General features: G+C 53.9%; 43 protein-coding genes (2 of these 43 running past the window's edge). 25 read left to right on the top strand and 18 right to left on the bottom strand.

What is annotated here, in order from left to right; translation table 11 throughout:
- Positions 1-1,256, top strand: the 3' portion of a protein-coding gene (locus BD749_RS04910) for a sensor histidine kinase (RefSeq protein WP_101443232.1). The gene continues 76 nt to the left of window position 1, outside the view; the window shows 1,256 of its 1,332 coding nt (coding positions 77-1,332); the start codon falls outside the window, past its left edge; the stop codon is at positions 1,254-1,256.
- Positions 1,257-1,298: 42 nt separating this feature from the next.
- Here the strand turns inward: BD749_RS04910 and BD749_RS04915 are convergent, their stop codons facing one another.
- The 4 genes from BD749_RS04915 to BD749_RS04930 are packed head-to-tail and all read right to left on the bottom strand — an operon-like array spanning position 1,299 to position 3,954.
- Entirely contained in the window at positions 1,299-2,231 is a 933-nt protein-coding gene (locus BD749_RS04915) for a hypothetical protein (protein ID WP_101443233.1), read from the bottom strand.
- Entirely contained in the window at positions 2,228-2,416 is a 189-nt protein-coding gene (locus BD749_RS04920; protein WP_076666868.1) for a hypothetical protein, read from the bottom strand. Before BD749_RS04920 ends, BD749_RS04915 begins: the two co-directional genes overlap by 4 nt.
- Positions 2,416-3,510, bottom strand: a complete 1,095-nt coding sequence (locus BD749_RS04925; protein WP_101443234.1) for a toxic anion resistance protein — start codon at positions 3,508-3,510, stop codon at positions 2,416-2,418. The genes BD749_RS04920 and BD749_RS04925 overlap by 1 nt, the downstream gene beginning before the upstream one ends.
- A gap of 15 nt (positions 3,511-3,525) precedes the next feature.
- A complete protein-coding gene (locus BD749_RS04930; RefSeq protein ID WP_245868731.1) occupies positions 3,526-3,954 on the bottom strand; it encodes a hypothetical protein in 429 nt (142 codons plus the stop codon).
- 361 nt (positions 3,955-4,315) lie between these two features.
- Here BD749_RS04930 and BD749_RS04935 point away from each other — a divergent pair, with 361 nt between their 5' ends.
- The 3 genes from BD749_RS04935 to BD749_RS04945 all read left to right on the top strand — a co-directional run bounded on the left by BD749_RS04935 (position 4,316) and on the right by BD749_RS04945 (position 7,996).
- Positions 4,316-4,885, top strand: coding sequence for a pseudouridine synthase (locus BD749_RS04935; protein ID WP_101443235.1), 570 nt, complete (start codon positions 4,316-4,318; stop codon positions 4,883-4,885).
- Between the two features lie 157 nt (positions 4,886-5,042).
- The gene (locus BD749_RS04940) at positions 5,043-6,641 is read left to right on the top strand and encodes a M20/M25/M40 family metallo-hydrolase (RefSeq protein WP_101443236.1); all 1,599 of its coding nucleotides are present in this window, start codon (positions 5,043-5,045) and stop codon (positions 6,639-6,641) included.
- Between the two features lie 218 nt (positions 6,642-6,859).
- Positions 6,860-7,996 carry a putative sensor domain DACNV-containing protein gene (locus tag BD749_RS04945; protein WP_101443237.1) on the top strand — a complete coding sequence of 379 codons (1,137 nt, stop codon included), beginning with the start codon at positions 6,860-6,862 and terminating at the stop codon, positions 7,994-7,996.
- Positions 7,997-8,157: 161 nt separating this feature from the next.
- On the opposite strand, the gene BD749_RS04950 is transcribed toward BD749_RS04945, so the two are convergent.
- The 3 genes from BD749_RS04950 to BD749_RS04960 form a co-directional block, all read right to left on the bottom strand.
- Positions 8,158-9,363 (bottom strand): DUF1501 domain-containing protein, encoded by a 1,206-nt coding sequence (locus BD749_RS04950; RefSeq protein ID WP_245868732.1) that lies wholly within the window; start codon positions 9,361-9,363, stop codon positions 8,158-8,160.
- A 24-nt stretch (positions 9,364-9,387) separates the two neighbouring features.
- Complete coding sequence (locus tag BD749_RS04955; RefSeq protein WP_180336314.1) at positions 9,388-10,800, bottom strand: DUF1800 domain-containing protein; 1,413 nt, start codon at positions 10,798-10,800, stop codon at positions 9,388-9,390.
- Positions 10,801-10,941: 141 nt separating this feature from the next.
- Positions 10,942-11,364: a winged helix-turn-helix transcriptional regulator gene (locus tag BD749_RS04960; protein WP_180336315.1), complete on the bottom strand. Its 423-nt coding sequence runs from the start codon at positions 11,362-11,364 to the stop codon at positions 10,942-10,944.
- Positions 11,365-11,480: 116 nt separating this feature from the next.
- Here BD749_RS04960 and BD749_RS04965 point away from each other — a divergent pair, with 116 nt between their 5' ends.
- From BD749_RS04965 to BD749_RS04980, 4 genes are all read left to right on the top strand, one after another.
- Positions 11,481-12,110: an NAD(P)H-dependent oxidoreductase gene (locus BD749_RS04965; RefSeq protein ID WP_101443239.1), complete on the top strand. Its 630-nt coding sequence runs from the start codon at positions 11,481-11,483 to the stop codon at positions 12,108-12,110.
- A gap of 74 nt (positions 12,111-12,184) precedes the next feature.
- On the top strand, positions 12,185-12,886 hold the full coding sequence (locus BD749_RS04970) for a DsbA family oxidoreductase (RefSeq protein ID WP_101443625.1): 702 nt from the start codon (positions 12,185-12,187) through the stop codon (positions 12,884-12,886).
- 146 nt (positions 12,887-13,032) lie between these two features.
- The gene (locus BD749_RS04975) at positions 13,033-14,049 is read left to right on the top strand and encodes an LLM class flavin-dependent oxidoreductase (RefSeq protein WP_101443240.1); all 1,017 of its coding nucleotides are present in this window, start codon (positions 13,033-13,035) and stop codon (positions 14,047-14,049) included.
- Positions 14,050-14,257: 208 nt separating this feature from the next.
- Complete coding sequence (locus tag BD749_RS04980) at positions 14,258-14,620, top strand: GerW family sporulation protein (RefSeq protein ID WP_101443241.1); 363 nt, start codon at positions 14,258-14,260, stop codon at positions 14,618-14,620.
- A gap of 27 nt (positions 14,621-14,647) precedes the next feature.
- On the opposite strand, the gene BD749_RS04985 is transcribed toward BD749_RS04980, so the two are convergent.
- A complete protein-coding gene (locus BD749_RS04985) occupies positions 14,648-15,259 on the bottom strand; it encodes a hypothetical protein (RefSeq protein WP_101443242.1) in 612 nt (203 codons plus the stop codon).
- A 228-nt stretch (positions 15,260-15,487) separates the two neighbouring features.
- Here BD749_RS04985 and hflK point away from each other — a divergent pair, with 228 nt between their 5' ends.
- Both hflK and hflC read left to right on the top strand, forming a co-directional pair.
- A complete protein-coding gene (hflK, locus tag BD749_RS04990) occupies positions 15,488-16,471 on the top strand; it encodes an FtsH protease activity modulator HflK (protein ID WP_101443243.1) in 984 nt (327 codons plus the stop codon).
- Between the two features lie 3 nt (positions 16,472-16,474).
- The gene (hflC, locus tag BD749_RS04995) at positions 16,475-17,413 is read left to right on the top strand and encodes a protease modulator HflC (protein ID WP_101443244.1); all 939 of its coding nucleotides are present in this window, start codon (positions 16,475-16,477) and stop codon (positions 17,411-17,413) included.
- On the opposite strand, the gene BD749_RS05000 is transcribed toward hflC, so the two are convergent.
- From BD749_RS05000 to BD749_RS05020, 5 genes are all read right to left on the bottom strand, one after another.
- Positions 17,410-18,249 carry an MBL fold metallo-hydrolase gene (locus BD749_RS05000; protein ID WP_101443245.1) on the bottom strand — a complete coding sequence of 280 codons (840 nt, stop codon included), beginning with the start codon at positions 18,247-18,249 and terminating at the stop codon, positions 17,410-17,412. The genes hflC and BD749_RS05000 overlap by 4 nt on opposite strands.
- A gap of 165 nt (positions 18,250-18,414) precedes the next feature.
- Positions 18,415-23,382 carry a DNA repair ATPase gene (locus BD749_RS05005; RefSeq protein ID WP_101443246.1) on the bottom strand — a complete coding sequence of 1,656 codons (4,968 nt, stop codon included), beginning with the start codon at positions 23,380-23,382 and terminating at the stop codon, positions 18,415-18,417.
- Positions 23,383-23,517: 135 nt separating this feature from the next.
- Positions 23,518-24,000 carry a DUF2321 domain-containing protein gene (locus BD749_RS05010; RefSeq protein WP_101443247.1) on the bottom strand — a complete coding sequence of 161 codons (483 nt, stop codon included), beginning with the start codon at positions 23,998-24,000 and terminating at the stop codon, positions 23,518-23,520.
- 81 nt (positions 24,001-24,081) lie between these two features.
- The gene (locus tag BD749_RS05015) at positions 24,082-26,217 is read right to left on the bottom strand and encodes a flotillin family protein (RefSeq protein WP_101443248.1); all 2,136 of its coding nucleotides are present in this window, start codon (positions 26,215-26,217) and stop codon (positions 24,082-24,084) included.
- Positions 26,218-26,222: 5 nt separating this feature from the next.
- On the bottom strand, positions 26,223-26,849 hold the full coding sequence (locus tag BD749_RS05020) for an OB-fold-containig protein (RefSeq protein ID WP_180336316.1): 627 nt from the start codon (positions 26,847-26,849) through the stop codon (positions 26,223-26,225).
- 168 nt (positions 26,850-27,017) lie between these two features.
- Between BD749_RS05020 and BD749_RS05025 the strand changes: the two genes are divergently transcribed.
- Both BD749_RS05025 and BD749_RS05030 read left to right on the top strand, forming a co-directional pair.
- Positions 27,018-27,668: a CatA-like O-acetyltransferase gene (locus BD749_RS05025; protein ID WP_101443250.1), complete on the top strand. Its 651-nt coding sequence runs from the start codon at positions 27,018-27,020 to the stop codon at positions 27,666-27,668.
- Positions 27,669-27,832: 164 nt separating this feature from the next.
- Positions 27,833-28,906 carry a 3-oxoacyl-ACP synthase III family protein gene (locus tag BD749_RS05030; protein WP_101443251.1) on the top strand — a complete coding sequence of 358 codons (1,074 nt, stop codon included), beginning with the start codon at positions 27,833-27,835 and terminating at the stop codon, positions 28,904-28,906.
- Between the two features lie 73 nt (positions 28,907-28,979).
- Here the strand turns inward: BD749_RS05030 and BD749_RS05035 are convergent, their stop codons facing one another.
- Both BD749_RS05035 and BD749_RS05040 read right to left on the bottom strand, forming a co-directional pair.
- A complete protein-coding gene (locus BD749_RS05035) occupies positions 28,980-29,705 on the bottom strand; it encodes a Mut7-C RNAse domain-containing protein (RefSeq protein ID WP_101443252.1) in 726 nt (241 codons plus the stop codon).
- Between the two features lie 106 nt (positions 29,706-29,811).
- Complete coding sequence (locus BD749_RS05040) at positions 29,812-32,277, bottom strand: outer membrane beta-barrel family protein (RefSeq protein ID WP_101443253.1); 2,466 nt, start codon at positions 32,275-32,277, stop codon at positions 29,812-29,814.
- A 320-nt stretch (positions 32,278-32,597) separates the two neighbouring features.
- Between BD749_RS05040 and BD749_RS05045 the strand changes: the two genes are divergently transcribed.
- Positions 32,598-33,908: an NCS2 family permease gene (locus BD749_RS05045; protein ID WP_101443254.1), complete on the top strand. Its 1,311-nt coding sequence runs from the start codon at positions 32,598-32,600 to the stop codon at positions 33,906-33,908.
- A gap of 63 nt (positions 33,909-33,971) precedes the next feature.
- The gene (locus BD749_RS05050) at positions 33,972-37,238 is read left to right on the top strand and encodes a S41 family peptidase (RefSeq protein WP_101443255.1); all 3,267 of its coding nucleotides are present in this window, start codon (positions 33,972-33,974) and stop codon (positions 37,236-37,238) included.
- 186 nt (positions 37,239-37,424) lie between these two features.
- Here BD749_RS05050 and BD749_RS05055 read toward each other — a convergent pair whose 3' ends face one another.
- Positions 37,425-38,189 carry an oxygenase MpaB family protein gene (locus tag BD749_RS05055; RefSeq protein ID WP_101443256.1) on the bottom strand — a complete coding sequence of 255 codons (765 nt, stop codon included), beginning with the start codon at positions 38,187-38,189 and terminating at the stop codon, positions 37,425-37,427.
- A 253-nt stretch (positions 38,190-38,442) separates the two neighbouring features.
- On the opposite strand from BD749_RS05055, the gene BD749_RS05060 reads away from it, so the two are divergent.
- Positions 38,443-39,303, top strand: coding sequence for a bestrophin family protein (locus BD749_RS05060; protein ID WP_101443257.1), 861 nt, complete (start codon positions 38,443-38,445; stop codon positions 39,301-39,303).
- Between the two features lie 65 nt (positions 39,304-39,368).
- Positions 39,369-39,611: a DUF3820 family protein gene (locus BD749_RS05065; RefSeq protein WP_218972543.1), complete on the top strand. Its 243-nt coding sequence runs from the start codon at positions 39,369-39,371 to the stop codon at positions 39,609-39,611.
- Between the two features lie 8 nt (positions 39,612-39,619).
- On the opposite strand, the gene BD749_RS05070 is transcribed toward BD749_RS05065, so the two are convergent.
- Positions 39,620-40,081: a DUF4268 domain-containing protein gene (locus BD749_RS05070; RefSeq protein ID WP_101443258.1), complete on the bottom strand. Its 462-nt coding sequence runs from the start codon at positions 40,079-40,081 to the stop codon at positions 39,620-39,622.
- 285 nt (positions 40,082-40,366) lie between these two features.
- Between BD749_RS05070 and BD749_RS05075 the strand changes: the two genes are divergently transcribed.
- Positions 40,367-41,821, top strand: a complete 1,455-nt coding sequence (locus tag BD749_RS05075; protein WP_101443259.1) for a M48 family metalloprotease — start codon at positions 40,367-40,369, stop codon at positions 41,819-41,821.
- Between the two features lie 83 nt (positions 41,822-41,904).
- Here BD749_RS05075 and BD749_RS05080 read toward each other — a convergent pair whose 3' ends face one another.
- The gene (locus BD749_RS05080; RefSeq protein WP_101443260.1) at positions 41,905-44,724 is read right to left on the bottom strand and encodes an alpha-amylase family glycosyl hydrolase; all 2,820 of its coding nucleotides are present in this window, start codon (positions 44,722-44,724) and stop codon (positions 41,905-41,907) included.
- Between the two features lie 216 nt (positions 44,725-44,940).
- On the opposite strand from BD749_RS05080, the gene BD749_RS05085 reads away from it, so the two are divergent.
- The 8 genes from BD749_RS05085 to BD749_RS05120 all read left to right on the top strand — a co-directional run.
- Entirely contained in the window at positions 44,941-45,504 is a 564-nt protein-coding gene (locus tag BD749_RS05085; RefSeq protein WP_101443261.1) for an RNA polymerase sigma factor, read from the top strand.
- 142 nt (positions 45,505-45,646) lie between these two features.
- Positions 45,647-46,681: a FecR family protein gene (locus tag BD749_RS05090; RefSeq protein WP_180336317.1), complete on the top strand. Its 1,035-nt coding sequence runs from the start codon at positions 45,647-45,649 to the stop codon at positions 46,679-46,681.
- Between the two features lie 16 nt (positions 46,682-46,697).
- Complete coding sequence (locus BD749_RS05095) at positions 46,698-49,994, top strand: SusC/RagA family TonB-linked outer membrane protein (RefSeq protein ID WP_101443263.1); 3,297 nt, start codon at positions 46,698-46,700, stop codon at positions 49,992-49,994.
- A gap of 13 nt (positions 49,995-50,007) precedes the next feature.
- A complete protein-coding gene (locus tag BD749_RS05100; RefSeq protein ID WP_101443264.1) occupies positions 50,008-51,597 on the top strand; it encodes a RagB/SusD family nutrient uptake outer membrane protein in 1,590 nt (529 codons plus the stop codon).
- Between the two features lie 68 nt (positions 51,598-51,665).
- Complete coding sequence (locus tag BD749_RS05105) at positions 51,666-52,730, top strand: SusE domain-containing protein (RefSeq protein WP_101443265.1); 1,065 nt, start codon at positions 51,666-51,668, stop codon at positions 52,728-52,730.
- A gap of 150 nt (positions 52,731-52,880) precedes the next feature.
- Complete coding sequence (locus BD749_RS05110; RefSeq protein WP_101443266.1) at positions 52,881-54,467, top strand: alpha-amylase family glycosyl hydrolase; 1,587 nt, start codon at positions 52,881-52,883, stop codon at positions 54,465-54,467.
- 20 nt (positions 54,468-54,487) lie between these two features.
- Positions 54,488-55,663 carry an aldose epimerase family protein gene (locus BD749_RS05115; RefSeq protein ID WP_101443267.1) on the top strand — a complete coding sequence of 392 codons (1,176 nt, stop codon included), beginning with the start codon at positions 54,488-54,490 and terminating at the stop codon, positions 55,661-55,663.
- 654 nt (positions 55,664-56,317) lie between these two features.
- Positions 56,318-57,671, top strand: partial view of an alpha-L-rhamnosidase-related protein gene (locus BD749_RS05120; protein ID WP_101443627.1) — the 5' portion only. It continues 1,376 nt past the right edge of the window; 1,354 of the gene's 2,730 nt are visible here — the first part of the coding sequence; it begins with the start codon at positions 56,318-56,320; its stop codon lies off the right edge, out of view.

The following is a 57,671-nucleotide window of genomic DNA, read 5'->3' on the forward strand; positions in this document are numbered from 1 at the left end:
TGCCGCCTTTGATAAACCGCATCGCCCTGCACAGCACCGATCAGCGTTTGCTTGAGAAAAAAGAGCAGGTGTTTGACATCATAGAAGTGCGGGGTATTGAGTCTTTCCTTTCAGATAGCGAAGAAGAAGCCTATGGCAGTTACAACCTGTTGAAGGAAGAATTCATCTCGATGGAGCCCATTGATCCTTCGCTGATCAATAACCGGATTGAAAACACCCTACGTAAGGTGGAAAATGAAATAGTGGAGTACCGCGTGCTGAGCCTCGCATTTGAACTGCACGGCGAGACCTACCTGTTGGAGATAGGGCGCAGCTTAGACACCATCCGTGAAACCAGTAATACGCTGCAGCGCTACGCTATGTACTTTCTATTTAGCGTGGTACTGCTTACTGTGTTTATGGACCTGGCCTTCGTGAAGGTGCTGTTACGCCCGCTCGCCCTCATCGTACGAAAGCTGCAGCGCATTGCCCATCCCGAGGCCTTCAAGCCCAGCCCGCTTGCTACCAATACCAGCGATTTTGTATACCTCAACGATACCATCAACAACATGATGGGGCAGGTACAGGAAGCTTTCCGTAAGGAGAAGGATTTCATTGGCAATGTGTCACACGAATTGCTGACGCCCGTTTCCATCCTGCAAAACCGATTGGAGAACCTGATGGCAACTCCCGACCTGCCTGACGAGGCCCTGCTTAAATTGGTAGAAAGTCAGAAAACCCTGCACCGCCTTAAAAGTATTATACAGGCCTTACTCCTGATCTCACGGATTGAAAACGAGCAGTACCTGAAAAATGAACAAGTCAGCCTGAACACGTTGGTAAATGATGTGGTAAACGAAATAAGCGACAGGGCCGAACTCCGGGGGGTAACGATCACGGTTTCTGTCCCGGATGACTTTGTATTGCCAAACGCCAATTATTCGCTGTTGTTCACCATGCTCTTCAACGTGGTGAACAACGCCATCAAGTATAACAAAGAAGGCGGGTCAATTCAGATTTCAGGTGAGGTAAGAGCGGGCAAGTACGAGCTAAGCGTGTGCGACACCGGAACAGGTATAGCCGCAGACCAGTTACCGAAGATCTTCAGCCGCTTTAAACGCACCCACGCCCCTGACAGCGAAAGCCATGGACTGGGCTTGGCCATTGTACAGACTGTTGCCAAGTTTCACAAGATCAAGCTGCATGTGGAATCGGAGTTAGGCAAGGGCACCTGCTTTAAGTTCGCGTTTAAGAAGGTAAATGCCTCACTGATTTAAGAGTATTTGCGAGGCCAACGTTACGCTTCTGCTGCAGCTTTCTTAAAAACTCTTCCGATGCATCCTCACCGGAAATAAGCGGTAATCCATTAAACTAACCGCATACGGAAACCCGCGCCAATGCACGATCGGCACATGGCGGGCGGGACTTGGGCCCTTGGTGTCAGGTATAGCCAGCATCGTGTTGCCGATGTAACTCAGCTCCCCTTTCTCAATCGCTAATTTGCTGGCGACATGCTGCAGAAAAACCTCTTTGTCGGTATCCGAAGAGGTGAAGGCAATCTCGCGTGACATGGTGCCACCGCCCTCCAGTTCCGGGGAGTAAAACACACGGGAATACGTATCGATGGCAATAACCGGGACGGCTAATGCCGGTACTTTGGCCTGCATCACGTCCGGTGGCGCGATGGGTGCCTGGTTGGCGACGCGCTTCACCATTTCCGTTACTTTCTGAGCGGTGTAGATGCCTTTGATCGTTTCGGACTCGATGCGTTTGAGCACCTGCTCTACCTTCGACTCGAAGGGCTGACCGGGATTTACCGGCTGTGGCTGGGGTGCCGATCGTTGGGGTGCTTGCCCTACCGGACGTGGTTTCTGCACCTGCGAAAGCGGCTTTGGCTTCTCGCGCTCCGGTATGTAGCTGTCTTTGATGTGCCGCTCGTGCACGTTGATTACCGTTGTGAAGGTGTTGATGAAATGCTCCGTGTTCTGCACATGGAACAGCTCCAGCTCCTGTATGCGCTTGCGCGTGACCAGGTAGTTATGCACCAGTTTGGTCTTTTCGAAAACGGCCAGCAGCTTTTCGGCATGCGGCGTGTGCTGGTAGCGTTCGTAAAGTTTGTGCAGGGCGTTGAGTCGGGCATTGGAAGCCCGGATGTACTGCATGGCGCGGGCATCGGCGGCACCGGGGTGCTCCACCACCGTGCGGGTATTCTCCTGCCCCATTCCGAAAAGCGAACGAAAAAAACCCATCATCTGGACAGGATACGTTTGAGGTGCTGCGTTTCGATTTCGACCTGCAGTTTTTCGGAGAGCTTCATCTCTTCAAACACGTTGTCGATGTGCTGGATATAGAGGTCCAGCACCGCTTCCTGCTCATCGCTCAGGATGCGGTGCCGGACGGCTAGTTCTTCTGCTTTCTTATCCCCGTTGTATATCATTATTCAATTTCAATCTGCTTCGACTTGCCGAACGTGCCGATGATCTTGCTGTTGAGTTCTTCCTGCACCTGGGCCAGTTCTTTTACGGCTTCCGCCCGTTTCTTGCTGCCTTCTTCCGAAATCTTGATTACCTGGTCGAGCGTTTCCACCATGTCCTTGTTCACTTTCTTGAGCGTCTCCACATCCACAATGCCGCGCTCGTTTTCCTGCGCCGCGATCACCACGTTTTTCTTCAGCAGCTCCGAGTTTTTGCGGAGCATTTCGTTGGTGGTGTCGGTCACTTTCTTCTGTATCTCGAGGGCCTTGCGTTGCTTCTCCAACCCCAGGGCAATGGCCACCTGCTGGCGCCACACCGGTATCACGGTCACAATCGAGTTCTGGATCTTCTGGGCCAGCACGTCGTTGGTGGTCTGGATCATGCGGATCTGCGGCATCGACTGCGTGGCGATGGTATGCGACAACTGAAAATCGTGTACCTTTTTCTCCAGGCGCTCTTTAAAGGCGATCATGTCGCTCAGGCGCTGCACGGCCAGTTCGTCCTGTCCGCTCGTTTCCACTTCTTCCTGCAGTTTCGGGATGATGGTGTGCTCGATCTCGTCGATCTTCATCTTGCCAGCCGCAATCACGGAGCGGATCTCGTGGATGTACTCCACTGCCTGGTTGAACATCACCTCCAGCGAGGTTGAGTCTTTCATGATGCTCTGGCGGGTGCGCTCCAGCTTCACTACCACATCGTCCACATTGGCCGATACGGAGTTGTACTGCGTGGCCAGTTGCTTCGACTTATCCGAGATCTTCTTCACGAAAGGCAGGCGCGAAAAGAAGCCGCCTTTCTCCTGCTCCTCAATCTTGATCATGTTGATCTGGTTGAGCAGCTCGTTTATGGCTTCGCCTGCCTCGCCGGAGTCTTTGGCTTTTACTTTGGTGAGCAGCTCGTTGGAGTAGTGGCCCAGTTTGCGCTGCGTCTCCACCCCAAAATTGCTCAGGCTCTCCGGGTTGCCCGGATCTATGGACTTAGAGATCGCCAGGGCTTTCTCTTGTATCTTCTGTTGATTCTCAACGATCGTAATCTCTGTTTTCTCTGTTTTTTCCATCTTGTTTTATCACCTCTAAAGGTTGCGGTTGATTAGGTCCAATGAGTTTAGGTATTTCTTGATGTTTTCGTGCCGGTCGGTGGTTTCGTACCACTCAATGTCGTTGAGCGGAAGGTATTCCCCCAGCAGGTCGCGCACTTCCTGCAGCAGGGCATCTCCTTTTTTTGTCCTGAATTCAGGGTTGCGGTACTGGGCGCTCAGGTACTCCACTTTCACCTGACCTGTTTTGGTGATGGCCAGCTCACGTACCTCCACCACCAGCTCCGACGACTTGTCATTGTCTGTCACAATGGTCTTGTACACGCCTTTGTTACCTTCTTCGAGGGCAGCAGCGCACTGTTGGCGCACCTCCTGTAGGGCCTGCCGCAGTTTGCGGTTCGGCACTACGTAGTGGCCCACAATATAACCCAGTATGGCTGCTATTAAGAATGTCCAAAAAATCACTTCTGCATTGATAAAGTTAAACGCTCAATTACTATGTAATGAAGCAAAATAAATTGATGTAATCAAGTACCGGCAAGACGGATGTTGTTGATAGACTAACCGAAACCCGAATGCTCCCCTTCCCCACGTGTCTTTGTCTATACCTGAACCGGCATCTTCTATCATCTATACGCGGAAGCAGTTGCACGGGCTGCCGACAGGGCCTCGATAGGAATAACAAGGTATAGCAACTGCCTGTTCCCGGGCAGGCAATGTCTTAATACGTAAAATGGAATGGCCCCTTTGCAGCGCTTGCCGATAAAATCCGGGGTTTTGTCTAATTTGCGGCACGATTCATACCTGATTTTATACCTTCGCTTACATGCAGCACCGGCATTTCATTTTGCACAAACCCTATGGCTACATCAGCCAGTTCGTGACGGACAAGAAAAAGAAGAAACTGCTTGGCGACCTGCACGACTTCCCGGCGGGCACCATGGCCATCGGGCGTCTCGACGAAGCCAGCGAGGGCCTGCTGCTGCTCACCACCGATGGCAAAACGAGCGAGCAGGTGCGCGGCAAGCACATCGAGAAGGAGTATTACGCCCAGGTGGACGGCCTGATCACTGACGAGGCCATCGCTAAAATGCAGGAGGGCGTTTCCATTGGTTTGTATGGGGAGCAGTATGGCACACGCCCCTGCACTGCCTTCCAGCTAGCGGAGGCACCCGATTTCCCGGAGCGCAGCCGCCGCATCCGCGACGATCGCCACGGCCCGACCAGTTGGGTGTCCATCACGATATCAGAGGGCAAAAACCGGCAGGTGCGCAAAATGACGGCCGCTGTCGGTTTCCCAACGCTGCGGCTGGTGCGTGTGCGAATCGGCAATATCCGGCTGGAGGCTTTCAACCCAGGGTTTGTGACAGAGGTGGAGCGCTTCGATGTCGGGTAAAGGCAGACTGCTATACCTTAAAAATTAAACGGCCATTAAACCCCGCCGCTGTCCATCAGTCTATATAGCGCTTACGGCATCAATAGCACAAATTTACTATCTTGAGCGGGCATACCCTTAACTTATCATACAAACAATCTATTCTTTAATCTTAACCATGAAGAAAAACCCTATTCGCGTTTTAGCGCTGGCGTTGATGCTCACGGGCAGTGTAGGCCACGTGGCCCTGGCACAGCAGCCACAGCAACAGCAGCAAACACAAAAGCAGCAGGACCCGGTTATCCAGAACATCATCAAGATGGCCACCGAAAACTCTCAGCTCGAGAAACTGGGCCACGAACTGATGGATGGCATCGGACCAAGACTGGTAGGCACGCCACAAATGCAGCAGGCCGCTGACTGGGCTGTGAACAAGTACAAAGGCTGGGGCATTGACGCCCGCGTTCAGAACTACGGCGAGTGGCGCGGCTGGGAGCGCGGCGTGACGCACATCGACATGGTGCACCCACGCGTGAAATCAATTGAAGGCATGCAACTGGCCTGGAGCCCGGCCACTTCAGCTAAAGGCGTTACCGCCGAGGTGATTGCCATGCCTGAATTTGCTGACTCTGTTGCTTTCCAGCGCTGGTTGCCAAGCGTGAAAGGCAAAATGGTGATGGTGTCGATGCCGCAGGCAAGTGGCCGTCCGGAGTACAACTGGAAAGAGTTTGCCACGCCGGAGTCATTCGAAAAAATGAAGAAGGAGCGCGATGCCGCTTCCGCCGCCTGGACAAAGCGTATTTCCGCCACAGGTAAAAACGCCCGCACTCTGCCAGTAGCACTCGAGAATGCCGGAGCTGCCGGTATCGTGATGTCGAACTGGTCGCAGGGTTTTGGCGTAAACAAGATCTTCAGTGCCTATACCAAGAAAATCCCTACCGTTGATATCGCACTGGAAGATTACGGCATGCTGTACCGCCTGGCCGAGAATGGCAGCAAGCCGCGCATTAAAGTAGTGGCCGAGTCGAAGCACGCCAAGAAGCCGGTTCCTACTTTCAACACCATCGCCGAGATCAAAGGCTCTGAGAAACCGGATGAGTACGTGATCCTTTCTGCACACTTCGACTCTTGGGACGGTGGCACAGGTGCTACGGACAACGGTACCGGCACGATCCTGATGATGGAAGTAATGCGCATCCTCAAGCAGGTATACCCGAACCCGAAGCGTACCATTCTGGTAGGCCACTGGGGTAGCGAAGAGCAGGGCCTGAACGGTTCGCGCGCTTTCGTGGAGGACAACCCCGAGATCGTGAAAAAGACGCAGGCTGTCTTCAACCAGGACAACGGCACCGGTCGTGTGGCCAACATTTCAGGCCAGGGCTTCCTGAACTCCTACGACTACATGGGCCGCTGGCTGAACGCCGTGCCGCGTGAGATCACCAAAGACATCCAGACCTCATACCCTGGTTTCCCGGGCGGCGGCGGTTCTGACCATGCCTCTTTCATTCCGCACAACATCCCGGCCTTTATGCTGAGCTCCCTGAGCTGGTCTTACGGCAACTATACCTGGCACACCAACCGCGACACCTACGACAAGATCGTGTTCGACGATGTGCGCAGTAACGTGATCCTGACGGCTATACTGGCGTATATGGCCAGCGAAGAGCCGGAACTGGTATCGCGTGAGCGTAGTGTGATGCCGATGAACCCACGCACTGGCGAGCAGATGACCTGGCCAGAGGCAAGACCTGCCACCCGCAAAGGTGGCCTGGACTAATCAGCTACAGCACCGGTTCTATACCTGATATCTTAAGCGACACAGCCGCTGCGGACTACCTGCAGCGGCTGTGTTGTTTTTGGCCTTATCTGTTTTCCTTCTTAATCTTGTAACAAGGGCATTCACAGGCTTTTGCGAACCGCGCCGTATACATACCAGGCGGGGTAAAAAAACCCGGATAACATGCTGCCCGCTATACCTGAAACAAGAACACGCACATGATCGGAAAATCGACCTACAAGGCCGCCCGCGAAGTAGCCCATATCGTGGAGGACCATTTTTCCAGGCAGATCGACGCTGCCAAGGCTCAGAACAGCACTCACCTGGCAACCGCTCCACCGGCCCGCATCATCGAGACTATGATCGACGCGGCCTTCTGGGCAAGTCTGCGGCGGGAAGAGGGACAGTCACCCAAGATATCGCTTGCTTTTTTACAGCCAGAACAGTCGGAACAGCCGCTGCTGTTTGAACACCGCCTCACCCTGTCCCCTGCCGTGCTCACCAAGATCGGGCCTGGCGTGGAGCGGCCGGGCATTCACCTGGGCGTGTGGTACGAAGGCGACTACCTGCACATCTGGGGCATGACGCGCAGCATACCTGACTTTTGCTTTGTGCTCGATGTGTCGGAGCCCGGCTTGCTGGTGGTCAAGCACCGCCGGCAGGAAGGTTTCGGCAAATTTGTAAACGTGGCCGTGCTCACTGGCGATCAGGTGAAGATCGTGGACGAGCAGAGCGCCCACATGCCCGACTGCCCCGATCTGCTGTACTCCCTGCTGGACTTTAGCTCAGTCAGCGTGTGGAACAAGTCGCTGAATGTGCTGGTGCAGCTGTCCGTATCGATGCGCTCCCACGGAAAAGGCGGTATTCTGTTGGTTGTGCCGGCTGGCTCTGAGGCGTGGCGTCCGTCGATCCGGCACCCGATGCGGTATGCGGTGGGCCCCTCCTACGACGAGCTGACAAAGCTGATGCGTCGCAAAGAAGACAATGACCCGCACTGGCAGGACGAGATAAAACGGGCGATCGATGCCATAGCCGGTTTCACGGCCGTGGACGGCGCCACCATTATCAGCGACAGGTATGAGCTTTACGGTTTTGGGGCCAAGATCACCCGCAAAGTGGGCAGCACACCGGTGGATAAACTGATCATGACAGAGCCAGTGGTGGGCGGTGAGGCCATCATAGACCAGCCAGCCCTGAGTGGCGGCACCCGGCATTTGTCGGCAGCCCAGTTTGTGCACGACCAGCGTGACGCCATTGCACTGGTTGCCTCGCAGGACGGCCGTTTTACGATCTTCAGCTGGTCTAACTGCGAAAATATGGTGCAGGCCAATCGCATCGACTCCCTGCTGCTTTAGGTGGCAGTCTTGTGTGTGGTGAACTGTACTATTTATCGCTCGACGACACCGAATTGAAAGCAAGATCGAGAATCAGCAATGAGACTATCCTTAAGATCGCCATACAATACAAAAGATCTTGCTGCTCAGGTATAAGTACCTGAATCCGTTATACTCATAGCTTACAAAAGTCCAGTCAGCAATTGGGTCTTCCCACTGATTATACTTGTCGCGTTTCCATCCAGCCAATTATTGAGCAAGGTCGCGTAGATGTTCCGGAAGTCGATGCTATACCTTAGGTCGCCCTGGTCGAGGTCCTGCAGGTTAGGGGCCTCGTTGTAGATGCCTGCCTGCTTTAGTTTTCCGCCGATCAGAAAGAGGTTATTGGCCGTGCCGTGGTCGGTGCCGTTGCTGGCGTTCTGGGCCACGCGCCGGCCGAACTCCGAAAACACCATGATCACGGTATTGTCGAACTCCTGTTGCTGCTTCAGGTCATCCACAAAGCTGTACAAACCCTCCGAGAGCTCCCGCAAGAGGCTCGCCTGCTGGCCCGCCTGCCGCACATGCGTGTCAAAACCGGTGAGGGAGGCATAATACACCCGCGACTCCACACCGGAGGCAATCAACTCGGCAATGGTTTTCAGGTGGCGGGCAAACTCACCGTTCGGGTAGTCTTTTTTGCTACGGTATACCTTGGTTTTCTCCTGTAGGTACCCCGCCGATTGCTGTGTCTCGATCAGGGTTTTGTAAAGGTAGTCGACCTGGTGGTGTGCGTGCTCTTCTGCATGCGCCTGCGCTGCCTGCTTCAGGAACTGGTCGTTCGTGGCTTGAAAGAAGCGTTTCACATCCTGCACGGCTATACCTGTGTATTGCGCTCCTTTCAGCGCCAGGCTGAGCGTATCGTCCACTTCGATGGCCGCATGGTTGGCCGCGGGTAAGCTGTCGAGGTAGCGGCCGAGCCAGCCGGTGCTCAGGTACTCGTCGGAGGCGCTGGCCGAGTGCCAGATGTCCATGGAGCGGAAGTGCGAGCGGTCCGGATTGGGGTAGCCGACACTGTTCAGCACCGACACGTAGCCCTGGTCGTAAAGCAGCCGCATCTTTTCCATCGCCGGGTTCAGCCCAAGCCCTTTTTCCAGCGTGAGCACCTCACGGGAAGGTATAGCCAGCGTGGGACGCGCCTTGTAATACAGGTCGTTCTGGTAGGGCACCACCGTGTTCAGGCCGTCGTTGCCGCCACTGAGTTGCACCACTACCAGCCGTTTGCCGTTGGAACTGGCCAGCAGCGGCAGTCCGCTCCGGTCCAGGCCGTGCAGAAAATTAGGGACCAGCAGCATACCCGAGGCCAGTGCCGACATTTTGATGAATTCTCTTCTGGAATTAGTAGCCATAGCGCGCATATGAGCGGTGGAAAACTAGCATAACTGGTACTCAGGTAAAGAAAGCAGCCGCAGCGTGAGCAGCGTGACTTTGTCATCGTGCGTGGCTCCCGCAGGGATGTGCTGCGTGAGCAGGGCTGCGGTTTCTGGTTGCAGTGGCACCTGCAGCAGCTTCTGGCTCAACTTTTCGATCAGTTCCCGGTCCTTCACGTTTTGCAGTTGCTGGTGCAGCCCGCTCAGGCTGGCTTTGGCGCGGACAGTCCGTAGGCCATCCTGCCGGCGCTTTCGCGGGGCGGTTGGTTCGGTATCGTCGTCGGGTTTCAGGTTCACCTCCAGTGCCGCATCCTGCAACAGCGCCGGCCCGATGCGCAGCCGGAAAGCGAGCGTGGAGCTGTCGATCCAGTTACGGCCACCGGCCCAGCCGCTCACATTCGTGGGCCTGAACAGTTCCTGCCCCAGCGCCCGCTGCAACACCAGCGGACTGCGGCTATCGGTATAGCGCACATCAAACTGTCGCTGCAAACCTGCCAGCAGCTCGATCGGTGATTTTATTTTGCTCCCGACCACATCCGTTCCGTAAAACCATTTCGCCGTGAAGATCTTCTCCAGCAGCTTGGGGATGTCGTAGCCTGTTTCGTAAAAGTAGCTGCTCAGGGCTTTGATACGCTCCGGGTTGGGCACTTCGCTTACAAAAAAGGCATAGAGCTTTGAGGTCAGGAATTCGGCTGTGCGCGGGTTCTCCACAATCATTTGCAGGATCTCCTCCCCGTTGAAATTTCCCCGCTTCCCCATAAAGGTTTTCTGGCCCCGGTCGTGCTGCCTTGCGCGGAACACGAACTCCCCTTGCGGGTTGTAAGACCAGCCGGTAAAGGCGCGGGCGGCTTCTTTGATATCCTGTTCGGTATAGTGCCCCCGGCCCAGCGTGAAGAGTTCGAGGAGCTCGCGGGCGAAGTTCTCGTTGGGGCGCTGTTTGCGGTTTTGCTGGTTGTTGAGGAACTGCAGCATGCCGGGGTCTTTGGAAATAGCCAGCAGCAGGTCAGGGAATTTGCCCAGCGCGTGCTGGCGCAGGGTGTTGTGCTGCAGCAGCGCAAAGCGGGGCTCCCGCAGGCGGCAGGCGAAGTGCCCATGCCAGAAGAGAGTCATTTTCTCCCGCAGTTGTGCCTGGGAAGTGGCCATCTGGGTGAGCCAGGCGTTGTTGAGCAGCACAAAGCCCTGTTGCCGTTCCCGCTGCCGCTTTTGGCGCATGTCGGCATTCTGGGCATCGGCCTGTCCCGTCGTTTCTGTATGCGGGAGTGCCACCTGCAAAGGTGCTGCCTGGCCCGATGATTTGAACAGTTCGCGAACGGCAGATTTAATACCGGACCTTGCCTGATCATTCCTGAAAGGTATACCAAAGCCAGCCCGCCAGTAGAGGTGCTGTAGCTTTTGTTCGCGTGCCAAAGTTTTCATGCAGATGCCATTTAAACTTAGATGAAAAAGTATCATCGGAGTTTAAATATACCTGAAAATATATACCGCCAGGTATAGCATCTAATAAACTTATGCTCAACCGGTTCAGTCTGTCATGCTTCAAAGCCGGTTAGCCCGTCACTAGCTCTTATGCGCATACCTTTCCCGCGCCTCCAGTATCTGGTCGATGTTGAGCTTGGCCCAGTCGGCGAGTTGCAACAATTGCAGCAGCAGCCCCTGCCCCAGCGGCGTGAGGCTATACTCTACACGTGGCGGAATTTCAGGGTATACGCTCCGGTTCACCAGACCATCTTCTTCCAGCGAGCGCAGTGTGACGGTGAGCATGCGCTGCGACACGCCGCTGATCTGACTTTTTAGTTCGTTAAAGCGGAGCTTTTCCTGTTTCCCTAGTGTGAGGATGGTGTAGATGGACCATTTGTCTCCAAAACGGGCCAGGATGTCCTTGACCGGGCAGCATGACTCTACCTCTGCCTTACCACACAAAATTTTATCGATCTTTTTCTGGACCTCAAGTCGCTGATTCTCAACTATAGTTACTTCCATGTTACTTGGTGCGGCTAAAGTGCCTGCTTGACCAGCACAAATTTAACAAATACCTTTGAGTTACCAAAAGTAACCTAGTTATGAAACGTTACTGACTTTTTAACTGTTGTATAGACATGAATATCCTGGAAACCCTGAACTGGCGCTACGCCGCCAAACGCATGAACGGCCAGCGCGTGCCGTCTGATAAAATAGAACGTATTCTGGAGGCCATTCGCCTGGCGCCTTCCTCCATGGGACTGCAGCCTTATGCTGTGCTGCTGATCGAGGACGAGGAAATGAAGAAGCAGATCCGGGCGGTTGCCAACAACCAGCCACAGATCGAAGAGAGCTCGCACCTGCTGGTATTTGCAGCCTGGGACAACATCACGCCTGACCATATCGAGGACTTTATCTCCCATACGGCTTCTGAGCGCAACATGCCGGTAGAGAACCTGGCTGCCTTTAAAAACACGCTGTTAGGTATAGCCGAGCACAACACGCAGGAGCAGAACTTTAACTGGGCAGCGCGCCAGGCCTACATCGCTTTTGGCGTAGGTCTAGTAGCCGCCGCTACCGAAAAAGTGGACGCCACCCCGATGGAAGGTTTTGATGCAGCCGCACTAGACAAACTGCTCGGTCTGCCGGCAAAAGGCCTGCGCAGCGTGACGCTGATGCCACTCGGCTATCGCGATGCGGAAAACGACTGGCTTGTAAAACTTCCCAAAGTAAGACGTCAGAAAGAAAAATTCGTACTGGAAGCATAAGTTCCAAAGTAACAGGTATAGCCGGCAAAGCCTCCACCAGGTTGTTGCCGGCTTACGCATTTAAATAAATGACCATGACAAAGCAGAAAATCAAAATAGACATCTTCTCCGACATCAACTGCCCGTGGTGCTACGTAGGTGAGCGACGCCTAAGCAAGGCCCTGCAAGAGGTAAGTGACAAGTATGAGGCGGAGATCAGCTTCAAAGCTTTTGAGCTGAACCCGAACATACCACAGGACGGCATGGGCCGACGCGACTACTTCAAGGGCAATTACGGTGAGCAGATCCTGGCGCAGATTCCGGCCATGGACGAGCGCATGACGGCAGCCGGTTCCGAAGAAGGCATCCAATTCAATTTCTCGGAGGAAATGACGGTGAACAACACCTTTAACGGCCATCGCCTGATCTGGCTGGCAGGCCAGTATGGCGTGCAACATGAGGTAGCCGGCGCGCTTTTTAAGGCTTATTTTACAGATAATCGCCCAATGAACGACACGGCTGTGCTGAAGGAAATAGGTATAGCACAGGGTATACCGGCCGAGCGACTGGAGAACTTTTTTGAAAGCGAAGAAGGCAAAAAGGAAATACGCGAGATGGAAGCGTTCGCGCAGTCCGCAGGTATAACCGGCGTGCCCGCGTTTGTGATCAACGACCAGTACCTGGTGAGTGGTGCCCAGCCCGCGGAGACTTTCCTGAACGTGTTCAAGCAAGTAGCTCCTGCTATTCAGAAACTTGATATAGAAGGCAACAGCTGCGAAATAGGCGGTGTTTGCTAAACCTTGACAGGCACTAAGACAAACGAACTTTTAACAAAGGACAAAAGATTCTTTGAGGCTCAACGCAATTTCAAACGGCTGACGACCTATTTCAGCGTGCTTCTGTAAAATCAAAAGGCTATTGTCCGGCATATTAACCAAAAACGATGGCAGACAAAAAACTGAGCGATATAAAGCTTTCCGTACTCGACCTGGTGCCGATCCGCACCGGCAAGAGCATCCATGACTCCTTTCAGCACAGTCTGGCCCTGGCCCGTCATGTGGAGGAGCTCGGGTACACCCGCTACTGGCTGGCGGAGCACCACAACATGCCCGGCATCGCCAGCTCGGCCACTGTGGTGCTGATCGGTTACATTGCCGGTGGTACCTCCACACTGCGGGTAGGCTCGGGTGGCATTATGCTGCCTAACCATGCACCGCTGGTGGTGGCCGAGCAGTTCGGTACCCTCGAAAGCCTGTATCCCGGTCGCATTGACCTGGGTCTGGGCCGCGCTCCCGGCACCGACCAGGTGACGGCCTATGCCCTGCGCCGCGACCTGCAGGGCAATGTGGAGGACTTCCCAAACAACGTGGCGGAATTGCGCCAGTACCTGAGCAAAGAAAACAGTACAGCCAAGGTGCGTGCCATACCGGGCGAGGGCCTCGACATACCTGTCTGGATTCTGGGTTCGAGCACCTTTGGTGCGCAGCTGGCTGGCCTGATGGGCCTGCCCTATGCTTTTGCAAGTCACTTTGCCCCTGCTGCCCTGCATGCCGCACTCAAGGTATACCGCGACAGTTTCCAGCCGTCCGACCAGCTGCAGGAGCCTTACGCCATGGCCTGCGTGAACGTTGTGGCCGCCGACACCGATGCAGAAGCCAACAACCTGGCCACTTCGCTCTACCAGTCTTTCCTGAACGTGATACAAGGCAAGGCCTTGCCGATGCAGCCGCCCGTGGAGAGCATGAAAGACCGCTGGAGCCTGCAGGAAGAGTACGCCGTGAAGCAAATGCTGCGCTACAGTTTTGTGGGCAGCAAAAAATCGGTGCAGGAAGAGCTGCAGGCTTTTGTGGACGAGACGCAGGTAAACGAGCTGATGATCTCGACCGGGATCTTTGACCCGCAGAAACGTCAGCACTCCTATACCTTGCTTTCGGAGATCGCGGCGATCCAACAGAAATAAGGTCACACGATAAACCCGGACTCCTATACCTAGTCCGATACCCCAAAACAGACCCGCAGCTGGCTGCGGGTCTGTTTTTTTTATACCTATACCTGCCTGCTGGCAATGCTCACCCGTCAAATATTGCCACTCTCTTTCTTTTCCAAAACGATTGGATTTTGCCACGTACAACCTACGTACAGCGGTTCATATCAAACACAATCAACACATGGAAGAGAGAGCAAAAAACGAGCAGCCCAGTTTCATTGAGCGTCTGGCCCAGCGACTGGGTGTTTCAGCCAATGCCAGCACCATTTATGGCGAGCCGGTGGAGCGCGATGGCGTAACGGTTATACCTGCTGCCAAGGCCATGTACGGCTTCGGTGGTGGTAGCGGCTCCAAAGCAGGCGAAGAAGGAACCGGCGGTGGCGGCGGTGTAGGCATCAAGCCGGTGGGGTATATTGAAATTAAGGACGGCAACACCAAATTCAGACCCATCCCTGATCCGGAGCGGGTAGTCAAAATAATTGCGGTGAGCGGTGTGATGTCTCTGCTGATCCTGAAAGCCGTTACCAAACTGCTGAATCGGTAAGCCCGCAGAATACGCTTTGCCAACTGACTATTGCCCGGCCTTGTTTCGGGGCGGGTTGATCATAATGTGCGCTCCATGTGTGCCGGGATGCATGATCCAGGGCATGGCGACGGAGCCCTGGTCGGGTTTAAGGGGCAAACCGGTGCTCTCGGCAGTGGCCCATGGAATGTACACCACGTAGCGCAGGTAGCCATCCACCACCTCACCTGTGCGCATGTTCACCTGCTCGTCCGGAGCACTGTATACAAAGAGCGAAGCAGGTTGCTTGGGCAGGACCAGCTTTCCGCTCTTGGCTTCTTTCTCGCGGGTCTCGAAAATATCGTTGGCGCTCATGCCTTGTTTGCGCAGTTCGCGGCCCCGGGCCATAAAGGGCTCCAACTCGCGGTGGTAGCACGACACCGAAAAGCCGGGCTGAGTCGGGTCATCGGCCAGGCAGATTAATTCGTTTGTGCCTTTGCGCAAGGTGACTATTTCACCCTTTTGGTTGTAACCCAAAACCGTAGCACCCTCCCGCTTATCGGCAGGTGCAGCAAGCACGGCGGTCTTTATCTGGATCTCAACACTAGGTATAGCTGTGCTTTGAGACTGGGCGCTATACCCTATCAACAGGGCGAAAATAAGAGGGAAAAGCTGTTTCATGTCGGTATGGAGCTAAGTGAAAATTTCAAAAGCAAAAGCTGCATGATGGCTTTTACCCTGTACGAAGAAAGCCTCTAAAAAGCTTTCTCTTTCCCCGCTCCTGCTTTTCATAGCATACCTATACCTGGATAATTACACGTCTAAGCCCAGTAGTTATACCTATTAAGACATTAAAATATCAAGATATTTTAGCTATCTTAACGCTACCAACTAATTGATGCACCGCCCATGGCCGAGCCAAATTACCGCATGCAGTACTATATGTTCCTGCTCAGCAAGCACTTCCGAAAAATATTGCTCGGGCTTTTTTTGTTGATTCTCCTGATCACTTCCGTGAAAACCGTGGGCCCTGAGGAAGAGGGTGTGGTGATGTATGTAGGACACTACGACCGCACCGTGCAGCCAGGGCTAAACTTCATTTTGCCTTTTGGCATTGAGGAGATGCGTAAAATACCGGTGCAGCGCCAGCTCAAGCAGGAGTTTGGTTTCCGAACTGCTAGCACCGAGCGAACCACCCAGTACTCTAAAGCAGACTTCAACGACGAGTCGCTGATGCTGACCGGCGACCTGAACCTAGCTAATGTGGAGTGGGTGGTGCAGTACCGGATTGTGAATTCTTACAACTACCTGTTCAAGGTACGCGACGCGGAAAAGGCCCTTCGGGATATGTCGGAATCGGCGATGCGCAAGATCGTGGGCGATCGCACCGTCAACGAAGTGCTGACCGTCGGCCGCCAGGAGGTAGCCACCAGTATGGAGGTGCTGCTGCAGCGTATGTGCGACGAGTATGAAAACGGCATTCGCATCGACCAGGTGGTGCTGCAGGACGTGAACCCGCCGGAACCTGTAAAGCCATCGTTTAATGCCGTGAACCAGGCCCAGCAGGAGCGCGAAACACTGATCAACCAGGCTGAGTCGGAATACAACCGTATTATTCCGCGTGCCCGCGGTGAGGCCGATGAAACCATTCAGCTGGCCGAAGCCTATGCCCTCACCCGCGTGAACGTAGCAACAGGTGAGGCGGCCCGCTTCAACTCCCTTTTTGAGGAGTATGTGAAAGCACCGGAGGTAACCAAGAAGCGCTTATACCTGGAGACGATGGAACGCCTCCTGCCAAAAGTAGGCGAAAAAGTAATTGTGGATGAGCGCGGCAACAACGTGCTCCCCCTCCTGAACCTTGGTCAGAATAAAACGCAAACACAAACGAAATAGCCTGTGAACACTCCTAAAATACTTTCGCTCATAGCCGCTGTACTGCTCCTTACACTGCTTTTCACCAGCGTGTTTGTGCTCGACGAAACGAAGCAGGCCATTGTTACGCAGTTCGGTAAACCAGTCGGCGAACCGCGTACCCAGCCGGGCCTGCACTTTAAGATCCCGATCATCCAGAAGGTACAGTTTTTCGACAAGCGCTACCTCGAGTGGGACGGCGACGCCAACCAGGTGCCTACCAAGGACAAAAAGTTCATCTTTGTAGATTCCTATGCCCGCTGGCAGATCACTAATCCGCTACAGTTCTTCATTCGACTGCGCGACGAGCGCTCAGGCCAGTCACGCCTCGACGATATACTGGACGGCGAAACCCGCAACGCCATCGCCAGCCACGACCTGCTGGATATCGTGCGCTCCACTAACCGCGAGCCTGAAGTGTCGGATGAAATTATGGAAGACCTGGAGAATCTGGAGAAGATCTCTGTAGGACGTGACAAAATAGAGGCGCTGATCCTGAAACGTGCCAACGAACGCACCTCTGATTTAGGCGTGCAGATCCTGGATTTCCGTTTCAAGCGCATGAACTACGTGGACGAAGTGCGCAACCGGGTGTATGACCGTATGATCAGTGAGCGTAACCGCATCGCCGACCAGTTCCGCTCCGAAGGCCAGGGCGAGGCCCGCAAGATACAGGGTAATAAGGAGCGCGACCTGGCCCAGATCACCTCCCAGGCCACCCGCGAAGCCGAAGTGATCCGTGGTAAAGCCGACGCACAAGCCACCTCCATCTACGCCTCGGCCTACAACCGCAACGCACAAGCGCGAGAGCTTTACGGTTTCCTCCGCTCTATGGAAACGCTGGAAAAGTCGTTTGATGAGAAAACGAACGTGGTGTTGTCGACCGATTCGGAGCTGTATAAGTATTTGAAGCGGGCAAACTAAAACAGCGACAGCTGCTCCCCTGTCGGCGTGATATCCGCTACAGAAAGGGTTCGCTCAAAAACACTTCCTTGATTGCTGATGTGGTAGACGGCTGTCTCTTCGAACCTGGAGGCAACTACCACTTCTGTTCCATCTGCACAGACATCGAAGAGGCTCTTCACATGCTTCGGACAGTTGTTGTCTTTGGAAAGGTGCGACAAGAACACATGGCTCATGAAGGCCGGTTTGTGCGCCACAAACAGCTCTAGCGCCTGCTTGTTGGACAGGTGCCCATGGTTGCCGCTGATGCGTCGCTTGAGGTAATAAGGGTAATAACTCTGCTCCAGCATACCGTCATCGTAATTCGTTTCCAGGAAAGCCGCATGGCACTGCTCGAAATGGCGGATCACATGGTCGCAAGGCGCGCCTATGTCGGTAAACACTCCAATCCTCACACCATTGCCTTCCACCACAAAACTATGCGGGTCAGCTGCGTCATGAAATTTCGGGAAGCCTGTTACACTCAACCCGCCAACCTGCACCGGCTCATAGCCTGTAAACGACAGCACCTCCACCCCACTCAAATCCATGCGGGAGCGGTATAGGGTATCGGGTGTTATATAAACGGGTAATTTGTACTTTCTAGCTAACACCGGTATACCTTTGATATGGTCGGAGTGCTCGTGTGACACGAAAATAGCCTTTACCTTGCGCATGGACAGGCCCAAACGGCGCATACGCGTTTCCGTTTCGCGACAGGAAATACCAGCATCTACCAGCACAGCTTCGTGCTCGTTGCCGATGTAGTAACAGTTTCCGTTGCTGCCGGAGTTAAGGGAGGTAATGGCTAAAGACATAGAGGTACAAAGGTCGGGCTTATCCGGAGATAAGTCAACCTGATAAAGGGTAAAAAGATTCCGGCCCTTGGATTATAAAACACAATGATGAAAGCTACAGTTAGGTAAATATAAAAGCCCCAGCAGTTTATACCTGCTGGGGCTTTTGTTTTAAACTGGCTATACCTATAACTCCTCCGCTGCCTCCAGCCTACTCGGTTTAAACTGACTCAGCACATCCCGTATACCTGCCAGTCCGCCGGAGATATTCTCCATCTCCGAGAGCACCTGCCCTACCTGGTTGTTGCCGCCGAAGCCTTTGAGCTTGTTGTTGCGCACGAAAGTGGCTTTGATGTCTTCCCAGCGCTGGGCCTCGGCCTCGGTCATGATGCCGATGAGCTGCTTGAACTTGAGCATGTTGGCTTCGGCGCCGGAGGTGAGCGTCTGCGACTCGGCTTCGTAGTGCGACAGGATCAGCGTCTGCAGTTCCTGGTCGTTCATGATTGGCATGACCTTTTCGGCCAGCTTGTTCATGTTGCGGTAAGAGCCCTGCAGCTTGAAGGCCGGCTCGGTGCGGTATTCGTCTGCCTGTGCCGCCGAGCGGATATACTCCAGGTTCACTTTCAGGATCACGTCCTGAATCCTGAGCAATTTCTTCAGCACCAGCACATACTCGTTCAGTTCAGCGGCCGAATGATTGCCCTCGAACTCCAGCCCTTCGCTGTTGCCGGTTTCGGCCAGCTGGATAAGCGCATAAATGTCTTTCTGACTCTTCGCCGCCAGCTTGGCCAGCACAGTGTTGGAGGTGAGGGAGTTTTCGATGTAGCTCAGCTTGAACACGTCTTCTGTGTCGCCGATGATGTCGCCGAGGTTGTAAATGTCGGCGCGGTTGGCGAGCATGTCCGGAATGCGGAACTTCTCCCCTGTCTCGGTGTAAGGGTTACCGGCCATCACCACGCATACCTTCTTGCCCCGGAAGTCATAGGTTTTGCTGCGGCCTTTGTATACGCCTTCGATCTTGCGCTGGGCGTCGCAAAGGGAGATGAACTTCTGCAGAAACTCCGGATTACAGTGCTGGATGTCGTCGAGGTAGATCATCACGTTGTCGCCCATCTCGAAGGACAGGTTCAGCTTCTCGAGCTCTTCGCGGGCAGCGGCGTTGGGAGCCTCTTTCGGGTCCAGCGCCGTCACCTGGTGCCCGATAGCCGGACCATTGATCTTCATGAAGATAATGCCTAGGCGGTTGGCGATGTACTCCATGATGGTCGTCTTACCGTAGCCTGGAGGTGAGAGCAAAAGCAACATACCCATCAGGTCAGTGCGCTTTGTCTCCCCTGCCGTGCCGATTTGCTTGGCCAGGTTGGCGCCGATCAGCGGCAGGTATACCTGATCGATCAGTTTGTTGCGCACAAACGACGAGAGCACCCGCGGCTTGAATTCGTTCAGACGCAATGCCTGCTCGGCCTGCTGCGTCAGGTTCTTTTTGAGCTCCGTGAAAGCTGTGAACGCGGTAGCTGTGCTGGAGGTATAGTCACGGAGACGGTGCAGGAACTGGTGGTAGTGCAGCTGGTAGCTTTGTCCCTGTACCTGCTGGTGGGCGCCCTGCATGCCTTGCAGATTCTCTTTCAGGACCGTGTGCACCACCTGCAGCGGACTGTAGCTATCGGTCAAGATCAAGGTTGCGACTTCAGCCACATACTCGGCTTTGTCGTGCTGCCCCGCCTGCGCGATGTAGGCTTTCAGCCAATGCTGGATCAGCTCGAACTGGTGGCCCACGTTCTCCTCCAGCGCCTTTACCGATTCTTCAAAACGATCCAGCACCTTTCGCTCCGTCAGGAAATGCTTGAAGCCATCGTACAACACATCGGCCTGACTGTCGATCACAAAATGGTTACCGCGGGTGAGCTCGTAAAACAGGTACTCGCCTGCCTCCGCTGCACTGGCTGCTTTGCACAGGCCGGTCTCCTGCTGAAAGGTATAGAGCTCCTGCTGCAGACCCGCTTTAACGTCGTCAAACTCGTGCGTGTCGGGGAAGACTTGCAGGATGGCGCTGATTCCTTTGAGCTGGTGCGTAAGCGTTTTCTTATTCGACTCGGGCGCAAACACCTGCCAATACAGCTGCGCACAGGCTCTGTCGATGGAGGTATAGCGCAGCAAGTCGGCTGTTTTGATCAGGCGGATCAGGGCGGACAAGATCAAGGCTGCATCGTGGTCGTGCACGCCTTTCATGTAGCCCTCGTTGAAGCGCACAGCCATGAACTTGTTCACGTAGTCGGTCAGCTCGGCTTCCGTCAGTTTATGCAGTTCGTCTATGGTCAGGTAGTGCAGGCTGTTCTCCGATTGCTGACTTGCTATACCTTTTTCCTGTGCCGCTTCCAGCACTTTAAAGGCGAGGTACTCGGCGCGGTATACCTGGTGGTTCTCCGACACCAGCGTCTGCTCCCATACCGAACGGTAGCTCAGAAACTGGTCATCGGTGATCTTCTCGAAAAAGCTGGTGCCCGTGAGGTGGTAGTACATGGCGTCGTCGCGGTGCACCACGCTCAGCTCCAGCGGCTGGGTGTTGACCGTGAACTGGTGCTTGCCGAACTTCAGGATGTTGGCCCCGTCCACGAACAGCTCCTGTTTGTCCTTGAGCTGGCGCACGGCATCTTCTTTCAGGGTTTTGAGGCGACTCTGGATGGTGTCAGCTTTTACCGTGTCGCCGATCTTGAGCAATTCCTCTACCGTGCTTCGCACCTTCTCGATCATCAGGTCGGAGGCAAAGTAGCCGTTGATCTCACTCACCGAAGTCAGTTTGCCAGCACGGTTCTGCACGGCTTTCAGGATGCGGTCTGCTGCTTGTTGCAGGCTATTGGCGCGTTTGTTCTGCGCCTCCTGCAGCTGCACCTTCTTCGATTCAAAGGCGCTGTAGATCTCTTCCCGCTTTACGGTGAGCTGCTCAATGAACTCGTCAAAATCCGGGAAACGGCCTTCGAGCTCTTCCAGCTGCACCATTAGCTTGGCCAGGTACTCCTCGCACTTCTGCGGGGAGTCCGACACGTCGAGGTAGTTCACCACACTCTGGCTGATCAGCTTGATCTGGGAGTTGAATTCGGCCTTGCCTTCCTGACTCAGGAGCTCTTTGCGCTTACGACGCAGGGTGGCTTTTGTCTGGTTGAAGGTGGCGTAAATGGCCGAGATGGTATCGATGATGCGGGTGGTCTGGGTAGCGTCTTCGATCTTGAGGTTGCTCACCACATCGATCAGCATTTCCAGCTCCGCCGAAACCGCCGCAATTTCCTTGTCGGTTGCGTCCGCTTCCACCACTTTGGCTATACCTTCAATGGCGGTGTTGATCTCCTTTACCTTCTTCTCGTAAGGCGCCAGCGCGTTCGGCTGCAACAGGAATTCAACGGCTCCGTTGGCGGTATCCTGCGCAAATTGCTGCAGCTGCGCTTCGTATTTTTCAATGGTCGGAAGGTCGGTATAGCGCAGCTCTTTGAGCGAAATCACCTCTCCGCGTATACCCCGCAGGTCGGCTAGGTACTTCACATAGTCGTTGATGCTTTCGGCCTTTTTGTGCTTCAGCGTCTGGATCAGCGCGTCGGCCTGCCCCAGCACCTGACCTATCTGCGCCTGCGTGTTTTTCTTGATGCTGAGCACCTTTTCGTACTCCTCTACCGCCGCCGTGGCCGTCTGCCGGATCGCCGCAATCGGAGCCGCCAGATTATAGGTTTCCGCACGGTTCAGCCAGTGGTAAGAGTCCAGCACATCGGTGGTCTTCTTGATCAGGTCCAGGTATAGGTTGGCGTAGGAATCGTCTTTGTGCAAGAGGGACAGCACCTCGTTGCTCTCGGCCATGGCCCGCACAATGTCCTTGTTGCCGATCTTGTATAGGTAGGACTCCTGCGTAACCGGTATCACAAAGTTCGGCCCGATGTAAGGCGTCTGCCAGATCTGGATGGCGTGGTGCTTCTGCGCCTCTTCGTCGGCCCGGAAATAGCACAGCTCGCCGTTCTCGTAAATGGCGTAGCCATGGCAAAGAATCGGTGTTTCGATCTGCTGCGTGATCAGGTTATAGGACAGCAACTGGTAAATGCCCGACTCCTTGTTGTAGAACACATACAGGAAATCCTCGCCGTTCGGGGACGCAATGCGCTTCTCAAACAGCATGTCCTGCAGGTTGTTGTCGAATTGCTTGAACTCGCCGGTCTGCAGGTAGTAGCCATAGGCGTAGATGATGCCCTGTCCGTCCGGCAACAGCACACAACTGTGCTCCAGCGCATCGATGCGGCGGGCCTCCTGCAGCTTCACATTGTAGACGAAGTAGCGGTAATTGTTCTCCCGGTAGGGACGTATCTTCAGGACAATGATGTTGCCCACCACGGCGTAGTAGATCTCCGAGTCGTCGAGCGTCTGGTCTTTGTCGTCTACCTCTTCCGAGTAAATGCCGCGACCGGAATCGGTGTTGTCTTCCACCTTAATGGTGAGGTCACCGCCGACCGTCTCCACAAACACCTTGTCCTCAATGGACACGTGCGGGTGCTTGCCTTTGCGCTGCGCCTCGCGGGTGGTGCGCTTCCAGCTGAAGTCGTGCTGGTTCGGGAACACATACTCGTGGTCGCTGCGGTTGTCGATGTAGGTGATCGTGTCGCCTTTGAGCAACCACTTAAAGGTCTTGATATCGTTAACGCCCTTGCCCACCCGGAACACCATGTACAGGTAGTTGCCGATGTGCGCAAACTTGACGAACTGGGTGTTCTTGTAGTATTTGTATAGCTTCTGAAAGTCGTCCTGAAAGGTCTTGTCCTGCAGCAAATCGAGCGGCTGCTGGTGGAAGCTGTGGCCCTCGTAGGTATAGACGCCGAACACATCCGACAGCTCCACCTCCGACTTCAGGCCAAGGTATACGTTGTAGCCAAAAAGCAAGGTATAGCCCACGGGCACCATGTCCCAAGGCACGCAGTTGTTCTCGGTGGTAATGCGCTCGGTCGTGATCAGCTTCGTCTCGATCGCCCCGAACACGCTCTTCCGCTCCTGGTTCAGCTGCTCCAGTTGCGCACGTAGTTCGGTCCCGCTTTTCTGCAGACGGTTCCGTAAGATTTCATAAGTGCCCCCCTCCAACTGCACGTTTTCGGCAGCTGTGGTAGTGGCGGTATTGGTATCTTCCATGTAGGTGGAGGATTAAGAATTAATGATGGTAAGTTTTTGGCTTTGGTCAAAGCCAATTGTTTTCACGGCTTATTTTGTACTAGTGGCTTGCGTAATGAAAATTAAGTACTGAGCATAAGCGGAACTTGTCTAGGCTCAGTTACCCCAAATTGACTTTCTCACAGATTCACTTACTACATCTACGAAAATATCTCGCATGCCTTTAGCTATTTCACTGCCAGCACTCGATATGTATTTTTTAAACTTAAGTTGAGCAACATTACTGTTCGCAGAGTTTCTAATGACAGCGTTTACACTTGCTTTAAAATCTTCTTTTTCAGTCTCTGAAAGCTTTTCGCTAAAATCGATTAACTCATTTGCAGCATTCTGTTGTCGCTCTGTCCATGTATATGCAGACCCACAATTTTCACAGAATTTCGGTTTTTCATAGTCATAAAAACCTATAACTCCAGTAACGTGGTAAAAACCTTTGATTGCAGTATCACAAGATTGACAAGTCATTGTCGTTTTCTCGCCACATTCATTACAAAATTTTTGCTGAAAATTAGGTGATGATTGCGCCATAGAAGTTACAACATGACCATTTAGACAGATTTGTGCTACATCGTAGTAATTCATTTTGCAGGAGTTTTACTATGCAGTTTTACACGTGAGAAAAAAGCCCCTCTCCTTTTTACAGAAGAGGGGATTGGGGTGAGGTTAATTCAAAGAAATGTACGGCTTATCCGCAATCCCCATAGCCGTGGCTGTGCTAGTCAACTGCTTCAGGGTATTGAGCGTGCTTTCGTCAGCGCTGTTTTGCATCATCTTCAGCAAGAGAGCCGATACGCTCAGGTTGCGCACGTCTTCGGTATTCATGCCGAACTGACTCACAAAGCGCTGCAGGTTCTCGCGGAAGTCCACGTGGCCGTTGCCGTTTGGCTGGAAGAACGTCTCCTTCACGGTGTGCAGCACTTCGCTGTTGCTTACCAGTCGGTCCACCTGCTTGCCTTTGGTGATGGAGCCCACGATCTGGTCGAAGAACATGGTCTCGCCACCCACGATGTCGATCTTCGCGGCTTTCAGGGCTTCGGAAATTACCTCGGCCTGTGCACCGGCAATGTCTTTCTGGATGTTGATTTGGGCCAGTTCGATGGCCTTGTCTTTCTCCAGACGCAGCTTGAACTCCTCGTGCTCTTTGCCCACGCCATCAAGTTTGCGCATGGCTTCGGCTTTCTCTTCTATACCTTTGGCATCTACGGTGAACTTCTCTCCAATCACGCGGGCCTCTGCCAGACCGCGCTTCTCTTCGGCTGATGCCATGTTCTCCACCACAGTCGCCTCGGCTATACCTTTCTCTTTGGTCACTTTGGCGGTTACCATACCTAGTTTTTCGTCGGCTTCGGCCTGTGCATTGGCCTTGGCTTTGATCACCAGCGCCTCGGCCTCTCCCTCTTTCTGACGGGCATGGGCTTTGGCTTCCATCACCTGCGCTTCTGACAAGCCAATGGCTGCAGCCTGTGCCGCCTCAGCCTCGGCCATGGTCTTGATGGCCTGTGCACGGTTATTCGAAGACACCTGCTCCGCTTCCGCGTCGATCAGCATTTGCTTGGCTCGGAACTCCGCCGCCTGACGGGCCGCCTCAGCGCTCTTGATCTCTTTCACCAGCGACTCTTCCGCTTCTTTCTCCGCGTTCTTGATCGCCACTGCTTTGGTACGCTCTGCCTCCGCAAATGCCTTGGTGTCCTTGATTTTCTCTTCTTCTTCCACCACGGCTTTCTCCACGGTCACACGCTCGCGGATGATGCCCTGAATGTTTTTGCGCTCTTCTTCAATGGCTTTTTCTTTCTCGATCTGCGCCAGTGCTACAATACGCTCTTTCTCGTTCTCCTCGAGCAATCTTGCTTGCTCCACTCGTTCCGTTTCGATGGCGTCGGTACGCTGCTTGCTGCGCTCTGCCACCAGGATCTGGCGGTCTTTGTTCTGCTCCGCGATCTTCACTTCCTCGTCGGTCGCAATGCGGGCTTTCTCTGCTTTCAGGCGCTCTTCGTGGCGCACTTTCTCCATCTCGGCGAACTCACGCGATTTGATGTTGGCAATCTCGCGCTTCTGCTTTTCCTCGTTTTCAGCCAGTTGCTTTTCGAGCTCCAGGATGGTTTCCTGCGCTTCTACGTCCTGCTTCTTTATCGTCTTCTGCTTCTCGCGCTCGATCAGGTTGGCCTGCACTTTCTGCTTCGCCGTCAGGTCGATGATCTTCTTGATACCCTCGGCGTCGAGGATGTTGTTCTCGTTCAGGTTCTGGATCGGGGTCTGCTCCAGGTAATCGATGGCGCAGTCGTCCAGGATGTAGCCGTTCAGGTCGGTGCCGATCGTTTGGATGATCTGGCGCTTGAAGTCATCGCGGCTGTTGTAGAGCTCCACGAAATCGAAATGCTTACCCACGGTTTTCAGCGCTTCCGAAAACTTCGCATCGAACAGGCTTTCGAGTGCCGAGTGGTCAGAGGCACGCTTACAGCCAATGGATTGCGCCACCTGTATCACGTCTTCCGGCGTTTTGTTTACGCGCAAAAAGAAGTTCACCTTGATGTCGGCACGCAGGTTGTCTTTACAGATCAGACCTTCCGAACCAGTACGGGAAATCACGATGGTTTTGAGGGTGATGTCCATCACTTCCAGTTTATGGATAACTGGTACGACGAATATACCTGAGAACGACACTTTCGTATCGCCCAGACCGGTGCGCACCATGGCCTCGCCCTGGATGGCCTTCTGGTACATTTTGATAACGATGGCAATAAAGCCAATGGCGACTACCGCCAGAATAGCGACGATAGACCAGGATAAAGATTCTAACATGGGAATTAAATGGTTTGGTAAGGTTCTATAAGGTAAAATTTGTTTTCAGCATTGTACTCGAGCACCAGTGCCGTCTCGCCTTTCTGCACGGCGGAGCCATGCGTGGTTCTGACATTGAGCAGCAGCGGCGCACCTGTTGTCTTTACAGCGGCTTGTCCCATTTCGGAGCTGCTGGCTGGTAAGAGCACGGTGCATACCTGCCCGATGATGTTGGCGGCCGATTCGTGCTCTTTTTCGAGCGCGGCAAAAAGCCTCACAAATGGGGTTGTCAGGATTTTGGAAACGAACAGCGCCGCAAAGAAAGACGGGACAAGGTATAGCAGCCCCAGTAGCGCATAGTCGTTGTTGAAATAGTAGTTGAGCAGGATAGAAATTACCCAGAACGGCAGGGCCAGAAAGGACAGAAACACCATAAAAGGCACCTTGCCCAGGTTGAAAAAGGCCAGCACGGAATTGAGCCAGGTCAGCGATGACACCCCGTCAGCATCCACTTCCGGCTCCACCTCCACATCGAAGAAGTCGAGGTCCAGAAAGCCGAAGATCACCGCCAGCCAGTACAGCAGCACAAAGACGAGCAGTGCCGTTGGGATGATGTTGACGCCGGAAAAAGCAGCTTGTAAAAGTTCGTTCATAGGCAAAAGCAGGTATAGTGTGTATTGTGCTATAAATATAATAGAATATTCATAACAATACATACACTTTCCTGATTCCTAGCCCTAAAAAAGAAGAAATTACCACGTTCAATTATCTTTGCGTTTTAGATGACAAACAGACAGGCGACTAAGCGTTGCCTTATATACATGCAAGACCGTTACAACAAAGAAATCATCCCTATCGAAGGATGGGAGCGCGAAGAGACCTTCCGCTTTTTCAGCACTTTCACCCAGCCTTTTTTCAATGTACACACCGAAGTAGACCTCACCCCCCTCTACCGCTACTGCAAACAGCACGGACTTTCGATATCATTGGCCTATATGCATGCCACCACACAGGCTGCACGCAACACCGAAAGCTTCCTGCTCCGCATCCAAAACGGGCAGGTAGTTAAATTCAGCGGGCTCGATATGTCCACCACGATCTTAAAGGATAATAAGCAGATCGCTTTCACCCACTTTCCTTTTGTTGAAAACCTGGCCGACTTCTGCGCCGAGGGTGCCCGCATCATTGCGGAGGTAAAGAAAAGCCCCAAACTCTTCAACGGCCATCAGGGGATAGATCTGCTGCACATGACTACCCTGCCCTGGTTTACTTTCAGAGGGATGGAACATGCTTTCTCCATTTGTCAGGAAGACCCGGGCGTGCCGAAGATCGGCTATGGTAAACTGGAGATGCGCGGCGAGCAGGTATACCTGCCGATCAGCATCGGCCTGCACCATGCGCTGGCCGACGGTTATCACATGCATTTGTTTTTGGAGGAACTCGGCCGGGTGATCCAAGGCTATACCTTGTAGAATTCCACGTATTTGTTGCGCTATACCTGACATCGGTACAAAGTGCTATAATGTTTAAACATTTTCGATGGATTTCTCTTGCCCTATATAGTGGTAATCAATATATTGTGTAGCTGTAGGGGCCTGTCCCTGCCTGAAATTTCTTCACCTTTCAACCTACCAATATGTGGCGATCCGTTATCACTGGCACGGGCAGTTATATCCCGACTGAAGTAAAGACCAACCAGGATTTTACCTCTCACGATTTTTACACGGAACAGAACGTCCCGATCGGGGTTTGTCCGAATGTGGTCGTCGAGAAGTTTAAGAAGATAACAGGTATAGCCGAGCGCCGCTACGTGGCCCCACACCTTACCACTTCCGACATCGCCACCCTGGCCGCTGAAGAGGCTATACGCGACAGCGGCATCGACCCCGAAACGCTCGACATGATCATTGTGGCCCACAACTTCGGCAACGTGATCGAGGGCACCATTCAGTCGGATGCTGTGCCCGCACTGGCCAGTCGCGTGAAGCACAACCTCAAAATTAAGAGCCCTAACTGTGTGGCTTACGACATTCTGTTTGGCTGTCCGGGCTGGGTGCAGGGCATGATCCAGGCCGACGCTTTTTTTAAGGCAGGTATGGCCCGAAAGGCGCTCGTGATCGGGGCTGAAACCCTCTCCCGCGTCATCGACCCCTATGACCGCGACAGCATGATCTTCAGCGATGGGGCCGGTGCCTCGGTGGTGGAATACAAAGAAGTTCGTGAAGACGGCAGTGGCATGCTGGCCAGCTGCGCCCGCAGCCACAGCGTGGAGGAGGCTTATTACATCAACATGAACAAGTCCTACATGCCGGACGGCGACCCGCGTGTGCGCTACATCAAAATGAAGGGCCGCAAGGTATACGAATACGCCATTACACTCGTGCCTGAAGCCATGAAGGCGTGCCTGGACATGTGCGGCGTGGACATCAAAGACCTCAAAAAAGTATTCATTCACCAGGCCAACGAGAAAATGGACGAGGGCATGATCCAGGCGCTGTACAAACTCTACGGCCGTCGCGACATTCCGGAGGATATCATGCCGATGAGCATCCACTACCTGGGTAACAGCTCCGTGGCTACGGTGCCCACGCTGTATGACATTGTAAGCAAAGGCAAAGATGAGCAGCACGAACTAAACACTGGCGACATTATTTTGTTTGCATCCGTAGGGGCTGGCATGAACATCAATGCCATCTGCTACAGGGTATAGCCCCAGATTGATATCAAACCCAAAGGCCCCGTAACCATTGTCGGGGCCTTTTTCTTACACGGGTAGCTGCAGCTCAATAAGTTTTTATTTGTTGAATCGACACCTGCATGCGCTCATAGTGCGAGCCCTTCCAGTACACCCTTTTACAATCCCTGCACTGGTAAAAATCTTCAAAGTATAGCCGAGTTTTAGGCGGCAGCTGCTCCTGCACAGCCTCTTTTGAAACCGCTTTGATCTCCCCGTTACACACCATACAGCGGGTAAATGGCCGGAGCCAGTCAATCAGCCGGAAGCGGCGGATCACCTCTGTCAGCTGCTCCTTGGTGTGCTGTGAGCGCAGCCAATACCCGGCAGGTATAGCCTTGTTTTTGAGCAGGTCCACGTCCCGCGTCAGCAGGATGCGCTGCTCGGTACTGGCAATTTGCACCAGTGCCGGGTCGTGCAGGTCGTTTTGGTATACCGTGTCAAAACCCAGCATGCGCAGGTGGTGGGCGAGTGTGCCCAAGTGCACGTCCAGCACAAAGCGTCGCTCTGCTATACCTGCCAGCAGTTCTTCTTCTCTTCCATCGTAGGGGTATACCGCCACCCTGTCCTCCGGCTGCAGGCGGTATGTGGCCCCAACCTGCTGCCCGTTCACCAGCACCTTCCGCACTTCCAGGTATGGCACCCCGTTGGCTTCGATCATGTCTTTCACTGATTGGTGCACTGCAAAGGTATATATGATGTTCGTGTTGCGCTGGCGTGGACGCAGGAAATCATTTAGGGAGCCGTGAAATTGGAAATGGGCAATGAGGGGCATGAGGTACAAGGTATAGCAAAGGTATACGGCCCTCAAAGCAAAACCGCCCGGACAAGGCCCGGGCGGTTTAACAATTAACAAAAACCAGTCTTTACAGTATTGTCGTTTAGTTTGCTCTTCTTGTTTCTTCCTCGGCACTGCCTGTGCGGCGGCGCGACGGACCAGACTGCGCCTGCCCGAAACGGTAGTTGAAGCTGAGGGTGGCCACCTGCGTGTCGCGGCGCTGGAAGAAGTTCTCTTCGTACCGGGCCAGGGCGGTGTAGCCGTTTACTTTATTTGTAAAGAACACATCCGACACGTTCAGTTTTACACTCGCTTTTCGGTCCCAGAACTGTTTCTGCACCCCCATCGACATAAACCACAGCGGGTCCACTTCCAGGAAGCCGTATACCTCGCGGCTGCGGTAAACCCCCACCAGTTCCGCCGACCAGTCGTTTGGCAGCTTGATCGTGTTGTTCGAGTTCAGGTTAAAGGTCGGGATGCCGTTGCTCAGGTCGGTATCGGCCACGTAGCCTTTGTAGTGCCCGTAGTAGAAGGTCGCGTTGTTCACGCTGTTGAACCAGTTGCCGATCGAGAAGGGCGCTGTCAGGGTCAGGCCATAGTAGTCGAGCGAGGCCAGGTTACGGAAGGTCTGCACCACCAGTTTCTCACCTTCCTCGGCTGGCGAGAGCACCTGCACCATCACATCGGTGGTGCGGCTGTAGCTCAGCTTGGTGATGAAACGCTGATCGAAGGTATGGGTGAGTTCGAAGGAGTAGGAAAGCTCGGGTTTCAGGAAAGGGTTGCCTGCTGCGTAAGTGCTCGGGTCGAGGAAGTTCTTGAAGGGGTTGAGTTGGTTGTAGGACGGACGGTTGATGCGGCGGCTCACCGACACACCCAGGTCGTGCTTCTTGTTGAGGCTATAGTTTACAGCGGCACTCGGGAACAACTGGGTATAGTTGCGGTCAAATTTCTGGCCGTCGGTCAGCTGTCTGCCCTTGGCGATGGTGTTCTCCAGTCGTAGCCCCAGTTGCAGCCCGGTTTTCGACCACTTTTTGTTCGCATTCACATAGGCTGCATTGATGTTCTCGTCATACAGAAAATGGTTGCTCTTGTCGGTGTCCGGCACGTTGCCGCCGTTGCTGCGGTCGAAAAAGGCCAGGTCGTTGTCTGCTTTCACCAGGCTGCTTTTCAGGCCTGCCTCAAAATTGCCTCCGATGGCACGCAGCGGCTGTCGGTAGTCGGCGCGGGCAGACCGGATGGTGAGTTCGCCATCCAGCGTACCATACAATAGGTAAGGGTCGCGGATCTGCTCGTTGCTCAGGTTGTAGTAATTGGTGGTGAAGTTCTGCTCGTCGGTGTTGCGGTAAGCAATGTAGTCGAGGTCGGCGGATATTTCGCGGCCCAGGCTGTCGAGCGTGTGCTTCAGGTTGAAGTTGTAGGCTTGGTTACGGCGACCGTGTTCCACATCGGCGCCCGTCACGAAAGAAGACTCTGTCTGTCCAGCCGCGTTGATCACGGCGGAGCGGTTATTAGTACCGCGGTCCAGGTCCGAAGCAAAGCCACTGGCCACCACGCCCAGCACTGTTTTAGGCGACAGGAAGTAATCGGCCCCCACCCGGCCGCTGTGGTTGTTCATGGTAAAGTCAAACCGGTTCTGCTGATCGTAGGCTCCTATGAAGGCGCCGTTTTCGTCCAGGAAGCGGCGGTAAATATCCAGGTCGTTATAATCTTTGCGCAGCACATAATTGTAGCTGCCGAAGAAATTAAACTTTTTGGTGCGGTGGTTCAGCTGCACGCCCTGGTTCGACTTGGCAAAGCGGCCCTGACCGTAAGAGGCGCTGAAGGTGCCGTTGGTGCCCAGGCTTTTGTCGCGCTTCAGGCGGATGTCGATGATGCCAGAGTTACCAGCCGCGTCGTATTTGGCCGAGGGATTGGTGATCAGCTCGATCTTCTCCACACTGTTGGCCGACATGCCGCGCAGCATATTGGCCAGTTCGGAGCCTGACATGGGCACCGGCTTTCCGTCTACCATCACAATCACGCCCTGGCGGCCGCGCATGCTGATGTTGTCGTTCTGGTCGATCACCACTCCCGGCGCTTTTTCGAGTACTTCCAGCGCTGTGTTGCCCGCCGACACAATGCTGTTCTCCACATTCAGCACTGTTTTGTCGAGGTGCTGCTCTATAAACGGCTTCTGCGCTTCAATCACCACCTCTTTCAGTGCTGTGGCGGACTGGCTCATCAGAATGGGACTCAGTTTCAGCGCTTCAGCTTCTGAAGTCACGTTCGCCTCCATCGCTTTCGATTTGCCCAGGCCCACCATGCTGGCTACCACTTTATACCTGCCTACGGCTATACCTTCAAACAAAAAGGCACCGCTTTCATCCGACAGGGTGCCTTTTACCAGAGAAGAATCGGCGGCTTTGAGCAGGAGCACGTTGGCATAGCCCAGCGGCTTATCGGCTGTCTCCAGCACCTTGCCCGCGATGGTTGCCTGCTGTGCCGACACAGTGGTGCAGAAAAAGAAGAAGAAAGGTAACAGCAGGTATAGCTTGCTGCATGAAGACTGGTGAGTTAGAGAATTTTTCATGTGCGCTTCGTATTAATTTTTCATAGTTTCCGTTTTGTTTATCCTAAATGCATGCCACATAAATAAATTATTGATTTTCAGATAGTTATAATAAAAATGATAGCTATAGCTAATTCAAAAGTGTCTGATAATGAACACCTTTTTATAATTCCGGACACCTAAGGCAGCAGGTATAAGCAAAAGAGAAAGGCGGCGGGAAAAGGGTTGCTTGGAAGCTGTGAAATTGAGGTGAAGAAATGGGACTTTAACATTTTGTTAAGACATCTCCGTATAAATTGCCTAATATTAGCCTGCCATTATTTTCTAACCCACTTCCGAGCATGGAGTCCTACTTCGAACTGAAAAAGAACAACACCACCATCCGTACAGAAGTCCTGGCGGGGCTCACCTCTTTTCTGGCAACGGCCTATATCGTGGTCGTAAACCCGTCTATTTTGAGTCAGGCGGGCATGCCTTTTTCGGGAGCGCTGACGGCCACGGTGCTGGTATCTTTTTTCAGCAGTCTGATGATGGGCCTCTATGCTCGCAACCCGATTGTGGTGGCGCCAGGTATGGGGCTCAATGCCTTCTTCACGTTTTCGGCAGTGCTGGGCATGGGCATTACGTGGCAGGTGGCGCTGGGCGCTGTTTTCTGGTCAGGCATCGTGTTCCTGCTGCTCTCCGTTTTTAAAGTGCGCGTTTTGATCGTCAAAGCCATACCGCGTCCGCTGCGCTATGCCATTGCCGCAGGTATAGGCTTGTTCATCACCATCATCGGGTTTGCCAACGCCGGTTTTATTGTCCCCAACGAGGCTACCACCACGGGTCTGGGTCCGCTTTCTCCGTCTGTGCTCACGTTTCTGGGCGGTTTGTTTTTGATGGCCATCCTGATTGCGCGAAACGTGACGGGGGCCATACTGGTAGGTATAGTGCTCACCACACTGGCAGCCTACCCGCTCGGGCGCTGGTGGGCCACGGATGCGGCACCCCTCATCAGTTGGCAGGGCCTGCTTGCTGCCCCTGACTTCAGCCTGATCTTTCAGCTGGATCTGATCAACTCGCTGCAGTTTGCGGTTTTCCCCGTCATCTTCGCCTTCGTTTTCACCGATCTGTTCGATAGCCTCTCCACCTTCGTGGGGCTGGCCGAAGCCGCTAACCTGACTGACGAGCACGGCGAGCCGCGCAACGTGGGCCGCTCGCTCACAGCCGATGCCGTGTCTACCACCATTTCGGGTTTGCTGGGTTCGAGCCCGGGCACCGCTTACGTGGAGTCGGCGGTAGGTATAGAGGCGGGTGGTCGCACGGGTCTGACAGCGGTTGTGGCCGGTGTATTGTTTCTCCCCTTTCTGTTTCTGGCGCCGCTGTTGTCTATGATTCCGGCCATTGCCACCGCGCCTGCCCTGGTGCTGGTGGGCGCGTTCATGGTACGCCCGATCGTCCGCATCAATTGGCTGAAAATGGATGAGGCTATACCTGCTTTTCTGGCCATGGTGCTGATTCCCTTCACGCACTCCATTTCGCAGGGCATTATCTGGGGCTTCCTGAGCTGGGCGGTTTTAAAGGTAGCCACCGGGCAGGGCCGCAGCATTTCGCCTACTTTGTGGGTCATTGTCGCGTTTTGTGTGCTGGCGCTTGTCATGCAGTCGCATTAAGGCAATTACCTGTATTTATTAAGCGCATCTTGCTTAACTTAGGGGCTTTCAATCCGAACCCCTATGATCAAAAAATTTGCTCTTGCAGCGTTGCTGGCCGCCGGATCGGCGTTTTCAGCTGCTGCGCAAGACGCTCCTTCCTGGATGCGTTACCCGGCCATCTCGCCCGATGGCAAAACCATTGTGTTCACGTACAAAGGTGACCTCTATACCGTACCCGCGGCAGGTGGCACTGCTACGCCGCTCACGGTGCACGAGGCGCACGACTTTATGCCGGTATGGAGCCACGATGGCAAGTCCATTGCTTTTGCCAGCGACCGCTATGGCAACTTCGATATTTTTGTGATGCCGGCCACTGGTGGTGCCGCCCAGCGCATCACCTTCCACTCGGCGCACGAGTATCCCTACGAATTCAGCCACGACAACAAGACGGTATACTTTGGCTCTACCCGCCATGATGCTGCCAGCAACCGACAGTTCCCGACGGCCTACCAGCCGGAACTGTACCAGGTGGCCGTATCGGGTGGCCGCGTGAAGCAGGTACTGACAACGCCGGCTGAAGAAGTAAAACTGAGCCACGATGGCAGCAAGATGCTGTACCAGGACCGCAAAGGCGGCGAGAACCAGTGGCGCAAGCACCATGTGTCTTCCGTTACGCGCGACATCTGGACCTACGACACCAAAACAGGCAAGCATACCAAACTGACGACCTACGAAGGCGAGGATCGCAGCCCGGTGTTTGCCGACAACGACAAAACGATCTACTACCTGAGCGAGGCGAGCGGCACCCTGAACGTGCACAAAATGGCCGCGCAGGGTCCTGCCAAATCAGAGCAAGTGACGAGTTTCGAAAAGCACCCGGTTCGATTCCTGACTGCCGCCAACGACGGAACACTCAGCTTTAGCCAAAATGGTGAGCTCTATACCAAAAAGCCAAACGGACAGGCGCAGAAAGTAAACATCCACATCGCTACAGATGCCAAAACGAACAACGAAAGCATCCTGAAAGTGAATGGTGGCATCAGCGGGCTGGCCGTGTCGCCGAATGGCAAAGAGGTGGCCTTCATTTACCGCGGAGAGGTTTTCGTGAGCGCTGTGGAAGGTTCTGTGACCAAGCGCATTACCAATACGCCGGAGCAGGAGCGTAGCGTGAGCTTCTCACCGGATGGCAAGTCGTTGCTTTATGCCAGCGAGCGCGGCAAAAACTGGAAGATCTATAAGACGGATATCGTACGCCAGGAGGAGCCCTATTTCTACGCCTCTACCCTGCTGAAGGAGACCCCGCTGATCGAAAACGAAAAGGAGAACTATGACCCGCAGTTTTCACCGGACGGCAAAGAGGTCGCCTTCCTCGAGGACCGGGTTACCCTGAAAGTACTCAACTTAGCCAGCAAGCAGGTGCGCACGCTGCTCAACACAAACGAGCTGTTCTCGATGCGCGACAACGACCAGTACTTCACCTGGAGCCCGGACAGCAAGTGGATCTTGTTTGAGTACTCGGAGCCCGGCTTTGCCAATGGCGAAGTGGGCATCATTGCGGCGGACGGCAAAGGCAAAAAGATCAACCTGACCGAAAGCGGTTACAATGACTTTGCCCCGAAATGGATGATGGGCGGCGAAATGATGATCTGGAGCAGCACCCGCGACGGCATGCGTAGCCAGGCCAACAGCGGCGGCTCACAGGCCGACGTTTACGCCCTCTTCCTGACACAGGACGCCTTTGACAAGTACAGACTGAGCAAGGAGGACTATACCTTGTTGAAGGAGCAGGAAGAAAAACTTGCCAAGGAAAAAGAGAAAGCCCAAGAGCAGGAGAAAAATAAAAAGAAAGCCAAGAAGGACGAGCCGAAGATAGAGGAGTTTAAGATTGACTGGGATGGCCTGACCAACCGCAAAGCCAAACTCACGCTGCACTCTTCCAGCCTGTCCGACGCCCTGGTGTCGAAAGATGGCGAGACGCTCTACTACCTGGCCAAGTTCGAGAAAGGCTTTAACCTGTGGTCGACGAACCTGCGCAGCAAAGAGACCAAAATGCTGGTGTCGCTCAATGCCAACCGTGCCCGCATGGTGTGGGACAAAGAACAGAAGAACCTGTTCCTGGAATCGGATGGCAAGATCGTGAAGCTCGACCCGAGCAACAGTAAGCAGGAGACCGTGAAAGTGGACGGAGAGATGAACCTGGACATGGCGGCAGAGCGTGCCTTTATGTTTGAGCACGTATGGCGCCGCACCAAGCAGACCTTCTATACGGCCAACCTGCACGGCACCAAGTGGGACGAACTGAAAGCAGACTACGAAGCCTACTTGCCGCACATCAGCAACGAACATGAATTCACTGAAATGCTGAGCGAACTGCTGGGTGAGTTGAACGTGTCGCACTCCGGTGCCAGCTACAGCAAAAACGACCCGAACGGCGACGCCACGGCCTCCCTCGGCATCTTCTACGACCAGACCCATACCGGCAACGGCATCAAGCTGGATGAAGTGATTGTAGGCGGTCCGCTCGACAAAGCCGGTTTAAACCTGAAACCAGGTATGGTGATTGAGAAAATCGACGGCGAAACGATTACCCCAGACAAAGACCTGGCGCAGTTCCTGAACCGCAAAGCGGGCAAGAACACCCTCTTGACGGTAGTGGATGGCAAAAACCGCCGGGACATCACAGTGAAGCCAATTGCGCAAAACGAGGAGAACCCGTTGCTCTACAAACGCTGGGTGCGCCGCAATGCCGAAGAGGTGGACCGCCTGAGCAACGGCCAGCTGGGTTATGTGCACATACCGGGCATGAACGACCCAAGCTACCGCACCGTGTACGAAGAAGTGATGGGCAAATACGCCAACCGCAAAGGCATGGTAGTGGACACCCGCAACAACGGCGGCGGTGACCTGGTCGCCGACCTAGCCATGTTCCTGAGCGGCCAGAAGTTCCTGGACTACACCACCGACACCCGCTCGACCGGCTTTGAGCCATCCTTCCGCTGGACCAAGCCGAGCATCGCGCTGGCCAACGAAGCCAACTACAGCGACGGCCACTGCTTCGCCTACAGCTACATCGACCTGAAACTGGGCAAGCTGGTCGGTATGCCGGTGCCGGGTACCTGTACCTTTGGCGGTTGGGAAATGCTACAGAATGGCAACGTGCGTTGGGGTGTGCCACCGCTGGGCGTAAAAGACATCAAAGGCCAATACCTGGAGAACCTGCAGACAGAACCGGATGTGTTGGTAGCCAACGAATACGAGCTGGTAAGCAAAGGCAAAGACCAGCAGTTGGAAGCAGCCGTGCGCGAACTGCTGAAAGACATCGAAGCACAGGGGCAGGCGCAGAAATAAGACTCCCCTACTTTACAAACAAAAAGCCCCGGCCATCGTCGGGGCTTTTTGTTTGTAACTGGCTCCGGTGTGGGCCTAGCAGTTCAGGTATACACTGAGAGCATTGAATCACTTGCTATACCTGATAAATGTAAAACGCCATTATTAACTTAACATAACATAGCAACTAAAAAACACTGCTATACCTCAGGCGGGGTGCACATCCAACTCCTTGATTTCATTTTTATAAGCTGGCGGAAGGATGAGTGCTTTGATCAGCCAATCGGCATTCAGGTGCCGGCTTAGCTTATACACGCGCAGGACAGGCTGCAATGCCGACCATTTGCCAAAGCCCAACTGCTCGCGAACAGTAGTTGGTACGATCAGCTTCTGCCCTTCCAGCAGCAGTTTATACCTGATCGGCCCCAGGTGCTTGCGGTATTGCCTGTAGAGATCGGTGGTAAAGCTGCTTGGGGCCAGATTCTCCGCTAAGTGCTGCTGCCGCATCTGCAGCCAGGCTTGGTAGTTGTCGGGCAGGCCCGTCAGGCCCATGCGGGAGCCTACCCGCCAGAACACCTCAAACACGCTTTCCTTCTCAGCTTCAGTTAGTGCACGCTCCAGCAGTTCAAAGGAGCGGATGGAGTAGTCGATGAGCATGAACAGCACATCGCGGTAGGCCCAGTCAGGTATAGCCATGCCACGCTTCGCTTCTACACCGGCGTGTATCTTGGCCATGGTATCGATTGCTTTGTGGGCTCCTTCCCTGCTCGAAAACACGATTTGGCGCGCATAGCCTACCGTCGAGAACAGGCGGCCCAGCGGGTCGGACGGAAGGCGGCCGGTGAAGTAGAGCCAGTCCACCGCCTTGTTGAGGGCAAATTCGGCGGAGGCGCCTGCAAAGATGAAGAGGATGGTGTCGCCCTTTCCCCAAATCTCGCGCACCACACTGCCTTGTTTCACAAAATAGTCCATGGAAAGAGAACAAAGGCAAAGGTTAAAATGTGCTGATCGGGCTGCTGTTTTGGCATTTTGTTGGTCAAGCTTACGCCTTTAAAGTATATACAACTGATCTTCAGTTACATAAATAAATCAATATATTTATTTATGAAGACAAGACTTGCACGCTAAATTTTTTTGTGCTTATCTTTAGGTTCAACTTTTAGCCAAATTGAACCCCGCTTAGCCTGCCCGTACACTCTGGGACGGGCTAAGCGGATTTCTTTTTATGATCAACTACAATCCCAAAGACTGGTTTGTTTTCATCTTCCGCTTCTCGAAAGCGGACACTTTCCGGAAGCTGCTGCCGCTTATGTTCGGCGTGGGTGTCTATGCCGGTATAGTGGCTTACGTAGAGCTGAATTTTCTGCATCTTTCTGAAACGCAGTACATCCGCAACGTCGGGATGATGCACAGCGTGCTGGGCTTCGTGATTTCCCTGCTGCTGGTGTTCAGAACCAACACGGCATACGACCGCTGGTGGGAAGGCCGCAAAATATGGGGCGGCATTACCAACAGCTCCCGCAACCTGGCCATCAAGCTGCAGGCCATCGCCACCGACAAAGAGGACCGGCGCTTTTTCAGGCTGATGGTTCCGAACTACGCCTTTGCCACTAAGTGCCTGCTGCGCGAGAATGAGGACTTCCATGAACTGGACCCTGTACTGGATCTGAAAAAAGAGAAGCACCTGCCCAACCAGGTTGCCACCGCCATGTACGGCCGCCTGAATACCATGTATACCCAGGGCCGGATTGACATGCCCCAAATGCTGGTGCTCAACGAAGAACTGAGGGCCTTGACGGAACATTGCGGCGCCTGCGAGCGCATTAAAAACACCCCTATACCTTATACCTACAGCGTCTTTATCAAGAAGTTCATTTTCTTTTATGTCATGACCCTGCCCTTTGGCTGGGTTTTCAGCCTGAGCTACTATGTGATACCAGTGGTGATCCTGATCCTGTATGCGCTGGCCAGCCTGGAGCTGATTGCAGAGGAAATTGAAAACCCGTTCGGCACCGACCCCAACGACCTGCCCGTTGACCAGATCTGCCACAACATACGCAAGCACGTAAGCGAAGTGCTCGCTTAAAAGACAAGCTTTTCAGCTGCAGGTATAGCACCGGGCCAGCCGTCTATACCTTATCTTTGGGAATAATGAACACGCCTATGCAACCCGACTCCTCCATGCTCACAGAGCTGGTTCGTATGAAAATGCCTTTCGGCAAATACAAAGACACGGTGCTGTGCTACCTGCCGGTCTCATACCTGGAGTGGTTTGCCCGCGAAGGTTTTCCGCCTGGCAAGCTTGGCATGCTACTGGCCACGCTTTACGAGATCAAGATCAATGGGCTGGATTATCTGCTGGAGCCACTCAAGCGCCAGGCCCGGCAGCGCTGAGGCTATACCTAGCGCAACTCGTCGAAGCTGTACTTGGCGTCGCTCCAGAAGGCGTCGAGGGCAATAATGCGGGGTTTGAAAAAAGAGATCAGCGCGGGCCAGTCGTCCTGGTTAAACACGTTTACCCCTCGCAGCTCGGTGTGGATCCGGCTTATTTCTTTTCCGTATTCGTCTGTGGTGTACAGGTCCCAGGTCCACTCCTCGCCTACTGTGCCGTGCAGCAACTCCCTCAGGGCCTCAAACTGCTCAAAAAACATCTGCTGAATTTCCGGGTCTGGTTGCGTCATCTCGATGGCGATGGAGGCCAGTTTCTTGTCAGCCTGCATCCGGAAGTACACGTTCTTCAGGCCGGTCTTGTAATTGATCCAATTGGTGGGCATACCTTCTGCTGATAGCACTGGGGCCATGTATTGCCCGAATGCCGTCCAGAATGCCTGCTTTAGTTTTGATGCCTGTTCGCGTGTATACATACCGTAAAATTGGTGATTGCCCGGGTAATTAGCAAAGTATACGATTGGGCTAAGGGGCATGCGCGGCAGGCATGGAGGCTGCAGGCCGATGCTTTCAGAAGGAGCAAGGATAGCACACAGGGACTATTCACACCTGCTAGTACTCCTTTACAAATGGGGCTTGGTAGTACAGGAAAGGCTCTTTCCGCAACTTAAAAATTGTATTATCGTTGCTTGTTACATATTCAGCCTCTGCCATATACCTGCCCAATTGGTTGAGAAACAGAGGCCTAAAAAGACAAAACGATGAGAAAGAAAATCATATCCGGATTAGTGGCGTCTGTGTTCCTGATCAGCAGCTCCTGCCAGACCAACCCGGTAACGGGCAAAAAAGACGTCATGTTCATGTCGGAGAGCCAGGAGATTGCACTCGGCAAGGAAGCGGACCCTCAGATTGTGGCGCAGTTTGGACTATACGAAGACCCGAACCTACAGCGCTTTATCAACGAAAAAGGCCAGCAAATGGCTAAGATCTCGCACCGCAACAACCTCAACTACGAGTTCAAGATCGTGGACTCACCTGTGATCAACGCCTTTGCCGTGCCGGGCGGTTACGTTTATTTCACGCGTGGCATTATGGCCCACTTCAACAACGAGGCGCAGTTTGCCGGGGTGCTCGGCCACGAAATCGGCCACATCACAGCGCGGCACTCGGCACAGCAGCAAAGCAAGTCCATTCTGGCGCAGGGCGGCCTGCTGCTCGGCATGATCCTGTCGCCTACCATCGCACAGTACGGCCAGGAAGTGTCGCAGGGACTCGGCCTGCTGATGCTCAAGTATAGCCGCGACGCAGAGCGGGAATCGGACAAGCTGGGCGTGGAGTACTCGACCAAGATCGGCTACGACGCCTCCGAAATGGCTGATTTTTTCACCACGTTGCAGCGCAAGCAGGAGGAAGGTGGACAGGCGATTCCCTCTCTCCTTTCATCACACCCCGATCCGGGCGACCGCTACAATACCGTACACCAGCTGGCAGATGAAGAGCAAAGAAAGCAGAACCTGACCGACCCCAAAGTGGGCCGCAACAGCTACCTGAAAATGATCGACGGCATGATCTACGGCGAGGATCCGAAGCAGGGCTTTGTTGAGAACAGCGTGTTCTACCATCCTGAGCTGAAGTTCCAGTTCACGATACCGACCAACTGGGGCTACCAGAACACCCCGCAGCAAGTGCAGATGGGTCCGAAGGACGGAAGTGCCGTGATGGGGCTGACCCTGGTACCAGGTAACAGTCTGCAGGAAGCTGCCCAGCAATCGCTGCAGAACTACGGCCTGCAGCCTGTTGAAAGCAAGCAGGTAACTGTGAACGGACTGCCCGCCATTGCCGTAGTGGCAGACCCGCAACAACAGCAGCAGCAACAGCAACAGCAGCAACCGTTGCGCACACTCACTTACTTTATCCAGCACGGTGGTAATATTTACAGCCTGATGGGCATTACCACGGTACAGAACTTCAACAACTATTTTCAGGTTTTCAGTGGCAGCATGCAAAGCTTCCAGGTGCTGTCGGACCCGGACAAGCTGAACCGCAAGCCCGAGCGCATCAGCATTGTGACGGTGCCAAAAGCCTCCACACTGGCCCAGGCGCTGCGCAGCCACAACATGCCCGACAACCGCCACAACGAACTGGCCGTGCTCAACGGCATGCAGCTAAGCGACCAGCTACCAGGCGGCACGCTGATCAAAGTCGTGAAAAAATAGGGATAATAACTCCACAAAAAAGCCCTGCCTCCATTTCAGGAAGCAGGGTTTTTTATATTACGCTATACCTGTTGTTCTATCGCCTATTCGTTTACCTTGAGCAGTTTGTGTACCGACTTTTTGCCGCCCTGCTCTACCTGCATGTAGTACAGGCCAGCTGGCACCCGCTGCAGCCTTAGCTGCTCCTGGTGGCTTTGCTGGTGCTTGAGAAAACGAACCTGCTGCAAGGATCGACCCGTCATATCCACTAGCTGCACCTGCACCGGCCCACGGTAATCGCTTTCCAGGTGCAGCAAGGTGGCTTCCTGCAAGGGGTTAGGGTATACGGATACGCCTCGTTCGGCCAGTTCTTCCTCCGCTGAGAGCACCAGCCCCTGCCAGGGCACTAGACCAGGTTGCGGCGTGGTGAGCTTTTTAGTAGTGTAAATGTGAAACTCGCCTGGCTGCAGTTCCATGACCTGACCCGGGTCCTCAATCTTGTTTTCGCGACCGGTAAAGTAGTCGTACCAAACACCGGTCGCCGGGAAATTAGTGTTCACCTGCTGCGCCCGCACGTCAAAATTACCAACTATGAACACATTCATGTCGTCATGGAAGAGGAAGATGCGCTTCACCTGGCCATTTAACTGCAGCTCGAAATCATCGGTTGTGAAGGCCGGTTCGCTTTGTTTGAGTTTGATCAGTTCCGCGTATACCTGGTACAGTTTCTGGCGGTCCGGCTGCTGCTGGTACTCCCACCGGATCGGCTTTTGGCCGGTGCGCCCATTCTGATCGATGGACACGTCATAGCCCAGCTCTCCGAACTGCCAGATCATCTTCGGACCCGGTATAGGCAGGAAAAAGGCAGCCGCCAGTTTAGCACGGTTGAGGGCCGTGGCCAGCGTGCGGGTGTTGTAGCTGCCGTTCCGGTTGCCGTTGGTGAGCACATCGTACAGAATGCGCTCCTCGTCGTGGCTTTCCATGTAGCCAATCAGGTAGGGTTGCTCCCACTCCCGTACTTTGTAAGAAATCCCTTGTGGGTTGGCCTGTACGCCTTTGGCCAGGTTGCGGTAGTCGTGGTTGTGGTTGCCCCAGAACAGCATGCCGTAGTTAGCCAGCTCCTTTTCTTCCTGGTTATCGGCAAAGTGCTCCAGTATGACATAGGCCGTTTCGTCGTAGCTCCTGATTTCGTCGTAAATGCGCTTCCAGGTGGCCACGCGGCTGGCATCGTAGGCGCTCCAGGCATTCACGTTATCACTGGTGTTTTTCTGAGTGAACCCTTTAGACAGGTCGAAGCGATAGCCGTCTATGTTGTATTCTTCCAGCCAATGGCGGTTCACGCGCTCCACCAGTGCTTTGGTAGCTTCGCTCTCGTGGTTGAAATCAAAAAACACACTAAAAGGATGCGTGGCCCGCTGGTTGAAGAACGGATTGTCGGTTGCCGGCTGGTTGCCGTCCCAGTACATTTTCACATAAGGGTATTCGTAGTCGGCCTGGTTGAGCACAATGTCCAGAATCACGGCGATGCCCATTTCGTGTGCCTTGTCGATGAAAGCCTTCAGGTCGTTTTTGGTGCCGTAAGCTTTGTCGGGCGCAAAAAAGAAGATCGGGTTATAGCCCCAGGAGTCGTTACCGGAGAACTCCATCACCGGCATCAGCTCAATGGCATTCACGCCAAGGCGCTTCAGGTAGGTGAGCGTATCGGCCAGCACCTTGTAGTTGCGGGCCTCGATGAAATCGCGCACATGCAGCTCGTAGATCACCAGGTTCGCCGGGTCCGGGCGCTCAAAATCCGTCACTTCCCAGGTATAGACAGGCTGGTTTGTCTGCAGGATCGACACGATGCCCTCTGCGCCTGCCGGGTAGGCCTTCAGGTTAGGGTAGGTACTACCCGGTATGTACTGGTCCATGGCCGGGTCCAGAATCTTTTCGGTGTAGGGGTCGGCCACGGCCAGGGTGCCATCTACCAGGTACTGATAGGCCACCTCCTGCCCGGCTGGCAGATTGCTCAATTCAATCCAGTAGCGGTTGCCGTCGGGACTGCGCTTCATCAGGTATTCCGGTGAAGTCTGCCAGTTGTTAAACTCTCCGATGGCGTAAACAAAACGCTTGTGCGGGGCATAGAGGACGAGCACAGCACTGGTGGCGCCGGTATAGTTCACGCCGTCCCGCATACCAGCCGGAAGCGCTGCCACCACCGGCTGGGGCCTTACCTGAAACGTGAAGCTTTCGGAAGCAGTCTCCTGGCCCAACTTTGCTTCGATGGTAACGGTGCGCATCATCCCTTGCTGGTTTCCGGCATTGATGTTCGTCTGTATCTCATCGGTGTTGCTGGCACTGTAAACAACGGTGTTGTCCAGCTTCACTGTTACATTGGCTTTGGCAGAAACAACAGCCCGCACAGGTATAGCAGTATTGGCCTCCACAAAAAAGTTGCGCTGTTGCGGTTCGCGCAAAGCCACTTGCAGGCTTGCGTCATACAGCTGAATGATGAAGTCCTCTGTTTGGGCAGTGCCGTTGCCATTTTTGAGCAGCAGGCCCATTTTGTCGATGGTCTGCCCGGCCGGTACGCCGTAGTAAGTGCGTGGCGTGAGCTTGATCTGCCAGCGGTCGTTGCCGAGTGAGGTCATTTTGCCCGGCGTAAAAGGCTGGTTGAAATTCGTTTGACCGGCCGGCTGGTACTGAAAGGCATTGCTGTTGCCCACCACGCCCGCACCCGACCACAGGTATACATCGTCCGTTTTGCCCAGCAGTCCGGCCGCCCGGCCGTCTTTAGCTTGCTTCAGGTCGAAAATGAGTGTAATTTCCTGATCGCCGTTCGGAAATTCAGGTATGGTTTGGACAACTTGTGCCTTTGCCTGCCAGGCTATACCTAACAGAAAAACAACGAGCACCAGAAAACGGGAGAAGTAATGGTTTGCCATAAAGGAACAGGGTAAGTGGTAGGGATTTAACTTGCTGGCCGAAAACACAAAGCAATGGGTACAGGTTATACCTTGGGATGAAAACCTGGCTCCGGCACCGCCTTACATGTTATAACACCAGATATGATTGCATATTTTTCAGTGCCTAAAGGTATGATTTCAAATTAAATTCTAATATAATTGTTGTACTCCGTTTCTAAAACGGTGCAATCGCGCATGGACGAGCAGGAAATTTGGGGCAGGTTTAAAGCAGGAAGCGAGGATGACTTTTCGCTGCTGTACCATCATTTTGCTCCCATGATGCTGCGCTACGGCAACCGGATCACACCCGACAAAGAGCTTATACGCGATTGTTTGCAGCAGGTGTTCTTTTCGCTCTGGAAAGGTCGCGCCACGGTCGGCACCCCTACCAACGTGCAGCACTACCTGCTCAAAGCCATCCGGAACGAGATCATCAAACGAGGCAACCGCGACAAAGTGCACGAGGAGCTGCCCGAAGATTACCACTCCGAACTCGAGGATTCGCACGAACAGACCCTGATTCAGCTGCAGACGGCCGAACTGACCCGCCAGCGAATCGCACACCTCCTCTCGCAGCTTCCGGCACGGCAACGGGAGGTTATTTTCCTGAAATACTACGCCAATCTCAAATACGACGAGATCGCCGCCATCATGGACATCGGCCAGGACTCTGTTTACAAAACCACTTACAAGGCCATTGCACGTTTGCAGCAGTTGCTCCACAACAGCACCCTCCTCCTATTGGCCCTTTTCTTTTAGCAGCTATCTATCCAGCTTGCTTTCAAGCATTTACAAATCATGTAATTTTTTTTCTAAAACAAGGGATAATTTTTGAAGGATCGGGCTCTTGTATATAGCGTGTGCCTATACGCTGAAACCGCAACCCATAGTGATGCCCGACATGAACCACGAAACAGCCACTGCAACCGAACTGGCAGCCGACCATGACTTTATACAATGGATCAAATATCCTACGCAGGAAAGCACCCTGTACTGGACCCAGTTTGCAGCGCAGCATCCTGACAAGGCTCCCCAGTTGGCGGAGGCGCGTCGGCTGGTGTTGCTGCTATCGCAGGAGCAGGCCGAGGACCGTAGTTGCGACGAAGATGCCGCACTGGTTTGGGCGCACCTGCAGGATGCGGTACGGCAGGACCGGGAGCGCGGCGCAGCGGGCGGACCGGTATTTGCGCTTTGGGGCTACTCCCGCAAAACCTGGTTGTCTGCCGCAGCGGTCATCCTGGTTCTGCTCGCTTCAGTAGCCCTGCTCTTCAACCTCAATAACTCAAAACCAGTCACTTACGCCACTGCATTCGGAGAGAAGCGCATTATCCAACTTCCTGACAATTCCGTAGTAGTACTTAACGCCAATTCCAGTATAACTATTCCTGAAAAGTGGAATACTGACGCGCCCCGAAGTGTGCAATTGCAGGGAGAGGCTTTCTTTACGGTAACACAGCAGGCTAACGGACAGCAGTTTATCGTGAGGACCAGCAAAGGCACTGAAATAAACGTACTGGGAACGGAATTTAACGTATACGACCGCGGCCTGGAAGACCGGGTAGTGCTGGCGAGTGGCAAAGTAAGGCTGAGCACCATCCAGAACGGTGAGACCAGGCAGATGGAGATGCAGCCCGGCGACCTTATAACAGTATCTGCAGCAAACGGCCTTAGCCACCGGCGCGTAGACCCGAGCCTTTACACGTCCTGGCAGCACAACCAGGTCTATTTTGACAATTATACGCTCCGTGAGGTGGGTTCGCTGATCGAGGAGCAATACGGCTACAAGGTAGAATTCAGTGGCTCGGAGCTATCCGGCCAGCGCATTACCGCCTTCCTGGAAGTAAAACGCCCGGAGGACATCCTGAATACGCTGGCAGAGACCTTTGATCTGAAAATTACTCAACAAGAAAACACTATTAACATAAGCTCACTATAAATTAACCTCTTATTCTATGTCAAATAAATCTACTAAGAGACTAGGTTCCCTTGGCTTGGCAGTAGCCCTGTGCTGCTTTCAGGTACCGGGCACCGCTCAGGGGTATCCGGGCCCGGGTCCGAACCTTGCAGTGAACCACACCTCCGGACAGGCCCTGACGGCGAAGTCGCTCAAGGATTTGCTCAACGATCTCAAAAACACACACGGCATACAGTTCTCGTACCAGGCCAGTCTGGCCGATGACCTGCAACTGATTGTGCAGGAGCCGAAAAGCGGTGTGCAGAATGTGGATGAATTCCTGGGCACCACGCTGGCCAGCAATAACCTCGCTTACAAAAAAGTGCGGGGAGTATACATTATTTCGAAAGCCGCCCAGCCCGCTCCTGCCACAACTACCGCCGCTGCTATACCCAGCCCATCTGCCAAAGTACGGCAGGACCAGGCCGTGAGCGGACGTGTAACAGATGAAAACGGAAGCGCCCTGCCCGGCGTGACAGTTGTACTGAAAGGCACCACACGCGGCACAGCCACCAATGCCAATGGCGAGTTTACACTGCCTGCGCCAGCCGAGGGCGGTACCTTGGTTTTCTCTTACATCGGTTATGCTACCCAGGAGGTTGTGATCGGTGGCCAGACGAACATTTCCATAACCATGCGCACTGATGCCCGCGCACTGCAGGAAGTAGTGGTGGTAGGCTATGGTACCCAGGAGCGAAAAGACGTGACAGGTGCTGTTACCACCATCTCAGAAGAAGATTTCCAGGATGGACAGGTAACCACTGCCGAACAGCTCATTACTGGTAAGGTAGCCGGTGTGCAGATCACCTCAAACGGTGGGGCGCCTGGTGCGGGTAGCCGTATCCGTATACGTGGTGGCGCCTCCCTGAACGCCAGCAACGACCCGCTCATCGTAATCGACGGTGTGCCCATCGACAACCAGACCATTGCCGGTTCTGCCAATCCGCTAAACTTCATCAACCCGGATGACATCGCTTCGATGAACATCCTGAAAGACGCTTCTGCGACAGCCATCTACGGCTCACGTGCCTCCAACGGTGTGATCATCATTACAACCAAAAGAGGCCAGACTGGTCAGAAAACACGCGTTAACTTCAGCACCCTGCACTCCCTCTCCACCAACACCAAGCAGGTGGACGTGATGGACGCCGATGAGTTCAGGAGAACAGTAATAGCTCGTGGCAACCAGGAGCAGATCAACCTGTTGGGCACTGAAAATACCAACTGGCAGGATCAGATTTACCGCAACGCCTACACCACCGATAACAACGTGAGTGTGAGTGGTGCAGTGAAGGAACTGCCTTACCGTGTGTCGCTAGGTTACCTCAACCAGGACGGTGTGCTCAAGACCTCTAGCTTTGAGCGCGTAACAGGTAGTATCAAACTGACCCCTACTTTCCTGGACAACCACCTGAGCGTGGATGTGAACTGGAAAGGTGCCCTGACCAACAGCCGCTTTGCGGAGGAGGGTGCCATAGGCGCCGCCGTTGGCTTCGACCCGACGCAGCCGGTTTATTCCGAGAACAATTTCGGAGGCTATTTCGAGTGGCTCGACCCAACAGACAGAAGACCGATCACGATTGCCACCCGCAACCCGCTTAGTATGCTGGAGCAGCGTCGCAATGAGGGCGAGGCCCGTCGTAGCATTGGCAACATACAGCTCGACTACAAATTCCACTTCCTGCCGGAGCTGCGTGCTAACCTGAACGTGGGCTACGACAAGTCTGACAGCGAGGGCAATAACAATGCGCCTGTTACACTGGCATCGGAGTCGTTTGAGGGTGGTTCCTTCCAGCGTTTTGAGGAGAAGCGCACGAACAAACTGCTCGATTACTACATGAACTATACCAACGATTTCGAGGGCCTCCGCAGCCGGATCGACGTGACCGGTGGTTATTCATACCAGGACTGGGTAACAGAGCGCCCGGCCTTCCCGCTGTTGAGAGAAAACGGTGATGTGCGCAGAGCTGCCGCCCCTTTCCCATTCAAAACACAGAATACGCTGGTATCTTTCTTCGGACGCGTGAACTATGCGCTGATGGATCGTTATATTTTAACCGCCACTGTGCGCCGCGACGGTTCTTCCCGCTTCAGAGACGGGCAGAAATGGGGCACTTTCCCATCCCTGGCTTTTGCCTGGAGAATCAACGAGGAGGCTTTTCTGCGTGACAACCCGGTTGTGTCGGACCTGAAACTGCGTGTTGGCTACGGTGTGACCGGTCAGCAGGACGTGGGCAACGACTTCCCATACCTGGCCCGCTATACCTCCAGCGACAGTGCCGCCATGTACCAGATCGGCAACCAATACTATCTGCTGCTTCGCCCGGAAGGATATGATGCGAATCTGAAGTGGGAGGAAACAAAGACCTGGAACGCGGGTATTGACTTTGGTTTCCTGAATAACCGCCTGTACGGTAGCCTCGACGCCTTCCAGCGTAACACAAAAGACCTGCTGAGCGTGGTGCCGGTACCTGCCGGCACGAACCTGACCAACCTGTTGCTCACCAACGTTGGAAGCATCGAAAGCAAGGGTCTGGAGGCTGTGTTGAATTATGTGGTTGTTGACCGGGAGAATTTCACCTGGTCTGTCGGCATCAACGGCTCGGTGATCCGCAACAAGATCACTAAACTGAACACAGTGGATGAAGACAACTCGGTAGGTGTACCGACTGGCGGTATTGCCGGCGCCACGGGCCGTAACATACAGGTGCACACAGTGGGCTACGCTCCGAACACCTTCTATGTGTACAAGCAGGTATATGGCCAGGATGGCCGCCCAATTGAAGGCCTGTATGCTGACCTGAACCAGGACGGCATCATCAACGAGCAGGACAAATACCGCTACAAAAACCCGAATGCACGCCTTTTCTCAGGCTTCAACACACAGCTGAACTACAATAACTGGTCGCTGGGACTGTTGATGCGCGGCAACTTCAACAACTACGTGTACAACAACGTGCATTCCAACACAGGCGCTTACGAAGTAACCTCTGTGAGCAACTGGCTGTCCAACATGTCGCGCAACGTGAACGAGACGGGCTTCAACATCCGCCAGTACGAGTCGGACTACTACATTGAGAATGCCTCTTTTGTGCGCATGGAAAACATCAGCCTGGGCTACAACTTTGGCAGGATCATGAACGATCGTGCGGCCCTGCGCCTGAACGCCAACATTCAGAATGCCTTTGTAATCACCGACTACAAAGGCCTGGACCCAGAGATCGCAAGTGGTATCGACAACAATTTCTATCCAAGACCGCGTGTATTCAGCCTTGGCCTGAACCTTGAACTTTAATTAGCGCAACATCATGACATCAAGATATCTTAAAACCATACTCTGTGCAGGGCTAATGGCCGTGGCTGCTACCTCCTGCGTCAACGACCTCGACAGAGAGCCTTTTTATGAGGCTACTTCGGCAAGCGTTTACCGCGATTTTGCCAATTACAAACCTATTCTGGCTAAACTGTATGCTGGTTTTGCCCTGACAGGCCAGCAAGGCCCTGCCGGACGCCCTGACGTGGGCGGTATCGACGAAGGTGCCTCCAACTATGTGCGCACCTACTGGATGCTGCAGCAGGTGCCGACCGACGAGGCGGTAATCGCCTGGAACGACCCGGGCCTGCCGGCCCTCAATACCCTGACCTGGTCATCGAACAACGACGTGACCACGGCCATGTATTACCGCATTTTTTACCAGATCACGCTGGCAAACGAGTTTATCCGGGAGATGGAAGATGCCAAGCTGGATGAGCGCGGCATTACAGGCGCTAACCTAGAGGAGGCTAAAAAATTCCGTGCGGAAGCCCGCTTTCTGCGCGCCCTCAGCTACTGGCATGCCTTGGATCTGTACGGAAGCGTACCGTTTGTGACCGAGGCAGATTTGATCGGCAAGTTCTTTCCGGAGCAGGCCTCCAGAGCAGAGCTTTTCGCTTACGTAGAGTCTGAGCTGCTGGCCATTGAGAACGAGCTGGCAGGCGCCCGCCAGAATGAATATGGCCGTGCCGATCAGGCCGCTGCCTGGACACTGCTGACCAAATTATACCTGAACGCTCAGGTATACACCAATCAGGAAAAGTATACAGAGGCCATTACGTATGCCTCCAAGGTAATCAACGCTGGCTATACCCTGGAAGCAGATTACGACCACTTGTTCATGACGACGAACCATACCTCGAACGAGATCATTTTCCCGATCGCTTTCGACGGTCTGCGCACACAGTCTTATGGGGGTACGACCTTCCTGACGCACGCCGCCGTGGGGGGTAACATGTCTGCCACGGCCTTTGGTATCGACTCAGGCTGGGGAGGTATACGCTCCACTCCTTCTGTGTATAACCTGTTCTCCAGCACGGCGCTCACTAGCGACGACCGTGCCAACTTCCATACAAGTGGTCAGGAGAAAGAGATCAACACGATTGCCACCTTTACGGATGGTTACCCGATCACGAAGTGGCGCAATACCAACCCTGCCGGTCAGGCTGGTTCCAACCCTACTTTTGTGGACACCGACTTTCCGATGTTCCGACTGGCGGATGTATACCTGATGTATGCAGAGGCTGTGTTGCGTAATGGTTCTGGCGGCGATCGCTCCTTGGCGCTACAGTACGTGAATGCTCTCCGTACGCGTGCCTACAATGGCAGCACGGCAGGTAACATTGCAGCCAACCAGCTGACGCTTGATTTTATACTGGATGAGCGTTCCCGCGAACTGAACTGGGAAGCACACCGCCGTACCGATCTGATCCGCTTTAACCGCTTTACAGGAGACAGCTACCTGTGGGCTTGGAAAGGCGGCATGATGGAAGGCACCAGCGTAGCTGACTTCCGTAGGCTGTATCCGATTCCGGCCAACGACCTGGTGGCAAACCCTAACCTGACACCAACGCCAGGTTATTAATTGATGAGCGGTGGCGGCAGGTGCCATACCTGTCGCTGCCTTTTCCAACTGTTTAAAAATCGTTTTTTATGAAAAACTGGTTAAATAAATCGCTGCTCTTCGTAGTTGCCTCTCTCACGCTGATGAGTTGCGAGAAAGACGAAGAGAAATTGATCCTCCGCGAGGGCACCCCACCGATGCTCTCTACCAGCTCAACCAATGTGGTACTGACAGAGGAGACCGCTGAAGGCACCGCCCTCACGCTCAGCTGGAGCGAAGCCGATTTTGGCTTCGATGCAGCCACGGAGTACTCGCTGCAGGTTGACACCGCTGACAACAACTTTGCAACCCCATACACTGTTTCGCTGGGCAACAAAGTCATAAACAGAGCTTATACAGGCCAGGAGCTTAACACCCTGATGACCCGACTGAAGTACGCGCCAGAGGAAGCGCACCCAGTAAAATTCAGGATCAGAGCCATTGTATCGGAGTTTGTGGACCCGGTTTACTCTAACCCGGTTACCGTGAACATCACCCCGTACAATACCTACATTGAGCCTACTTTTATTTATGTGCCCGGCGACTACCAGGGCTGGAACCCAGGCACAGCGCCAAGCCTGATCTCGGTAGAGGCCAACAACATCTACAGCGGAGTGATCAGTTTTATAGACACAAAAAGCCGCATGTTTAAGTTTACAGAAGGACGCGATTGGAGCGTAAACTGGGGTAATGGTGCCACTGCTGGTACATTGGCGCCCGGTGGTTCCGACTTGTCTATACCGCTGGATGACCCTAGCAAGCCGGCGCCTGCAGTAGAAAGCTACATGATAACCGTAAACCTGAACACCTTGACCTGGAGCCACGCCAAACACTCGTGGGGCGTTATTGGCAGCGCCACGGCAGGCGGTTGGGATTCAGACCAGAACATGCGCTATATCAACGAGGAGGATATTTGGAAAGCAACCCTTGACCTAAAAGTAGGTGAAATCAAGTTCCGTTTCAATGATGGCTGGGACATTAACTATGGTGGTTCAGGCGGTAACCTAACCCTCGGGGGCAGTAATATTGCCGTGCCAACAGCAGGCAAGTATGAGATCACCCTCAAAATAAACGAGGAGGAAGGAACTGCCACCTATACCCTGGTGAAGTTGTAATCGAACCTAAATTAAACATATCAGAAACCCGACAGGCAGTTCCGCTCTGTCGGGTTTTCTATGTAAAGCCCTCCTGAACCAAAGCTAAAACCCTGGACACACAGCCACAAGATTATCGTCACTGGCTATTATGGCTAAACATACACAAACATGAAAAAACGAAACCTGCATCAACTCCTGCTTATACCTGCGCTATACCTGGCGACAGGTTGCAGCACACCTACCGTAGTCGACGGTGAGTCCGGAACTAAGACCGAAGCCAAAGCCAGCGAATGGCCGCGCACCGTAAGCTATGAGATCTTTGTGCAGTCCTTCTGCGACTCCGACAACGACGGCATCGGCGACATCAAAGGCATGACCTCCAGGCTCGATTACCTGGCGGAGCTGGGGATAGAGAACATCTGGCTGATGCCGATGAGCCCCTCTCCTTCCTACCACAAATACGACGTGACGGATTATACAGGCATTCACCCCGATTACGGCACGATGGAGGATTTTAAAGCCTTCGTGAAGGAGGCACACAAGCGCAATATCAAGGTAGTGATCGACCTGGTGGTGAACCATTCCAGCAACCAGCATCCCTGGTTTTTAGAGGCGGCAAAAGACGAAAAGAGCCCTTACCGCGACTACTACGTGTGGGCGCATAAAGACGATCCGCAGACCAAAGGCGAGGGCAAAACCACCGGCGACGACTCCCACAACGTGCAGCACTGGCACGAGGTGCCGGGCAGCGATTACAAATACTTCGGCTACTTCTGGGGCGGTATGCCCGACCTCAACTTCGACAATCCGAAAGTGCGGCAGGAGGTGTACAAAATCGGTCGCTACTGGCTGGAGGAGGTGGGTGTGGATGGCTTTCGTCTCGATGCGGCCCGCCATATTTTCCCGGACGACCGCCCGGAGGACAACCACCAGTTCTGGCAGGAGTTCAGGGCTGAGATGCAGCAAGTGAAACCGGATGTATACCTGGTAGGCGAAGTTTGGGCCGAGGCCGATGTGGTGGCGCCTTATACCAAAGGCTTACCCGCCCTCTTTAACTTTGAGATGAGCTGGAAAATACTCGATGCCCTGAAGTCTGGCAACGGCGACTCACTGGCGATCCACCACGACCGCATCACCAATACCTACCGCCAGGTGACCCCCGACTTTGTGGACGCCACCATTTTGAGCAACCACGACCAGAACCGCATCATGAGCGAAGTGAACGGCGATGTGAACAAGGCGAAAGTGGCAGCAGCCTTGCTGTTTACCTTACCAGGCGCCCCTTATGTGTATTATGGCGAGGAGATCGGGATGCAGGGCAAAAAGCCGGACGAGCAGATTCGGGAGCCCTTCCTATGGGATACGAAAACCAACGACGCGTGCAGAACAACCTGGTTGAAGCCCGAATACAGCACTGAGCAAAAGGTGCAGCCAGTGGCACAGCAATTACAGGACCCCAACTCCATCCTCAACCATTACAAGGCCTATATCCGGTTGCGCAACAACAGCAAGGCGCTTACTCTTGGTGAGTTGGAGCCCGTGAACGTGAATAACAGGGCCGTTAGCGCCTTCCTGCGCACCCAGGATGCTGAGTCGGTGCTAGTGCTGCACAACCTCTCAGGCAGCGAAGTGAGCGTGGCTATACCTGCTGGCTTGAAGGAGCACACGCAGCTAATGCACCAGCACAATGGCGCAAGCCTAAACAAAGGTGAGGCAATGATGCCGCCATACAGCTCTCTTGTCCTTCGGAAATAAACCTAATCTGCCATTCGTTTATGATGAAACCTAAAGCCTACTGTTCCTTGCGCTTCGTAACTTTGTTGGGCAGCCTGGCTACCGCTACTTTAATGGGCTGCGGTGGCAAGCCGGGCCTGCCCGGGCATAGCTATAGTTCTGAAAATGCAATTAACATGGAGATAAAATCTGAGCCATTCGGCACCGCACCCAACGGGCAGCAAGTGCAGCTCTATACCTTAACCAATGCCAGTGGCATGACCGTGAAGGTCACCAACTACGGCGCCATCGTGACGTCTATCCAAACACTAGACCGGGATGGCAACTTTGGCGAAGTAGCCCTCGGCTTTGACAGTGTGGACGGCTATATCCCTAACGATCCGCATTTTGGCGGCATTGTCGGGCGCTACGCCAACCGCATCGCCAAAGGCAAGTTCACTCTGGACGGGCAAGAGTATACCCTGGCGGTAAACGACAAGCCCAACCACCTGCACGGCGGCATCACGGGTTTCGACAGGGTGGTGTGGCAGGCCGAGCCGCTGCAAAAGCAAAACGCCATCCGGCTAACCTACGTGAGCAAGGACGGCGAAGAAGGCTACCCCGGCAATCTAACCGTCGTGGTCACCTATACCCTGACCGGCTTCAACGCCCTGAAGATCGACTACGAGGCCACTACCGACAAGGCTACACCGGTTAACCTGACCAATCACAGTTATTTCAATCTGAGTGCGGGCAAGGAAAAGGACATCCTCAACCACATCGTGAAGATCAATGCCGATCAGTTTACAGCCTCTGACGAAACGCTTATACCTACCGGCGAGCTTGCTCCAGTGAAAGGCACGCCCTACGATTTCACGACGTCCACCCGTGTTGGGGACCGCATCGAGAACCTGCAGGGCTACGGTTATGACCTGAACTACGTGGTGCGCAACGGAGGTGACAAACTGGTACATGCTGCCACGGTAGAGGACCCAAGCACAGGCCGCGTCATGCAGGTGCAGACCACGCAGCCCGGCATCCAGTTCTACACCGCCTACCACCTCGACGGTACCCTGACCGGCCACAACAACACGACCTACAACCGCTACGCCGGCCTCTGCCTCGAAGCCCAGCACTTCCCCGATTCCCCGAATCAGAAGAGCTTCCCTTCGACAATACTCAGGCCAGGAGAGAAGTATAGTGAGACAACGGTTTATAAGTTTGAGGTGAAGGAGTAGGTGCTGGAATGGAGCAAGGTGCCCTGACCTCGCAGCGTCTTCCAGACCTGCGAGTGTCTTAATTGCTACACAGGAGTAGTTGGCTGAATCAGGATTTTCAGGATTAGAAGATTTACAGGATTCCGGTGCAAGGTCAACATCCACCTGCCCCCTTCGAAGGGCAGGGCCGTTAAGTTCTGCAAAAACTATCCCCTTGAGGGGATTATAGGGGTGTCAATTCGGTGCTATAATGCCATTGATTGTCTTGTTTGAGATTCGTCCGCAGCAAGAACACCCCTCTGCGCTCCCCTCAAGGGGAGAATTTGGTAGAACTTAACGGCCCTGCCTTCAAAGGGGGACTTGCTGTTACTGCCATTTGAAGGTATAAGCTTTGTTGTTTCTGTCACAGACCACTGGCAGGTATAGCAAGACTAACTTGCACGTCTACTACGCAGCAGACAGCAGTGCCAGGTGCGCTTTTTGACGCTCCACTGTTTGAGCGGTCAGCGAGTTTGGAGCGTCTTGATTTTTTTGCTTACTGGGGGTAGGGGCCCTCTTTCTTTTCATCAAGGAAAAAAGTAAGGCCCGCCCGGCCAGGGCAAAAGCCAGCTATGCAATAGCAAAATCCGCTATACCTGCAACAAACACAGGTATAATACATTACAAAGATTGACCATGAAAAAACACTATTACATACATACCCTGGGCTTGGCAGCACTGCTAACGGCAACAGCCTGCAAAACACAGCAGCCTGACTTAGGCGTTTCGGAATCACAGGTAGTCACAGCAGCTATTTGGGAATCAAACAGCTACAACGTATTCCACGACGCCATTACCCAAGGCAGCTACATAGCAAAAGCCATTTCCCCAACCGAGATCACCTCTAGCTACCAAAGCCCGGCCAATGAGTTCCAGTCGCCGGAGGTGCTCTTCAAGTTCAGCATCAACAGCAAAGACAACGAGATGCCACCGGGGATGGACCACCAGTTCATCTGCCTGGCCGAGGAAGGCGGAAGCTGCGAAACACCGATCATTAAATTTGGGCAGCAGCTGAAGGCCACAGCCCCAGCACCACCAAAAGCTTTTTTGCCTCCGAACACGCCGCTGACCGTGCGCGTGGACATGCGGGAAGTGCTGGCCGCCTTTGAGAAAGACGGTTTCTACACGGCTTACAATGGGAGTAAGGTATACAAAGATGATTTCAAGGGCGTCTACATTGCGGGCAACTCCTCCCCTCTCTCCTGGGATTTCGACAACCTGGCGAGTCGCGAAGGGATGCAGCTGGAGGACCCGGATGGGGATGGCATTTACGAAGTGACGCTCACCATGAACGCCCACCGTGAGGAGAAATTCACGGCTTCGCACTGGAAGTTGAGTTCAAAGATCGACCACTATCCGCAATACAAATCGGATTACCTGCTCACCGATGCCCTTTACAACATGACGCTGGAGGAAGTGGTGAAGAACATCGAGTCTGACAGTACGTTCCGGACCGGAAAAGAATGGGCCGGTGTGTGGACCCGCGACATCAGCTATGCCCTGGTGTCAGGGCTAGCCGCCATTGAGCCGGAGGTAGCCCGCAAAAGCCTGATGCGCAAAGTGAAAAACAAGCGCATCATCCAGGATACCGGCACCGGCGGTGCCTACCCGGTGTCGACGGACCGCATTGTGTGGGCTACCGCTGCCTGGGAAATCTATACCGTGACCGGCGACCAGAACTGGCTGCGCCAGGCCTACGAGATCACCCGCAACTCGATGGAAGATGATTTGCTCAACGCCTTCGACCAGAAGACGAACCTGATGCGCGGTGAGTCGTCCTTCCTGGATTGGCGTGAGCAAACTTACCCGAAATGGATGCAGCCAGCCGACATTTACGCTTCGCAGAACCTGGGCACGAACGCCGTTCATTATCAGGCCAATGTACTACTGAGCCAGATGGCGACGATGCTAAACGACAAACGGGCAGCCGACAGGTATAGCCAACTAGCCCAGCGCATCAAGGAAGGTATAAACGAGCAGCTTTGGCAAG

The sequence above is a fragment of the Pontibacter ramchanderi genome, assembly GCF_002846395.1.
GTDB lineage: Bacteria > Bacteroidota > Bacteroidia > Cytophagales > Hymenobacteraceae > Pontibacter > Pontibacter ramchanderi.

Bases quoted from the DNA above. Each gene is read 5' to 3' on its own strand.
- BD749_RS04955 (WP_180336314.1), bottom strand. From the start codon at position 10,800: ATGAAAACTTTGGCACGCGAACAAAAGCTACAGCACCTCTACTGGCGG.
- BD749_RS05060 (WP_101443257.1), top strand. From the start codon at position 38,443: ATGATCAACTACAATCCCAAAGACTGGTTTGTTTTCATCTTCCGCTTC.
- BD749_RS05080 (WP_101443260.1), bottom strand. From the start codon at position 44,724: ATGGCAAACCATTACTTCTCCCGTTTTCTGGTGCTCGTTGTTTTTCTG.
- BD749_RS04920 (WP_076666868.1), bottom strand. From the start codon at position 2,416: ATGATATACAACGGGGATAAGAAAGCAGAAGAACTAGCCGTCCGGCAC.
- BD749_RS05070 (WP_101443258.1), bottom strand. From the start codon at position 40,081: ATGTATACACGCGAACAGGCATCAAAACTAAAGCAGGCATTCTGGACG.
- BD749_RS05045 (WP_101443254.1), top strand. From the start codon at position 32,598: ATGGAGTCCTACTTCGAACTGAAAAAGAACAACACCACCATCCGTACA.
- BD749_RS04945 (WP_101443237.1), top strand. From the start codon at position 6,860: ATGATCGGAAAATCGACCTACAAGGCCGCCCGCGAAGTAGCCCATATC.
- BD749_RS05005 (WP_101443246.1), bottom strand. From the start codon at position 23,382: ATGGAAGATACCAATACCGCCACTACCACAGCTGCCGAAAACGTGCAG.
- BD749_RS05040 (WP_101443253.1), bottom strand. From the start codon at position 32,277: ATGAAAAATTCTCTAACTCACCAGTCTTCATGCAGCAAGCTATACCTG.
- BD749_RS04965 (WP_101443239.1), top strand. From the start codon at position 11,481: ATGAATATCCTGGAAACCCTGAACTGGCGCTACGCCGCCAAACGCATG.
- BD749_RS05065 (WP_218972543.1), top strand. From the start codon at position 39,369: ATGAACACGCCTATGCAACCCGACTCCTCCATGCTCACAGAGCTGGTT.
- BD749_RS04980 (WP_101443241.1), top strand. From the start codon at position 14,258: ATGGAAGAGAGAGCAAAAAACGAGCAGCCCAGTTTCATTGAGCGTCTG.
- BD749_RS04925 (WP_101443234.1), bottom strand. From the start codon at position 3,510: ATGGAAAAAACAGAGAAAACAGAGATTACGATCGTTGAGAATCAACAG.
- BD749_RS05090 (WP_180336317.1), top strand. From the start codon at position 45,647: ATGAACCACGAAACAGCCACTGCAACCGAACTGGCAGCCGACCATGAC.
- BD749_RS05100 (WP_101443264.1), top strand. From the start codon at position 50,008: ATGACATCAAGATATCTTAAAACCATACTCTGTGCAGGGCTAATGGCC.
- BD749_RS05010 (WP_101443247.1), bottom strand. From the start codon at position 24,000: ATGAATTACTACGATGTAGCACAAATCTGTCTAAATGGTCATGTTGTA.
- BD749_RS05085 (WP_101443261.1), top strand. From the start codon at position 44,941: ATGGACGAGCAGGAAATTTGGGGCAGGTTTAAAGCAGGAAGCGAGGAT.
- BD749_RS05105 (WP_101443265.1), top strand. From the start codon at position 51,666: ATGAAAAACTGGTTAAATAAATCGCTGCTCTTCGTAGTTGCCTCTCTC.
- BD749_RS04975 (WP_101443240.1), top strand. From the start codon at position 13,033: ATGGCAGACAAAAAACTGAGCGATATAAAGCTTTCCGTACTCGACCTG.
- BD749_RS05025 (WP_101443250.1), top strand. From the start codon at position 27,018: ATGCAAGACCGTTACAACAAAGAAATCATCCCTATCGAAGGATGGGAG.
- BD749_RS05035 (WP_101443252.1), bottom strand. From the start codon at position 29,705: ATGCCCCTCATTGCCCATTTCCAATTTCACGGCTCCCTAAATGATTTC.
- BD749_RS05030 (WP_101443251.1), top strand. From the start codon at position 27,833: ATGTGGCGATCCGTTATCACTGGCACGGGCAGTTATATCCCGACTGAA.
- BD749_RS05050 (WP_101443255.1), top strand. From the start codon at position 33,972: ATGATCAAAAAATTTGCTCTTGCAGCGTTGCTGGCCGCCGGATCGGCG.
- BD749_RS05055 (WP_101443256.1), bottom strand. From the start codon at position 38,189: ATGGACTATTTTGTGAAACAAGGCAGTGTGGTGCGCGAGATTTGGGGA.
- BD749_RS05110 (WP_101443266.1), top strand. From the start codon at position 52,881: ATGAAAAAACGAAACCTGCATCAACTCCTGCTTATACCTGCGCTATAC.
- BD749_RS05075 (WP_101443259.1), top strand. From the start codon at position 40,367: ATGAGAAAGAAAATCATATCCGGATTAGTGGCGTCTGTGTTCCTGATC.
- BD749_RS04970 (WP_101443625.1), top strand. From the start codon at position 12,185: ATGACAAAGCAGAAAATCAAAATAGACATCTTCTCCGACATCAACTGC.
- hflK (WP_101443243.1), top strand. From the start codon at position 15,488: ATGGCCGAGCCAAATTACCGCATGCAGTACTATATGTTCCTGCTCAGC.
- BD749_RS04960 (WP_180336315.1), bottom strand. From the start codon at position 11,364: ATGGAAGTAACTATAGTTGAGAATCAGCGACTTGAGGTCCAGAAAAAG.
- BD749_RS05095 (WP_101443263.1), top strand. From the start codon at position 46,698: ATGTCAAATAAATCTACTAAGAGACTAGGTTCCCTTGGCTTGGCAGTA.
- BD749_RS04950 (WP_245868732.1), bottom strand. From the start codon at position 9,363: ATGGCTACTAATTCCAGAAGAGAATTCATCAAAATGTCGGCACTGGCC.
- BD749_RS04940 (WP_101443236.1), top strand. From the start codon at position 5,043: ATGAAGAAAAACCCTATTCGCGTTTTAGCGCTGGCGTTGATGCTCACG.
- BD749_RS05115 (WP_101443267.1), top strand. From the start codon at position 54,488: ATGATGAAACCTAAAGCCTACTGTTCCTTGCGCTTCGTAACTTTGTTG.
- BD749_RS05000 (WP_101443245.1), bottom strand. From the start codon at position 18,249: ATGTCTTTAGCCATTACCTCCCTTAACTCCGGCAGCAACGGAAACTGT.
- BD749_RS05015 (WP_101443248.1), bottom strand. From the start codon at position 26,217: ATGTTAGAATCTTTATCCTGGTCTATCGTCGCTATTCTGGCGGTAGTC.
- BD749_RS04915 (WP_101443233.1), bottom strand. From the start codon at position 2,231: ATGATGGGTTTTTTTCGTTCGCTTTTCGGAATGGGGCAGGAGAATACC.
- BD749_RS04985 (WP_101443242.1), bottom strand. From the start codon at position 15,259: ATGAAACAGCTTTTCCCTCTTATTTTCGCCCTGTTGATAGGGTATAGC.
- BD749_RS05020 (WP_180336316.1), bottom strand. From the start codon at position 26,849: ATGAACGAACTTTTACAAGCTGCTTTTTCCGGCGTCAACATCATCCCA.
- BD749_RS04935 (WP_101443235.1), top strand. From the start codon at position 4,316: ATGCAGCACCGGCATTTCATTTTGCACAAACCCTATGGCTACATCAGC.